Source organism: Streptomyces sp. NPDC002536, from assembly GCF_053594995.1.
Window position 1 is genome coordinate 1 of sequence record NZ_JBSFWU010000013.1, and the last position, 54,526, is coordinate 54,526.

General features: G+C 71.5%; 58 protein-coding genes, 1 tRNA gene and 2 pseudogenes. 37 read left to right on the forward strand and 24 right to left on the reverse strand.

Features of this window, described 5'->3' with window-relative positions:
- The first annotated feature begins 567 nt into the window (after window positions 1–567).
- Complete coding sequence (locus ACWD4B_RS07285; RefSeq protein WP_451419858.1) at window positions 568–912, forward strand: zinc ribbon domain-containing protein; 345 nt, start codon at window positions 568–570, stop codon at window positions 910–912.
- A gap of 75 nt (window positions 913–987) precedes the next feature.
- Here ACWD4B_RS07285 and ACWD4B_RS07290 read toward each other — a convergent pair whose 3' ends face one another.
- Together ACWD4B_RS07290 and ACWD4B_RS07295 are read right to left on the reverse strand one after the other, a co-directional pair.
- Window positions 988–1,605, reverse strand: coding sequence for a cation transporter (locus tag ACWD4B_RS07290; RefSeq protein ID WP_451419859.1), 618 nt, complete (start codon window positions 1,603–1,605; stop codon window positions 988–990).
- A gap of 68 nt (window positions 1,606–1,673) precedes the next feature.
- Window positions 1,674–2,036 (reverse strand): ArsR/SmtB family transcription factor, encoded by a 363-nt coding sequence (locus tag ACWD4B_RS07295; RefSeq protein ID WP_451419860.1) that lies wholly within the window; start codon window positions 2,034–2,036, stop codon window positions 1,674–1,676.
- 204 nt (window positions 2,037–2,240) lie between these two features.
- Here ACWD4B_RS07295 and crcB (ACWD4B_RS07300) point away from each other — a divergent pair, with 204 nt between their 5' ends.
- The 4 genes from crcB (ACWD4B_RS07300) (at window position 2,241) to ACWD4B_RS07315 (ending at window position 3,853) form a co-directional block, all read left to right on the forward strand.
- Entirely contained in the window at window positions 2,241–2,726 is a 486-nt protein-coding gene (crcB, locus tag ACWD4B_RS07300) for a fluoride efflux transporter CrcB (protein WP_451419861.1), read from the forward strand.
- Window positions 2,723–3,088 (forward strand): DUF190 domain-containing protein, encoded by a 366-nt coding sequence (locus ACWD4B_RS07305; protein ID WP_451419862.1) that lies wholly within the window; start codon window positions 2,723–2,725, stop codon window positions 3,086–3,088. Before crcB (ACWD4B_RS07300) ends, ACWD4B_RS07305 begins: the two co-directional genes overlap by 4 nt.
- Window positions 3,085–3,459 (forward strand): fluoride efflux transporter CrcB, encoded by a 375-nt coding sequence (crcB, locus tag ACWD4B_RS07310; RefSeq protein ID WP_451419863.1) that lies wholly within the window; start codon window positions 3,085–3,087, stop codon window positions 3,457–3,459. Before ACWD4B_RS07305 ends, crcB (ACWD4B_RS07310) begins: the two co-directional genes overlap by 4 nt.
- An 82-nt stretch (window positions 3,460–3,541) precedes the next feature.
- Window positions 3,542–3,853: a DUF3759 domain-containing protein gene (locus ACWD4B_RS07315; RefSeq protein WP_451419864.1), complete on the forward strand. Its 312-nt coding sequence runs from the start codon at window positions 3,542–3,544 to the stop codon at window positions 3,851–3,853.
- On the opposite strand, the gene ACWD4B_RS07320 is transcribed toward ACWD4B_RS07315, so the two are convergent.
- From ACWD4B_RS07320 to tdh, 3 genes are all read right to left on the reverse strand, one after another.
- Complete coding sequence (locus ACWD4B_RS07320; protein WP_451419865.1) at window positions 3,832–4,248, reverse strand: PPOX class F420-dependent oxidoreductase; 417 nt, start codon at window positions 4,246–4,248, stop codon at window positions 3,832–3,834. The two genes, ACWD4B_RS07315 and ACWD4B_RS07320, sit on opposite strands and share 22 nt — an antisense overlap.
- Before the next feature lie 97 nt (window positions 4,249–4,345).
- Entirely contained in the window at window positions 4,346–5,533 is a 1,188-nt protein-coding gene (locus ACWD4B_RS07325; RefSeq protein ID WP_451419866.1) for a glycine C-acetyltransferase, read from the reverse strand.
- A gap of 41 nt (window positions 5,534–5,574) precedes the next feature.
- Window positions 5,575–6,615: an L-threonine 3-dehydrogenase gene (gene tdh / locus ACWD4B_RS07330; RefSeq protein WP_451419867.1), complete on the reverse strand. Its 1,041-nt coding sequence runs from the start codon at window positions 6,613–6,615 to the stop codon at window positions 5,575–5,577.
- Window positions 6,616–6,723: 108 nt separating this feature from the next.
- Here tdh and ACWD4B_RS07335 point away from each other — a divergent pair, with 108 nt between their 5' ends.
- Window positions 6,724–7,638: a LysR family transcriptional regulator gene (locus tag ACWD4B_RS07335; RefSeq protein ID WP_336415280.1), complete on the forward strand. Its 915-nt coding sequence runs from the start codon at window positions 6,724–6,726 to the stop codon at window positions 7,636–7,638.
- Window positions 7,639–7,653: 15 nt separating this feature from the next.
- Here ACWD4B_RS07335 and ACWD4B_RS07340 read toward each other — a convergent pair whose 3' ends face one another.
- On the reverse strand, window positions 7,654–8,673 hold the full coding sequence (locus ACWD4B_RS07340; protein WP_451419868.1) for a terpene synthase family protein: 1,020 nt from the start codon (window positions 8,671–8,673) through the stop codon (window positions 7,654–7,656).
- Window positions 8,674–8,816: 143 nt separating this feature from the next.
- Between ACWD4B_RS07340 and ACWD4B_RS07345 the strand changes: the two genes are divergently transcribed.
- Window positions 8,817–9,725: a helix-turn-helix domain-containing protein gene (locus tag ACWD4B_RS07345; RefSeq protein WP_451419869.1), complete on the forward strand. Its 909-nt coding sequence runs from the start codon at window positions 8,817–8,819 to the stop codon at window positions 9,723–9,725.
- Between the two features lie 70 nt (window positions 9,726–9,795).
- Window positions 9,796–10,028, forward strand: a pseudogene (locus tag ACWD4B_RS07350) (transposase); the annotation flags it as partial.
- A gap of 157 nt (window positions 10,029–10,185) precedes the next feature.
- Here the strand turns inward: ACWD4B_RS07350 and ACWD4B_RS07355 are convergent.
- Window positions 10,186–10,560 (reverse strand): hypothetical protein, encoded by a 375-nt coding sequence (locus ACWD4B_RS07355; RefSeq protein ID WP_451419870.1) that lies wholly within the window; start codon window positions 10,558–10,560, stop codon window positions 10,186–10,188.
- Between the two features lie 478 nt (window positions 10,561–11,038).
- Here ACWD4B_RS07355 and ACWD4B_RS07360 point away from each other — a divergent pair, with 478 nt between their 5' ends.
- The 3 genes from ACWD4B_RS07360 (at window position 11,039) to ACWD4B_RS07370 (ending at window position 13,330) form a co-directional block, all read left to right on the forward strand.
- Window positions 11,039–11,341, forward strand: a complete 303-nt coding sequence (locus ACWD4B_RS07360; protein WP_451419871.1) for a DUF7677 family protein — start codon at window positions 11,039–11,041, stop codon at window positions 11,339–11,341.
- Between the two features lie 279 nt (window positions 11,342–11,620).
- Window positions 11,621–11,938 carry a hypothetical protein gene (locus tag ACWD4B_RS07365; RefSeq protein WP_451419872.1) on the forward strand — a complete coding sequence of 106 codons (318 nt, stop codon included), beginning with the start codon at window positions 11,621–11,623 and terminating at the stop codon, window positions 11,936–11,938.
- A gap of 66 nt (window positions 11,939–12,004) precedes the next feature.
- Window positions 12,005–13,330 carry a tetratricopeptide repeat protein gene (locus ACWD4B_RS07370; RefSeq protein ID WP_451419873.1) on the forward strand — a complete coding sequence of 442 codons (1,326 nt, stop codon included), beginning with the start codon at window positions 12,005–12,007 and terminating at the stop codon, window positions 13,328–13,330.
- Window positions 13,331–13,366: 36 nt separating this feature from the next.
- Here the strand turns inward: ACWD4B_RS07370 and ACWD4B_RS07375 are convergent, their stop codons facing one another.
- The 5 genes from ACWD4B_RS07375 to ACWD4B_RS07395 are packed head-to-tail and all read right to left on the reverse strand — an operon-like array spanning window position 13,367 to window position 17,476.
- Window positions 13,367–13,822 (reverse strand): Fur family transcriptional regulator, encoded by a 456-nt coding sequence (locus tag ACWD4B_RS07375; protein WP_451419874.1) that lies wholly within the window; start codon window positions 13,820–13,822, stop codon window positions 13,367–13,369.
- A gap of 16 nt (window positions 13,823–13,838) precedes the next feature.
- Complete coding sequence (locus ACWD4B_RS07380) at window positions 13,839–14,720, reverse strand: metal ABC transporter permease (RefSeq protein WP_451419875.1); 882 nt, start codon at window positions 14,718–14,720, stop codon at window positions 13,839–13,841.
- Window positions 14,717–15,631 (reverse strand): metal ABC transporter permease, encoded by a 915-nt coding sequence (locus ACWD4B_RS07385; protein WP_451419876.1) that lies wholly within the window; start codon window positions 15,629–15,631, stop codon window positions 14,717–14,719. The genes ACWD4B_RS07380 and ACWD4B_RS07385 overlap by 4 nt, the downstream gene beginning before the upstream one ends.
- Window positions 15,621–16,469: a metal ABC transporter ATP-binding protein gene (locus ACWD4B_RS07390; RefSeq protein ID WP_451419877.1), complete on the reverse strand. Its 849-nt coding sequence runs from the start codon at window positions 16,467–16,469 to the stop codon at window positions 15,621–15,623. The genes ACWD4B_RS07385 and ACWD4B_RS07390 overlap by 11 nt, the downstream gene beginning before the upstream one ends.
- A 26-nt stretch (window positions 16,470–16,495) precedes the next feature.
- Complete coding sequence (locus tag ACWD4B_RS07395; protein WP_451419878.1) at window positions 16,496–17,476, reverse strand: metal ABC transporter solute-binding protein, Zn/Mn family; 981 nt, start codon at window positions 17,474–17,476, stop codon at window positions 16,496–16,498.
- A gap of 191 nt (window positions 17,477–17,667) precedes the next feature.
- Here ACWD4B_RS07395 and ACWD4B_RS07400 point away from each other — a divergent pair, with 191 nt between their 5' ends.
- The 4 genes from ACWD4B_RS07400 (at window position 17,668) to ACWD4B_RS07415 (ending at window position 21,278) form a co-directional block, all read left to right on the forward strand.
- A complete protein-coding gene (locus ACWD4B_RS07400) occupies window positions 17,668–18,546 on the forward strand; it encodes an alpha/beta fold hydrolase (protein WP_451419879.1) in 879 nt (292 codons plus the stop codon).
- Between the two features lie 127 nt (window positions 18,547–18,673).
- Entirely contained in the window at window positions 18,674–19,066 is a 393-nt protein-coding gene (locus ACWD4B_RS07405; RefSeq protein ID WP_451419880.1) for a tautomerase family protein, read from the forward strand.
- 254 nt (window positions 19,067–19,320) lie between these two features.
- Complete coding sequence (locus tag ACWD4B_RS07410) at window positions 19,321–20,766, forward strand: D-alanyl-D-alanine carboxypeptidase family protein (RefSeq protein ID WP_451419881.1); 1,446 nt, start codon at window positions 19,321–19,323, stop codon at window positions 20,764–20,766.
- A 179-nt stretch (window positions 20,767–20,945) separates the two neighbouring features.
- Window positions 20,946–21,278 (forward strand): histone-like nucleoid-structuring protein Lsr2, encoded by a 333-nt coding sequence (locus ACWD4B_RS07415; protein ID WP_451419882.1) that lies wholly within the window; start codon window positions 20,946–20,948, stop codon window positions 21,276–21,278.
- 51 nt (window positions 21,279–21,329) lie between these two features.
- Here ACWD4B_RS07415 and ACWD4B_RS07420 read toward each other — a convergent pair whose 3' ends face one another.
- On the reverse strand, window positions 21,330–22,232 hold the full coding sequence (locus ACWD4B_RS07420) for a helix-turn-helix transcriptional regulator (protein WP_451419883.1): 903 nt from the start codon (window positions 22,230–22,232) through the stop codon (window positions 21,330–21,332).
- 113 nt (window positions 22,233–22,345) lie between these two features.
- On the opposite strand from ACWD4B_RS07420, the gene ACWD4B_RS07425 reads away from it, so the two are divergent.
- The 7 genes from ACWD4B_RS07425 (at window position 22,346) to ACWD4B_RS07455 (ending at window position 28,400) form a co-directional block, all read left to right on the forward strand.
- Complete coding sequence (locus ACWD4B_RS07425; RefSeq protein ID WP_451419884.1) at window positions 22,346–23,167, forward strand: NAD(P)H-dependent oxidoreductase; 822 nt, start codon at window positions 22,346–22,348, stop codon at window positions 23,165–23,167.
- 9 nt (window positions 23,168–23,176) lie between these two features.
- Complete coding sequence (locus tag ACWD4B_RS07430; protein ID WP_451419885.1) at window positions 23,177–24,064, forward strand: class I SAM-dependent methyltransferase; 888 nt, start codon at window positions 23,177–23,179, stop codon at window positions 24,062–24,064.
- A gap of 176 nt (window positions 24,065–24,240) precedes the next feature.
- Window positions 24,241–25,461 (forward strand): RNA-guided endonuclease InsQ/TnpB family protein, encoded by a 1,221-nt coding sequence (locus tag ACWD4B_RS07435; RefSeq protein WP_451419886.1) that lies wholly within the window; start codon window positions 24,241–24,243, stop codon window positions 25,459–25,461.
- A 648-nt stretch (window positions 25,462–26,109) separates the two neighbouring features.
- Window positions 26,110–26,400: a hypothetical protein gene (locus tag ACWD4B_RS07440; protein ID WP_451419887.1), complete on the forward strand. Its 291-nt coding sequence runs from the start codon at window positions 26,110–26,112 to the stop codon at window positions 26,398–26,400.
- Between the two features lie 50 nt (window positions 26,401–26,450).
- A complete protein-coding gene (locus ACWD4B_RS07445) occupies window positions 26,451–26,660 on the forward strand; it encodes a hypothetical protein (RefSeq protein ID WP_336415260.1) in 210 nt (69 codons plus the stop codon).
- A gap of 40 nt (window positions 26,661–26,700) precedes the next feature.
- A complete protein-coding gene (locus tag ACWD4B_RS07450) occupies window positions 26,701–27,096 on the forward strand; it encodes a glyoxalase (protein WP_451419888.1) in 396 nt (131 codons plus the stop codon).
- Window positions 27,097–27,263: 167 nt separating this feature from the next.
- Complete coding sequence (locus ACWD4B_RS07455; protein WP_451419889.1) at window positions 27,264–28,400, forward strand: ABC transporter substrate-binding protein; 1,137 nt, start codon at window positions 27,264–27,266, stop codon at window positions 28,398–28,400.
- Between the two features lie 209 nt (window positions 28,401–28,609).
- Here ACWD4B_RS07455 and ACWD4B_RS07460 read toward each other — a convergent pair whose 3' ends face one another.
- On the reverse strand, window positions 28,610–29,509 hold the full coding sequence (locus ACWD4B_RS07460; RefSeq protein WP_451419890.1) for a CPBP family intramembrane glutamic endopeptidase: 900 nt from the start codon (window positions 29,507–29,509) through the stop codon (window positions 28,610–28,612).
- 214 nt (window positions 29,510–29,723) lie between these two features.
- Here ACWD4B_RS07460 and ACWD4B_RS07465 point away from each other — a divergent pair, with 214 nt between their 5' ends.
- The 5 genes and pseudogenes from ACWD4B_RS07465 to ACWD4B_RS07485 all read left to right on the forward strand — a co-directional run bounded on the left by ACWD4B_RS07465 (window position 29,724) and on the right by ACWD4B_RS07485 (window position 33,927).
- A complete protein-coding gene (locus tag ACWD4B_RS07465) occupies window positions 29,724–30,977 on the forward strand; it encodes a sensor histidine kinase (protein ID WP_451419891.1) in 1,254 nt (417 codons plus the stop codon).
- Entirely contained in the window at window positions 30,974–31,696 is a 723-nt protein-coding gene (locus ACWD4B_RS07470; protein WP_451419892.1) for a response regulator, read from the forward strand. The genes ACWD4B_RS07465 and ACWD4B_RS07470 overlap by 4 nt, the downstream gene beginning before the upstream one ends.
- A gap of 463 nt (window positions 31,697–32,159) precedes the next feature.
- Window positions 32,160–32,912 (forward strand): helix-turn-helix domain-containing protein, encoded by a 753-nt coding sequence (locus ACWD4B_RS07475; RefSeq protein ID WP_451419893.1) that lies wholly within the window; start codon window positions 32,160–32,162, stop codon window positions 32,910–32,912.
- Window positions 32,909–33,706 (forward strand): annotated as a pseudogene (locus ACWD4B_RS07480) (helix-turn-helix domain-containing protein); the annotation flags it as partial. The gene ACWD4B_RS07475 and the pseudogene ACWD4B_RS07480, both read left to right, overlap by 4 nt.
- Before the next feature lie 148 nt (window positions 33,707–33,854).
- Window positions 33,855–33,927: transfer RNA gene (locus tag ACWD4B_RS07485), tRNA-Ala, on the forward strand.
- A gap of 62 nt (window positions 33,928–33,989) precedes the next feature.
- On the opposite strand, the gene ACWD4B_RS07490 is transcribed toward ACWD4B_RS07485, so the two are convergent.
- Window positions 33,990–34,340, reverse strand: coding sequence for a DoxX family protein (locus tag ACWD4B_RS07490; RefSeq protein WP_451419894.1), 351 nt, complete (start codon window positions 34,338–34,340; stop codon window positions 33,990–33,992).
- Between the two features lie 61 nt (window positions 34,341–34,401).
- Here ACWD4B_RS07490 and ACWD4B_RS07495 point away from each other — a divergent pair, with 61 nt between their 5' ends.
- The 3 genes from ACWD4B_RS07495 (at window position 34,402) to ACWD4B_RS07505 (ending at window position 37,880) form a co-directional block, all read left to right on the forward strand.
- Window positions 34,402–35,316: a LysR family transcriptional regulator gene (locus ACWD4B_RS07495; protein ID WP_451419895.1), complete on the forward strand. Its 915-nt coding sequence runs from the start codon at window positions 34,402–34,404 to the stop codon at window positions 35,314–35,316.
- A gap of 84 nt (window positions 35,317–35,400) precedes the next feature.
- Window positions 35,401–36,537, forward strand: a complete 1,137-nt coding sequence (locus tag ACWD4B_RS07500; protein ID WP_451419896.1) for a VIT1/CCC1 transporter family protein — start codon at window positions 35,401–35,403, stop codon at window positions 36,535–36,537.
- Window positions 36,534–37,880: a hypothetical protein gene (locus ACWD4B_RS07505; RefSeq protein WP_451419897.1), complete on the forward strand. Its 1,347-nt coding sequence runs from the start codon at window positions 36,534–36,536 to the stop codon at window positions 37,878–37,880. Before ACWD4B_RS07500 ends, ACWD4B_RS07505 begins: the two co-directional genes overlap by 4 nt.
- Here ACWD4B_RS07505 and ACWD4B_RS07510 read toward each other — a convergent pair.
- Window positions 37,826–39,424, reverse strand: a complete 1,599-nt coding sequence (locus ACWD4B_RS07510) for an AMP-binding protein (RefSeq protein ID WP_451419898.1) — start codon at window positions 39,422–39,424, stop codon at window positions 37,826–37,828. The genes ACWD4B_RS07505 and ACWD4B_RS07510 overlap by 55 nt on opposite strands.
- Window positions 39,425–39,705: 281 nt before the next feature.
- On the opposite strand from ACWD4B_RS07510, the gene ACWD4B_RS07515 reads away from it, so the two are divergent.
- Both ACWD4B_RS07515 and ACWD4B_RS07520 read left to right on the forward strand, forming a co-directional pair.
- Complete coding sequence (locus ACWD4B_RS07515) at window positions 39,706–40,536, forward strand: peptidoglycan recognition protein family protein (protein WP_451419899.1); 831 nt, start codon at window positions 39,706–39,708, stop codon at window positions 40,534–40,536.
- Between the two features lie 85 nt (window positions 40,537–40,621).
- Window positions 40,622–40,957: a hypothetical protein gene (locus ACWD4B_RS07520; RefSeq protein WP_451419900.1), complete on the forward strand. Its 336-nt coding sequence runs from the start codon at window positions 40,622–40,624 to the stop codon at window positions 40,955–40,957.
- A 33-nt stretch (window positions 40,958–40,990) separates the two neighbouring features.
- On the opposite strand, the gene ACWD4B_RS07525 is transcribed toward ACWD4B_RS07520, so the two are convergent.
- Genes ACWD4B_RS07525 through ACWD4B_RS07550 form a run of 6 tightly spaced genes read right to left on the reverse strand, consistent with a single transcriptional unit; the run spans window position 40,991 to window position 47,141 of the window.
- Complete coding sequence (locus ACWD4B_RS07525; RefSeq protein ID WP_451419901.1) at window positions 40,991–41,314, reverse strand: DMT family transporter; 324 nt, start codon at window positions 41,312–41,314, stop codon at window positions 40,991–40,993.
- The gene (locus ACWD4B_RS07530) at window positions 41,314–43,131 is read right to left on the reverse strand and encodes an HAD-IA family hydrolase (protein ID WP_451419902.1); all 1,818 of its coding nucleotides are present in this window, start codon (window positions 43,129–43,131) and stop codon (window positions 41,314–41,316) included. The genes ACWD4B_RS07525 and ACWD4B_RS07530 overlap by 1 nt, the downstream gene beginning before the upstream one ends.
- A 41-nt stretch (window positions 43,132–43,172) precedes the next feature.
- The gene (locus ACWD4B_RS07535; protein WP_451419903.1) at window positions 43,173–44,264 is read right to left on the reverse strand and encodes an ABC transporter ATP-binding protein; all 1,092 of its coding nucleotides are present in this window, start codon (window positions 44,262–44,264) and stop codon (window positions 43,173–43,175) included.
- Window positions 44,264–45,121, reverse strand: a complete 858-nt coding sequence (locus ACWD4B_RS07540; protein ID WP_451419904.1) for an ABC transporter permease — start codon at window positions 45,119–45,121, stop codon at window positions 44,264–44,266. Before ACWD4B_RS07540 ends, ACWD4B_RS07535 begins: the two co-directional genes overlap by 1 nt.
- On the reverse strand, window positions 45,109–46,020 hold the full coding sequence (locus ACWD4B_RS07545; RefSeq protein ID WP_451419905.1) for an ABC transporter permease: 912 nt from the start codon (window positions 46,018–46,020) through the stop codon (window positions 45,109–45,111). The genes ACWD4B_RS07540 and ACWD4B_RS07545 overlap by 13 nt, the downstream gene beginning before the upstream one ends.
- A gap of 8 nt (window positions 46,021–46,028) precedes the next feature.
- Entirely contained in the window at window positions 46,029–47,141 is a 1,113-nt protein-coding gene (locus ACWD4B_RS07550) for an ABC transporter substrate-binding protein (RefSeq protein WP_451419936.1), read from the reverse strand.
- Between the two features lie 317 nt (window positions 47,142–47,458).
- Here ACWD4B_RS07550 and ACWD4B_RS07555 point away from each other — a divergent pair, with 317 nt between their 5' ends.
- Entirely contained in the window at window positions 47,459–48,217 is a 759-nt protein-coding gene (locus ACWD4B_RS07555; RefSeq protein ID WP_451419906.1) for a GntR family transcriptional regulator, read from the forward strand.
- A gap of 103 nt (window positions 48,218–48,320) precedes the next feature.
- On the forward strand, window positions 48,321–49,187 hold the full coding sequence (locus ACWD4B_RS07560) for an alkaline phosphatase family protein (protein WP_451419907.1): 867 nt from the start codon (window positions 48,321–48,323) through the stop codon (window positions 49,185–49,187).
- Between the two features lie 4 nt (window positions 49,188–49,191).
- On the opposite strand, the gene ACWD4B_RS07565 is transcribed toward ACWD4B_RS07560, so the two are convergent.
- Window positions 49,192–50,232 carry a cation diffusion facilitator family transporter gene (locus ACWD4B_RS07565; protein WP_451419908.1) on the reverse strand — a complete coding sequence of 347 codons (1,041 nt, stop codon included), beginning with the start codon at window positions 50,230–50,232 and terminating at the stop codon, window positions 49,192–49,194.
- A 205-nt stretch (window positions 50,233–50,437) separates the two neighbouring features.
- Between ACWD4B_RS07565 and ACWD4B_RS07570 the strand changes: the two genes are divergently transcribed.
- The 3 genes from ACWD4B_RS07570 (at window position 50,438) to ACWD4B_RS07580 (ending at window position 53,548) form a co-directional block, all read left to right on the forward strand.
- Window positions 50,438–51,196 (forward strand): uracil-DNA glycosylase, encoded by a 759-nt coding sequence (locus tag ACWD4B_RS07570; RefSeq protein WP_451419909.1) that lies wholly within the window; start codon window positions 50,438–50,440, stop codon window positions 51,194–51,196.
- Window positions 51,197–51,237: 41 nt separating this feature from the next.
- Entirely contained in the window at window positions 51,238–51,807 is a 570-nt protein-coding gene (locus ACWD4B_RS07575; protein ID WP_451419937.1) for a GNAT family N-acetyltransferase, read from the forward strand.
- 136 nt (window positions 51,808–51,943) lie between these two features.
- Window positions 51,944–53,548 carry an ABC-F family ATP-binding cassette domain-containing protein gene (locus tag ACWD4B_RS07580; RefSeq protein ID WP_451419910.1) on the forward strand — a complete coding sequence of 535 codons (1,605 nt, stop codon included), beginning with the start codon at window positions 51,944–51,946 and terminating at the stop codon, window positions 53,546–53,548.
- On the opposite strand, the gene ACWD4B_RS07585 is transcribed toward ACWD4B_RS07580, so the two are convergent.
- Window positions 53,521–54,408: an alpha/beta fold hydrolase gene (locus tag ACWD4B_RS07585; RefSeq protein WP_451419911.1), complete on the reverse strand. Its 888-nt coding sequence runs from the start codon at window positions 54,406–54,408 to the stop codon at window positions 53,521–53,523. The genes ACWD4B_RS07580 and ACWD4B_RS07585 overlap by 28 nt on opposite strands.
- Window positions 54,409–54,526 lie beyond the last annotated feature (118 nt).

A 54,526-nucleotide genomic window follows, 5' to 3' on the forward strand; every position in this document is an offset into this window, starting at 1 on the left:
GCGCGCCCCGTCCGGGGCGCGGGGAACTGCGCGACAAGCCACCGACGGCCTGCAGCCGACGCATTGCCCCTGGGGTCCGGGGCGAAGCCCCGAGAACCTCGACTGCGGGCGCGTCGTGGCTGATCGCGCAGTTCCCCGCGCCCCTGACGGGGCGCTGCGGTGCCGCGCGACGAAGATCCGCCGGACAGGCCCTAGCGAGGAACCCCGGGTGTGCACGCCCGGGAGGAATCGTTTCTCAATGTTGCTCTGGCTTGCGCGTGTTCACGGTTCTCGCCCTGTTGTCAGTGCCTCTCGATAGACTGCTCGGGTGAGGGTCGTTGTGCAGGTGAAGCTGTTGCCGGAGGCCGGGCAGGCCGCCGCGCTGTCGGCGACTCTGCACACGGTCAACGAGGCAGCGAACTGGGTGTCTTCGGTGGCGTTCGAGCGGGCAACATCAAAGCCGGGAACCTCGGCAAGCCCGGGTCGGAGCGGCGCCGGAAGGCGGAGGCGAAGCCGGTCGTTTTCCGTTCCGAGGCCGCGCAGCCGTACGACGACCGGTGTCTGAGCTGGCAGTACGATGCGCAAACGGTGAGCATCTGGACCACCGTCGGACGCATCAAGAACATCCGCTTCGTCTGCTCCGCTGACGCACTCAAAACACTCCGGGCGTACCGTAAGGGCGAGTCCGACCTGATCGCACGCGACGGCGCGTTCTACCTGATCGCGGTCTGCGATGTTCCCGCCCACACCTCGCAGCAGTGCTCCGGGTGCGGCCACACCGACAAGAAGAACCGGGCGAGCCAGGGCCTCTTCATCTGCCGGAACTGCGGGGTCGTTGCCCACGCGGACCGGAACGCTTCCCGCAACCTCGCCCGCAAGGGCGCGGCCGCGTGGAACGCGGGGCGTGAGTCACGCGTCCCTGCCACCCCATAAAGGGGTGACTGGACGGAGGAGCCCACCCGGCAGCCAGTTGGGCACTACCTCCACACCCGGCCGATCACGACCGGGTCAAGTTGACCAGCCGCATTCCTCGCCGCGCCAGGCTTCGACGCCCTCGCGTACGGCGAGGCCGGCGACGAGCAGCCCGACGGCGGGGTCGAACCACCACAGTCCGAAGAGGGTGTTGGCGAGGAGTCCGAGGAGGACGGCGGCGGCGAGGTACGCGCACAGCAGGTTCTGCGTGCCCTCACCGGTGGTGGCGCCGGAGCCGAGAATCGCACCGAGTCGGCGCTTGGCCCGGCCCAGCCACGGCATGACGATCAGTGAGGCGACCGACAGGGCGATGCCCAGCGGGCTGGTGGCCGGCTTCTCGGCGGTGGCCAGGGCGGAGACGGCGTCGTAGGCGATGTACGGGCCGAGGAGGAAGAAGGTGGCCGCGACCGCCTTCTGCGCGCGGGCCTCGGCGGTCTCCGACAGGGTCCGGGAGCCGCTGAAGCGCCACACGATGACCACCGATGCGAGGCCCTCGACGACCGAGTCCAGGCCGAAGCCGAGCAGCGCGACGGAGTGGGCCAGCAGTGCGGCGATGACGGCGACCAGGCCCTCGGCGGCCATGCAGCCCAGGGAGATCCACGACAGCAACTTCGCCTTGCGCGCTGCCGCTTGCCAGGCCGCGTCCCGTGCCACCGCCGGACGGCAGCACGTATCCGTGCACCCGGGTGCGCAAGTACACCTGTCGTCTTGCCGGTTGCCACTCACGTGTCGGCCTCCCGCCCGTAGTCGGGGCACAGCGCGACCGCGTTGCCGGTGGCTTCCAGCACGGTCTCGGCCGCGCCGAGCACGTCGAGGAGCGCGGGCTGGGTGAGGGCGAACACCGAGGCCCGGCCCACGGGCCGGGAGCCGACCAGCCCGCACTCGCGCAGGCAGGCCAGGTGCTTGGAGACGGTCGACTGTGCCAGACCGAGCTGGTCGACCAAGTCGACGACGCGAGCCTCGCCGCGTGCGAGCCGCTGCACGATCGCGAGGCGGGCCGGGTCGCCGAGCGAGCGGAACAACGCGGCAGCCGGCGCCAGCTTGCCCCGCTCCTCGACAATCACTGAGGGAGTTGTCATCGCCATATGGCGATGATAGCGCGATGCCGGACGCCCTGCCGGTCGCTGCGGTGCGCGGTATTCTGGCTGCTGGTGGCGCCCCTTGCAGGAGGCGTCGAACGGCGGTGGGGCCCGCCGTACCCGAACCGCAGCACCATCCGCCGCCAACGGTCCCTACTTGCGATCCGAGTGCACCCGTATCCGGGTGCCGGCGAGTAGGAGCAGTGCATCGTGACAGAGTCCCGCGACGTCCGGGCCGTACAGGAGCCCGCCGATCCCGGCATCGAGCAGGCGGGACGGTTCCCCCGGCGGCGGCCCTCGGGCCAGGGGCCGGTCGTGGCCGTGGTCGCACTGGGCGGCGCCATCGGCTCCGCCGCCCGCTACGGCGCCTCCCTCGTCTGGCCGACCGCCCCCGGTGCCTTCCCGCGGACGACCCTGCTCGTGAACGCGACGGGGTGCGCGGTCATCGGCGTGTTCATGGTCGTCATCACCGACGTGTGGGCGGCACACCGCCTGGTGCGGCCGTTCTTCGGCACCGGCGTCCTGGGCGGCTTCACGACCTTCTCCACCTACGCGGTGGACATCGAACAGCTGGTCGGACACGGACGCCCCGGGTCGGCCCTGGCCTACCTCGCGGCCACGCTGCTCTCCGCACTGGCGGGGGTATGGACCGCCGCCGCCGCGACCCGCGGCCTGATCTCCCGGAGGATGCGATGACGCGGCTGAACGGCAGCTCCCTGCGGCTGACCATCTTCATCGGCGAGGACGACACCTGGCACCACCGGCCGCTGTTCACCGAGATCGTCCACCGCGCCCACGCCGCCGGCTTTGCCGGGGCGAGCGTGTTCAAGGGCATCGAGGGCTTCGGCGCCTCCTCCCTCGTCCACACCACGCGCCTGCTCTCGCTCAGCGAGGACCTGCCGGTCGCCATCGTGATCGTGGACACCGAGGAGCGCATCCGCGGCTTCCTGCCGCAGCTGGACGAGCTGGTCGTCGAGGGCCTGGTCGTCCTCGACGAGGTCGAGGTCCACCGCCACATCGGCCGCAGGAAGAACAGGAAGAAGGAGCACGGATCGTGAGCTGGCTGTTGGTGATCATGGGAGCCGTCGTCGGCGCGCCCGCGCGGTATCTGACGGACCGGGCAGTGCAGAGGCGGCACGACACCGTCTTTCCCTGGGGCACCTTCACCGTCAACGTCATCGGCTGCCTGATCCTCGGCCTGGTCACCGGCGCGGTGGCGGCCGGGGCCGCGTCGTCGCACGTGCAACTGCTGCTCGGCACCGGCCTGTGCGGGGCGCTGACGACCTACTCGACGTTCTCCTACGAAACGCTGCGGCTGGCCGAGGACGGGGCGCGGTTCTTCGCCGTCGCCAACGTGCTCGGCAGCGTCGCCGCCGGCCTCGGCGCAGTCTTCACCGGCACCGCTCTCGCCCACGCCCTGTGGAGCTGACCGGCCGGACCCCGGCACCGCGCCGTAACCCGTTTGCGTCACCCGGTGTGATGCCGCGACCGTGCCGGGCAACCCTGGACCCGTGGACTGGTATCCCGAGGATTCCGAAGGCGCCTACGACACGGTCGTCAACGCCCCGCACCGGGCCAGGCTCAGCCACGAGCTGATGGCGGCGGCGGCCGCGTACGCGGCGATGAAGGCCTACGACCTGCACGTGGCGCGCAACGGCAAACCGGCCGACCGCGCCGCCGCCAGGGAGTTCCTCGCCGGGCTGGCAGGGGCGTTCGTCGACCGGATGGTGCAGACGAAGGGCCTGGACCACATCGACAGGACGCGGGTGAAGCTCCAGGCGCAGGAACGGGCGGAGACGGCCTACTTGGAGGAGTTCGAGTAGTCGCCGAACCGCAACTCGTAGTGCAGCGTCCGGTCCCGCTTGAGGCGATGGGTCAGCGGCACCAGCACCCCGTGGAGGAAGGGGTGTTTGCGGGCGAGGCACTTCGCGGCGTGCCGGTTCTCCTCGCTGCCCTGCTCGACGAGGCGTGCGCGCGCCGGCACGGGCGGCCCGGTCGGCGCGCCGCGCATCGTGGAGGGGCGGATCTCCACCTCGGGGTTGTTGCGCATGCGTTTGGCCTTCCACGCCGCGCCGAAGGTCCGGATGTAGGCGTGGTCGCCGTCGACGGCGATGTTGACCGGTGTGCCGACGGGCGTGCCGTCGCGCTTGTAGGTCGTCAGCAGGACGACGCGCTGCTTGATGAACGGAACCAGGTCAGGACTGGTCGGATTGGCCATACGGCCCATCCTGCCCGGGCGGAGGCGGCCGTCCAACCCCCGGGAACGCGCCCGCCCGCCCCGGACGGATCCGGGGCGGGCGGGCAGGCGGCGCGGATCAGGCCGTGGCGCCGATGGCGTCGCGGACCTCGCGGAAGGCCGCGACCGTGCGCAGCACGTCCTCGCGGGAGTGCGCGGCGGACAGCTGGACGCGGATGCGGGCCTTGCCCTTGGGCACCACGGGGTAGGAGAAGGCGATCACGTAGATGCCCTTCTCCAGCAGCTCCGCGGCCATCCGGGCGGCCAGCGCGGCGTCACCGACCATCACGGGGGTGATCGGGTGCTCGCCGGGCAGCACCTCGAAGCCGGCCTCCGTCATCTCCTTGCGGAACAGCGCGGTGTTCTCCCGCAGCCGGATGCGCCGGTCGCCGGACTCGGCCAGCAGGTCGAGCACGCGCAGCGAGGCGCCGACGATCGACGGGGCGAGGGAGTTGGAGAACAGGTACGGGCGCGAGCGCTGCCGCAGCAGCTCCACGATCTCGGCGCGCGCGGCGACGTAGCCGCCGCTGGCACCGCCGAGGGCCTTGCCGAGGGTGCCGGTGATGATGTCGACCCGCTCGGTCACCCCGAACAGCTCCGGGGTGCCGCGGCCCTCCTCGCCGACGAAGCCGACGGCGTGCGAGTCGTCGACCATGACCAGGGCGCCGTAGCGCTCGGCCAGGTCGCAGATCTCGTCCAGGGGGGCGATGTAGCCGTCCATGGAGAACACGCCGTCGGTGACGATCAGCTTGTGGCGGGCGCCGGAGGCCTCCTTCAGGCAGCGCTCCAGGTCGGCCATGTCGCGGTTGCGGTAGCGGAATCGGGCCGCCTTCGACAGGCGGATGCCGTCGATGATGCTCGCGTGGTTGAGCTCGTCGGAGATCACCGCGTCCTCGGCGCCCAGCAGCGTCTCGAAGACGCCGCCGTTGGCGTCGAAGCAGGAGCTGTAGAGGATCGTGTCCTCCATGCCGAGGAACCGGGAGATCTTCTCCTCGAGCTCCTTGTGCGGCGCCTGGGTGCCGCAGATGAACCGGACGGAGGCCATGCCGAAGCCCCAGTCGTCCAGCGCCTGCTTCGCGGCCGCGATGACCTCGGGGTGGTCGGCGAGGTCGAGGTAGTTGTTGGCGCAGAAGTTCAGGACCTTGCCGTCGCCGACGCTGATGGCCGAGGACTGCGGGCTGGTGATCACGCGCTCGGACTTGTACAGGCCCGCGTCGCGGATGTCCTGCAGCTCCTGGCGCAGGTGCTCGCGCATGCCGTCGAACATGGGGGACTCCTCGTGTGGTCGTGCGTCAGGGGTGGGCGGCGTCAGGGGGCGGTCGGCCGGGTCCAGTCGATGACGACCTTCCCGCACTGGCCGGAGCGGGCCGTCGCGAACGCCTCGGCGTGCTGCTCGAAACCGAAGCGGTGCGTTATCACCGGCGAGATGTCGAGGCCGCTGCGCAGCAGGACGGACATCGCGTACCAGGTCTCGAACATCTCGCGCCCGTAGATGCCCCGCAGGGTCAGCATGCGGGTGACGACCGTGGCCATGTCGATGCTCACGTCGCCCGTGGGCAGGCCGAGGGCGGCGATGCGGCCGCCGGGCGACATGGTGGCGATCATGTCCTGCAGGGCGTCGGCGCGGCCGGACATCTCCATGCCGACGTCGAAGCCCTCGGTCATGCCGAGCTCCGGCATGACGTCCGCGATGCGCCGGCTGCTGACGTCGAGGGCGACGGTGGCGCCCATCTTCTGGGCCAGGGCGAGCCGGTAGGGGCTGACGTCGGTGATCACGGTGGAGCGGGCGCCCGCGTGGCCGGCGACGGCCGCGGCCATCATGCCGATGGGGCCGGCGCCGGTGATGAGGACGTCCTCGTTGAGGACGGGGAAGGACAGCGCGGTGTGCACGGCGTTGCCGAACGGATCGAAGATCGCGGCGACGTCGATGTCGATCTCGTGCCGGTGGACCCAGACGTTCGACTCGGGCAGGACCACGTACTCGGCGAACGCGCCGTCGGTGTGCACGCCGAGGCCGACCGTGCGGATGCACAGGTGACGGCGGCCGGCCATGCAGTTGCGGCAGGTGCCGCAGACCAGGTGGCCCTCGCCGCTGACGATGTCGCCGGTCTTGACCGCGTTCACGCCGGGGCCGGTCTCCACGACCTCGCCGGCGAACTCGTGGCCGACGACGAGGGGGGCGCGGACCACACGGGCCGCCCAGTCGTCCCAGCTGTCGATGTGCAGATCGGTACCGCAGATGCCGGTGCGCAGTACCTTGATCAGAACCTGCCCGGGACCCGCCTGCGGCGTCGGTACCTCGGTCAGTTCGAGACCCGGCCCAGCCGTGGTCTTCACCAATGCCCTCATGGAACATCACTTTGCGCCGTGCACCGCTGTGAAGTCCATCAACATTTTTCCACACCACTTGTGAAGCAGGGCTTCATGAATGCCGTGGGCGAATGCGATAGTGAACGGGTGATCGACCCCCGCCGCCTGCGCGTCCTGCGCGCCCTCGCCGACCACGGCACCGTCACCGCGGCCGCGCACGCCCTCTACCTCTCGCCCTCGGCCGTCTCCCAGCAGCTGGCCGCCCTGGAGGCGGAGACCGGGCACGCCCTGCTGGAGCGCCGGGGCCGCACCGTCCGCCTCACCGCCGCCGGCAGCGTCCTCGCCCGGCACGCCGACGAGATCTCCGCCCAGCTGGAGCGGGCCGAGGCCGACCTGGCCAAGTGCTCCACGGGCCTGGCGGGCGAAGTCACCATCGCCGCCTTCGCCACCTCCATCACCGAGGTCGTCGCCCCCGCCGTGGCCGCCCTGGGACGGCGGGCGCCCCACGTGCGGGTCCGCGTCAAGGACGCCGAGGGCCACGCCAGCGCCCGGCTGCTCGCCGACGGCGGGGCCGACATCGCCGTCGCCGTCGAGCACCGCGACTCCCTCGCCCCCGGCGGCCGCCAGCTGCTGTACGCGCCGCTGTACGAGGAGCCCTTCGACGCGGTGCTGCCGCCCGGCCACCGGCTGGCCGACAAGCCCGAGGTGGACCTCACGGACCTCCGCGACGACCCCTGGATCACCCCCTGGCCGGGCAATCCCGTCCACGAGGCCGTGCTGCGCGCCTGCGAGGAGGCCCGCTTCCAGCCCAGCGTCGAGTGCCTCTCCGACGACTTCTCCGCCGTCTGCGCCCTGGTCGCCGTCGGCGCCGGCGTCGCGCTCGTCCCGCGCTCGGCCCTGCACGGCATCCGCCCGGCCCTCACCCCCGCCGTCCGCCCCCTGCGCGGACCGGGACCGACGCGCCGCGTCTTCACGGCCGTCCGCCGTGGCAGCGAAGGGCACCCCCTGCTGCAGATCGCCCTGGCCGAACTGCGCGACCGGGCGGCCGCGCTCACGGCCTGACCGGCGCCCGGCCGGTCATTGTCCCGAAAAGGCATAGGCCGCGGACGTGCCCAGCCCACAGGGTTTCCCCAGGGTTCCGGCCGTTTCCCGGCCGAAGCGGCCGGTCAGCTCGTGCCACAAGTACGAGCCCGCCAGCGCCTCCTGCAGGGACTCGACGAACCGTACCGCCTCGGGCGGCACGGCCGCCGGGGCCTCGGCCAGAGTGTCGACCCTGGCGGTCAGCAGGGCATCGACGATGGCACCGGCGTCACGCAGATTCAGCCCGAGGGCCGTGCGGGCAACCTCCACACCGTTGTTGCCCACGGTGCCCTCATCGATCTCCCGGTCATAGGACACGATGTCGTTGTGGAGGCTGATGGCGTCCACGAACGCGTCCACGGCGGTGCGGAACTCCCTGCAGCGAAGCACGTCCGGAGGGAGTTCACCCATCGCGTGCTCCATGAGCACGGCGGTGAACTGCAGACCGCCGAAGTCGCGGCGGGCCCCCAGATACTCGATCAGGTCGGTCACCGCACGGTCGACGTGCTCGAGCTCCCACAGCACCCCGTCAAGGAAGCGCCGCACGCTGCTGATGAACCGGTCGCGCCAGAGCGGGCTCATGGTGGCGGCCGTGCCGGTCCACAGAGCGGCGAAGGCCCGTTCCACGGGATTGCCCGGGCTCAGCGGCCGCGGTAATCCGTCCAACGGCAGGAACAGCATCAGCCGTTCCACCTGGGCCGCAGCCGACGCCTGGTCGTGGTCGCGCCGGTAGAGCGGCAGGAACAGATCGTCGACGAACCACAGCGCGACATGCCAGGCCGTGACCAGGTCCAACTCGCAGGCATCGGCGTCCGGATGGGTCAAGGCGATGAACAACGGGAAGTCGGCCTGATCGAACTTCTCCTCACTCCACCTCTGCGGCCACTCCAGGTACTCCTCGTCGAACATGCCCATCTGCCGGGCCCACTCCTTGACATGTGCGCGGGCCTGGTCGACATGAGGGTTGAGACGGGACTGGAACGGCATGTGGAACTGCGGCTGCGGAAGGGATCCCATGGCCAGGTGCTTCCCTTCCGAGTCCCCGTGATGCCAGAGTTCACCACTGAGGGGGAACCGGGCCGCACATCTTGACCGTGAGCGGGGCCCACTAGACTGGGAACTCCCGCCGAGAGAGGCCCGACACCGTGTCCCCTGACGGAATGTGGAGCATCGGAGAGCTCGCCGAGCACGCAGGCGTCACCGTCAAGACCGTCCGCTTCTACTCCGACCGCGGCCTGCTGCCCGAAGCGGCCCGCAGCGCCGGCGGCCACCGCCGCTACGGACCCGAGGCGCTCGACCGGCTGCGCATGATCCGCTCCCTGCGCACGCTCGACCTGCCCGTCCCCGACGTGGGCCGCGTCCTCGACAGCGAGGACGCCCTGGAGGACGCCATCGCCGGGCAGTTGCGCGAGCTCGGCTCCCGACTGGCCGCCCTGCGCTGGCGGGAGGCCGCCCTGCAGCTCCTGCGGAACTGCACCCCCGAGGAGCGCGCCGAACGGCTGCTCCTGGTCGGCGCCATGACCACCCCGCCCGACACGGCGCCCATGGCGCGCTTCTGGCGGTACTGGCTGCCCGCACGGCTCCCGGCGCGGCTGGTCTCCGCCATCCTCGAACGCGCGGTTCCGGAGCCTCCTGCGGATCCGGCACCGGCCCACGTGCTGGCCTTCGCCCGCATGCACGCCCTCGTCACCGGCTCCTGCGCGGGCAACGACCGTCAACAGCCCGAAGTGCACCGGCCCGACGGCGACTACCGGCCGGCCGTGCTCTACGAAGGCCTCATCGAGGCGTTCGCCCTGGCATCGCCGGACCTGCAGACCGGCCGGCCGCCCCGCGAGGGCGAGGCACTCGACGCCTTCGTCGACGCCCACGCCCGCGCCTGCGGCACACGCGACACCCCCGCCTTCCGGCACCGTCTCGGCACCATGCTGGCCGCGGAACCCCGCATCGACCGGTACTGGCAGCTCAAGGCCGAACTCTCCGGCCCGTCGTCGGAACCGACCCCCGGCGCCGCCCACGACTGGCTCCACGCCGCCCTGGACACTCAGCTCGCCTGCCGCGTCGCCGCCTGAACCTGCTCCTTGATCTCCGTCTGCGTCGTGCAGCGCTGAGGCGTTCGCCGGACGCTGGGGCCGCCTTCAACTGACCGCGCGCGGGGACGAGCTGTTCGAGCTGGTGGACACGTCCCGGCTGCGGCAGGTGCTCGCCGGCCTGCCCATGCCTCAGGCCGCCGACGGGCACCTGGTCCTCGCGGCCGACATCAGCCGCCGGCTCCGCCCCGACGGCCCCCACGAGCGCGGACCGTTTGTTCTGCCACGTCTACGGCCGCAACGGCCGCTCCTCGGATCAGTGCCATACCCGGCTGGCCATACGCCGACTGCTCGCCGTACTGCTCGATGTGGTCGTGGACGATCTGGTGATCGGCAGCGCCGCGCACCATCCGTGGGTCGCGCGGCACGTCCTCGACCTGGCTGAGGCAGAGCGGGCGCAATCGGGAGCGGGAGCGCACAGGGTGGTACCGCGCTGTGTCTGTCAGGTCGTGATGGCCACCCAGTCGCCGGTCCGCTCCTTCGGGACCACGATGCTGCCGGAATTGATCGAAGCGCCGTCGCACTTGGCGTTGTAATACGTGGTGTAGGAGACCTTTCCGACCCACCAGTAGCCGTCGAGGTTCGTCCACTCGCCTCCCTCGGTGTAGAAGCAGCGCGAGGTGACCTGTATGCCGTTCTGGTTGGTCCCGCTGACCCGGATCGAGTAGGGGTTGGGGAAGCCGGGCCTGTTGATGTTGTGGTAGACGATCTGCTGGCCGTTGGATCCCGCTGCCGCCGTGCCGGCTCCACCGACAACGGAGGAGACGGCCAGGCCGGCGCCTGCGACGCCCATGAGCGTCTTCTTGAGTGCGTTCATCACAGGATCCCTCAATGCATCAGAAACGGTTGCGTGGTGCGGTTCTTCCCTGCGGGGACCGCGGTGTACAACCTATGGCGGTGCGGGGACAGCATCCGGTGTTCCGTTGCACAGTGAGGCGACTCTTCCGGTGTCGGAATGCACAGTGAGCGAGACGCGTTCGCGCTCAGCTCGGTGAGCAGTCGGCGGTCGTCGATGGGCCGGCCGACCGCGAACGACGGTACATACATCGGGTGCGGCCGCCGGAACCGTAGACGGTGAGGGCTTGTGCTCACCGTGAGTGGTCACGGGGGGCAGTGTCGCCAGATCTCTGCGCTCTCGGCAGCGAGTTGGGCGGTGGGACGGGGCCTGGATCACGAGGCGGCGGATCGCCGACGTGCGTCCTTGCTGGATGGGGAAGCTCAGGTGGCGGAGGCGGATGATTGTGGTGGGCGAGGGGGGTGATGTCGGTGGTCCGACCACCTTGCATGATGTGCCCATGGAGCACCTTCCCGTCGATGTACGTTCCGCTGTCAGGTTCTTCGCGTTCTACATCGCCAACGGCACGATCGATCTCGACCTGCTCGACGGGATCGACTACAAATCGGAGCTCATGGCGTCCGGATCCGCGTTGGAGATGGCCTTCGCGGTTTTCACCAACGTTCTCCAGGTCGACGAGGCGGGCAGTGTTGTCAACGAGGGCGATGCCCAGCACCGGGCGGCGCAATGGATCCGCGGCTACTGTGATCCTGGCTACCGGGTCGATCCGCCCTTTGAGGCATGGGAAACCGAGCTCCACTGAGGCATGGGAAACCGGGCTTCATGGGCCCTGACAAGCCCGGCCCCGTCCCTACGCCGCAGCCCTCACGACCGACACCTGGCCCGCCGGACCGCAACGAACACCGGTTGAGCACTCGAGGTCCCGTTCGTCGGCTGCCCCTCGGGGGATGTCTACCTGAACGCCAGCCCGCCCGTCCGCAGCTCGGCAGTACCCTGACCTGCGACAGCCCTCTTCGGGGAGGACAGCCGTGCGGTGCACGGCTACGTGAGGAAGTCGCAGGAGTGAACCCGTGAGGCCGGCATGACCAATCCCGACAGCGTGTGGCGGCTGATGAGCGGCGGCACCCTCGTCGGCACCATCACCATCGATGACGCCGACATGCCCTGGCTGCGCGGCCGTTTCCTCCCCGAGCCGGCCTTCGGCCGGTTCAAGCTCTGGTTCGACGAGGTCAACGCCCTCGTCGAGGCCGAGGAGTTCGAACGATTCGACGATGCCTACGACCGCATCGAAAATGCCCTGACCCTCATGTCACCGTCAGGCCCCGTTGCCGAATTCCTCCTCCACATCGACCAAGACCGCGCTTGGTTCCGCTGGGACGGAGAACCAACGACAGGTTAAAACTCAAGCTGAACGGGCAGTCAATCCATTTGCATCTGCACCGATTCGTGGCAGAACATGGTCCGCATGTTCGCACGCAAGAAGAAGAACTCGCCGCAGACCCCGGAGATAGCCGAGGCCCTGGAGCTGGTCGCCGCCGGCGACGTCCCCGGTGCGCTACGGCTGGTTCGCGGCCGCGAAGAGGAGCTGCCGATCGGTGAGCTGGCCGCACTGCTGACCCGGGCCGCGGCCGCAACGGGGTTCGAGGACCTGGAGCAGGCGGCCCGCCGGGCCGCCGCCGAGCCCGAACAGCCGCAGGCCCTCTACGAGTACGGGTACGCCTGCATCGAACGCGGCCTGCCGGACGCCGCCGTGCCCGCCCTGCGGCGCGCGCTGGAGCTCGTCCCCGAATCGGGCGCGGTCCTGCGCGAGTTGGTCGCCGCCTACGAGGAGACCGGCCGTCACGACAGGGCCGCCGCGGTCCTCGAAACCCGCGAGGAGACGCTCGGCGACTGGCCCGACCGTTACCTGCTCGCCTGGAACGCGGCCATGGCCGGCCGCCTCGATCTGGCCCGGCACCAGACAGGCCTGCTGTCCGCACCCGACGACGAGCGCTGGCACCCCGCACACGGGCGCCTGCAGCGCATCGTCCGGCGCGCCGAGGCCCTGCGCGCTGCCTCCGCGCCGGTGCCCACACCCCTGCTCGGTGAACAGGACCTGCGCGGCTGGCAGTTCGTCATCGCCGGAACGGTACTGGGCACCCTGTCCCCGTACGGCTTCGGCGCGGGGATGAACGGGCGCTGGGCCTGGCTCCAGGACTCGCCCGAACTGTGCCGCCAGGGACTGCTGCGGCTGCGCACCGCGCTGTCCGCCGCGGACCTGCACCCCACCACGGTCTCGCTCCTGCCCGACCGTTCCAGCCACATCCTCGGCCTGGCGGCGGCCGAGCTGCTGGGCCTGCCCGCGGTCCCGTTCGAGCCCGCCCGCACCGACACGGTCGTGGTCGCCTACGACCTGTCCGAGGCGGACCCCGAGCTGTTGACCGCCCTGCACGAGCGCACCGCCGGTCAGGTGCTGCACGAGCACGCCTCCTGCTGGACGGACACCCCGCCGGTGACGCCGGACAGTGCGGCGCTGCTCGTCCAGAGCGTGGTCCCGCCGTGGGGTTCCCATCTGGAGATGGGGGAGAACGGTGAGGTGGAGCATGCGGCGGAGGACTCCCGGCCGGCCGAGGAGATCGCGGCCGGGATCGTCCGGGCCGATGCCGCCGAGGACGACGCCGAGGACGAGGCTCCCGAGGACCACGACGAGGCCTTCGCCGCCTTCGTCCGCGCTTCGGCCGCCCACTGGCTCCAGGGCGACCGCACACGGGTGCCGGCGAGCGGCCCGGTCCCCGGCTCCCGGTTCGCATGACCCGACGGGCGGGTGTGCTCCCGCGGGCACATCCGCTCACGAGCCCGGGGGCCGCACGCCGTCCCGGCCGCAGTCCGGGCAGACACCGGCCAGTTCGACGATGTGCCGGACGTCGGCGAACCCCGAGGACCGCGCGATCCTCTCCGCCCACTTCTCCACCGGCTCGGAGGGGACGGGCAGGCTGAGCCCGCACTCGGTGCAGATCAGGTAGTGGTGGTGGACGGGGCCGGCACGGTGGCGGAACAGCCGCTCGCCGTTGACGTCCCGGACGACGTCCGCACGGCCGGCCCCGGCCAGCGCGCTCAGCGTGCGGTAGACGGTGGACAGGCCGACGGGCGAACCGTCCGCCACCAGCCGTTTGTGCAGGGCCTGGGCGCTGACGAAACCTTCCGCCACGAGGAGGGCGCCGAGCACGACGGCACGCTGTTGCGTCGACCGTCCGATCAGTGCCACGTCCGGCAGGGGAGAGCGGTGCGGTCTGTTGCCGTCCATCGCAAAGTGCCTTCGCTCAGGCCCCCATAGGGGCTGCGGTGCGGTCGGGGGAACGTGCGCCGGAACGGCGCCCCGGCCGCCGTATCAGGAAGGTGGCGGCGTACACGGCCGTGGCGGCGGCCATGACGGCGAAGCTCGGCGGCATTCTCGGCACGGCGTACGAGGTGAAGAGCCCCGCCCACATCTCGGCCACCGCGAGACCCGCGGAGAGGGCAAGTGCCCGGTACGGGCGGTCGGTCAGGCGGATCGCGGCCCCGGCGGGGGCGGCCAGCAGACCGAGCAGCAACAGGGAGCCGACCGCCTGGGCGGCCTCGGCGGCCGCTGCCCCGGCCACGGCGAGGAAGCCGAGGCCGAGCAGCCGCACCGGAACGCCGAGCGCCGCGGCCACGGCCTCGTCGACGGTGGCGAACAGCAGCGGACGCGCCATCGCCAGCATCGCCGCGCACACGCCTACGGCCAGCACCGCGGCCGTGACCGCCCGTCCGGCGGAGATGCCGAAGACCGACCCGAACAGGACGCTGACTCCCGCCGTGCCGTTGGCCGTGCTGCGGGAGGCGGTGTACAGGGTGACGAAGAAGGCGCCGAGCCCCAGGACCCAGGAGAAGACGCTCCCTATGACGACGTCGTCGGGGCGGGACCGCCGGCCCAGCGTGCTGAAGAGCAGGGCCACGGCGATCGTTGTGGCGAACAGTCCGAGGCGCAGGTCGCAGCCGAAGGCGAGGGCGGCCATGGCGCCGGTGAACGCGACGTGGCTGAGCGCGTCGGCGGTGAACACCTGGGCCCGCAGGACGAGGAAGTAGCCGACCAGTCCGCACCCGGCCGCGATCAACGTCCCGGCGAGCAGGGCGTGTTGGAAGAACGGCTGCGACAGCGGGCCGGCCGCTGACAGAACGGTCATCCGGCAACCTCCTCGACCGGCAGGGCCGCACCCGTGCACCGGGCCCGCCTGCCCGGCCTGTCGCGCAGTGCGCGCAGACCCAGAGCGAGAACGTACCCGGCGAAGGCGAACGACGTCACGAAGAAGCCCAGCGGATAGGGCGAGTAGTAGGCGGCGGTCAGCCCCAGCCAGGTGGCCGCAAGGGAGAACAGCACGGCCAGAAGGAGACTTGCGGCCGGACGGGCGGTGACGGCCTGGGCGGTGGCGGCGGGGACCACCATCAGCGCGAAGACCAGCAGGGTTCCGGTGATCTGGCCGGCCTCCGCGGTCGCCGCACCGAGCAGGACGAGGAAGCCGACGGACAACGCCCGCACCGGAACGCCCCGGGCGGCGGCGACCTGCGGATCGACGGAGGCGAACAGCAGCGGCCTGCCGATCAGTGCCAGCGCAGCGAGAACGGCCAGGCCCACGCCGAACAGGATGGTCACCTGGGTCGTGGTGATGCCCAGGAAGGTGCCGAACAGGATCGTCTGCGGTCCTTCCAGCAGCCCCTTGTAGAGCGCGATGAAGAGGAACCCGCAGGCGAGCAGGAAGGCTTGCACGGTTCCGGTCAGCGCGGACTCCTCGCGGCCACCGCCGCCCCGGAGGGCGGCGATGACCAGGGCGGCGGCGATGCAGAGGGTGAAGTAGCCGTAGACCGCCCCGAATCCGAGGAGGACGGCCCCGGCGGCACCGGGGAAGGCCACGGCGGAGACGGTGTGCGCGGCAAAGGTCTGCCGCCGCAGGACCACGAACCATCCGACGACCGCGGAGACCACGGACACGATCGCCCCCGCACGGAAGGCGTCGACCATGAACGGGTAGGACCACATCAGCCGGAAGTCGTCGACGAGGTTCCACGACCAGGGAGGGGAGGCCAGGTCAGCCGCCATCGTGGCCCCCTCCTGCCGCCTCCGGCCGGCCGACCACGACCAGCCGCCCGCCGGAGGCGCGCAGCACCTCGACCGGCGTCCCGTAGAGCTCCGTCAGAGTGCGGGAGGTGATCACGTCGCCAGGGCTGCCGACGGCGGACCGGCCCGCAGCCAGGTACACCACCTTGTCGAGGTGGGGCAGTATCGGGTTCACGTCGTGGGCCACCATGACCACGGCCACGCCCTCCCGGTGGCAGATGCGTCCGATCAACGCGGCGATCCCGCCCTGATGGGACAGGTCAAGGCTGTCCAACGGCTCGTCCAGCAGCAGGAGTCGGGGCCGTCGCACGAGCGCCTGCGCGATCAGCAGCCGCTGCTGCTCGCCGCCGGAGCACTGCCCGATCGGCCGGTGCGCGTAGGCTCCCGCCCCCACCAGTTCGACGACCTCGGCGACGCGCTCACGGGCGGCCCGGCGACGGGCACCGGGAAGGGGCAGCGGTACGCCCCAGCGGTCGCCGTCCAGACCCATGCGGATCACGTCGACCCCGCGGATGCGCATCGAGGCGTCGAAGGTGCGGCGCTGCGGCAGGTAGCCGATGCGGTCGTTGGCCTCGCCGGGACGCGCCCCGAGGACTCGTACGTCGCCGGCTGCGGCCGGCTGTGCACCGAGCAGTACCTTGACGAGGGTGGACTTGCCGACCCCGTTGGGGCCGAGGACCGCGGTGAACTCGCCCGCCGCGACACGGATGTTCACACCGGACCACAGGGTGCGTCCGCTCACGCGCACGGCGACGTCGTGCAGTGCGAGCACGGGCTCGCCACCCGTGCGAGGGGCGGGTGCGGGCGTCTCGTCCGTCATCTTCGCCACCTGCGCCACGGCCCGGCTCACCTCCCGGTGCCCTTGGCCAGGGCCTGCTCGATGTCCTGGAGCTGGGCGGTCTGCCACTGCTGGAACGTGGCCCCGGCGGGGGAGAGGGTCTCGGTGACGGTGGCGACGGGGATGCCCGCGTCCTTGGCCTCCTTGACCTGGGCCTGCACGTCCGGTGTGGAGTTCTGGCTGTTGTAGACGTAGATCTTGATCTGCTTGTTCTTGATCTGGTCGTCGATGAGGGCCTTGTCCTTGGCCGTGGGGTCCGTGCCTTCGCTCATGGCGTCGAGGAACGTCTCGGGGGTGAGCATCTTCAGGCCCAGCCCCTCGGCGAGCGGGGTGACGATGGACTCCGAGGCACCGATGGGCGTGTCGTGGTACTTGCGCTTGATGCCGGATATGAGCTTGTTGTACGAGCCCAGATCCTTGGTCTCGAAGGCGGCCTTGCGCTCGTCGAAGTAGGCGGCGTCGGCGGGGTCGGCCTTCTTGTAGTCGTCCGTGATCCTCTCGATGACCTTGTGGACGTCGTCGGGGGAGTACCAGCGGTGCGGGTTGCCGCCGGGCTTGACGCCGACCAGGTCGCCGACCTTCAACTCGGTGCGCCCGCCTGCCGGGTTGGCGGCGAGCAGCTTGTCGGCCCAGGCGTCGTAGCCGATGCCGTTCACGATCGCATACCGGGCGCCGGCCACGGTGCGCGCGTCGGCGGAGGTCGGCTCGTAGTCGTGCGGGTCGGTGTCGGGCTTGGTGATGAGACTGGCGACGTGGACGTGGCTGCCGCCGAGCTGGGCGGCGATGCTGCCCCAGAAGTTCTCCGCGGCCACCACCTGGAGGGTCCTGCCCTTGCCGGAGCCGTCGTCGGTGGAGGCGTTGTTGCTGGTCTTCGAGGAGGAGACGGTCGAGCAGGCGGTGGCGGACGCCGCCGTCAGGACCGCCAGGGCGGTGACGAGTGCGGTCCGGGTGACGGGCCGTGGGCGGTGGGGGGTGCGCGGGGCGGACATGGGGCTCCTTCGGTCGGAGTCGGGTGCGCGGGGGGTGCACGGTGGGGGGCGCGCTCTCCTTCACCGTAGATGGAAACGATTTTCATATCAATTACAGTTGGAAATCATTGCCATCTTTTGGGGGAGTGCAGCCGTCCGCGTGGCAGGCGTAGGTTGAGCCCGGCGCGGGCGACACGACTCAGGAGGCGCCGATGCTCCGCAGCGCACCGGTGGACGGATTCCGCCTCGGCTACGACCGGTCGGGGCCGGGGTCCGGCGGCGCCGTCGTGCTGCTGCACGGCTGGCCGGGTGACCGGACCGACTACCGGGGTGTCGTCCCGCTGCTGGCCGGGACGTGCGACGTCGTCGTCCCGGACCTCCGGGGATTCGGCGACTCCGACAAGCACGCCACCCACCGCCCGGACCTGTACGACGCCGCGGCCCAGGCCCGCAGCGTGGTCGGGCTCATCGACGAACTGGGCCTGGCGCGGCCCGTCCTGGCCGGCTACGACATCGGCAGCCGGATCGCACAGGCGGTGGCGCGCACGCACCCGGAGCGTGTGCGCGCCCTGGTGGTCTCACCGCCGCTGCCCGGAATCGGGGACCGCATCCTCGACCCGCAGGCACAGCGGGAGTTCTGGTACCAGCCGTTCCATCAGCTCGCCCTGGCCGAGCAGCTCCTCGACGGCCGGCCGGCGGCGCTGCGCGACTACCTGCGCCACTTCTGGTCGCACTGGTCCGGCCTGTCGTTCACCCCCGACGAGGGTGCCCTGGACCACCTCGTCGCCGCCTATGGATCTCCCGGCGCCTTCACGGCCTCCGTCGCGTGGTACCGGGCGGGCGCCGGGGCGGTGGCCCTGTCCCTGGGCGAGACACCGCCTGCCCGCGCGGACCGTATCGCCGCCCCGACGACCGTCCTGTGGCCGGAACACGACCCGCTGTTCCGGCGGGCGTGGTCGGACCGGCTCGGGGACTTCTTCCACGACGTCACACTCGAACACGTCGACGGTGTAGGCCATTTCGTACCGGTGGAGGCCCCGGACCGCTTCGCGGCGGCGATCAGCCGGGCCGTTGTGGCGACCGGCGCGTGACTCCACGATGCCGTACACGCAAATCCCGGACCCTCCCGCTGTACCTACTAGTATGTACGATCATGGTCGTGAGTACGGGGGAGCGGCTCGGCCCTCTCCTCCGCGTACGTGAAAGAGGAGTACAGGCATGCCATTTGTCCGCATTGACGCACTGGGAGCCGACCGCGACCGCCTGGAGGCGCTCGGCCGTGCCGTGCACGACGCCATGGTGGAGGCGATCGGCATCCCCGTCGACGACCGGTTCCAGGTGCTGGTCGGGCACGATGGTGTCAACAGCACGCTGCGCTACGAGGATTACCTCGGCATCCACCGCGACGAAGGCGTCGTGTTCGTCGCGATCACCATGCGCTCGGGCCGGACGCCCGAGCAGAAGCAGGCGCTGTACCGGCGCATCGCCGAGCTCGCCCACGCCTACGCGGGCACCGAGCCGCGGAACGTGCTCGTCACCCTGACCGAGAACGAGACGGTCGACTGGTCGTTCGGCAACGGGGTGGCCCAGTACGCCGTTTCCCCCGCGTAGACCCGCCTGCCGGGCGGGAGGCGCACACCGGCCGGCGCGCGGCGCACGGGGCCCTGTCCCCGTGTCGCCCCGCGCCGGCCTTCGAGTGCGACCAGGTGCACGACAAAACAAAGGAATATCCGCCCCTGCCGCTCATTAGCCTGACCGGTCAAAATGACGAGTCATTGCCGGTGATGTGAGCGTTCCGTGACAAGATCGAAGGCGGTCGGCATCGGCTCCGGCGTGTATTCCTTCGGCGGGGAATTGCCCCACAATTGCTGGAACCGCCGGGCCTGCCATGGCGTTCTGTCCTTCCGAATGTTGGTGATCTCAGGGAGGAACGGCGTCTTGCACACCTTTGGAGCGCGTACGGAGGCAGAGCGGTGACCACCCCCGAATCGACTGGGCGTCAGGGACGCGCGTCCGAGGCCGTAGCGCCGTCTCAAGAACCGCTCACCCTTCCGGCCGAACCGACGAATACGCCGCCTCCACCGGCCGTATTCCGGCCGGCCGGGCGCCGGCCGAAGATCTGGGCGGTGCCGGCACTTCTGCTCCTGCTCGTGGCATCGGCGGTACAGACCTTGCGTCCTCTGCCCACCCCGACGCTGTCGCTTTCCGCGGATGCGACGTACACCTTCGAGGGCAGCAGCCCCTCGCTGCCCTGGCCCGCGGAAGGGCAGGGCTGGATGGACGTCGCCGGCCTGGGCACCATGGACCGGTTCGGCGAGCAGAACCCCGTGCCGATCGGCTCCGTGGCCAAGGCCATGACCGCATACGTCATCCTCCGGGAACACCCGCTGCAACCCGGCGCGGACGGCCCGTCCGTCACCGTCGACGCCAAGGCCCAGAAAGAGGGCGGCTATGACGCCGCCGGAGAATCGACGCTGAACACGGTGAAGGAGAACGACAGGCTCTCACTGAAGGACGCCCTGTCCGCTCTCATGATTCCTTCGGCGAACAACATCGCCCGTCTGCTGGCGCGCTGGGACTCGGAATCCGAGGAGGCATTCGCCGACAAGATGAACGCCGCGGCCGAGAAGCTCGGAATGAACCACACCACCTACACCGACCCTTCCGGGCTGAAGGAGACCACGGTCAGCACCGCCGAGGACCAGGTGAAGCTGGGCAACGAGCTGGTGAAAATCAAGGCGTTGACGGACATCACGAGGCTGCCGCAGTGGAAGGACCCCTCGGGAAAGACCTGGCGGAATTTCAACGGCCTCGTGCCCTTCGACAATGCGATCGGCATCAAGACCGGGTCGACCACCAAAGCCGGCGGCAATCTGCTGTTCGCTGCGACCAGGAAGACCGGAGAACGGACGGTGACCGTCGTGGGCGCCGTCCTGGGCCAGCACAAGCCGCCGGTCATCGACACCGTCAACGCGGTCAGCAAGACGGCAATGGTCGCGGCTCAGAACGCCTTGCAGGAGCGGGCCTTGATGGGCAGGGGAACCGTCGTGGGCCACGTCGACGACGGCCTCGGCGGGCGGACGCCGGTCGTCACCTCCGAACCCGTGTCGGTCGTCGGCTGGACCGGCCTCACCGTCAAGCTGAAACTCGGTGACGGCGGCACGACGATTCCGCACACGGCCGCAGCCGGAACGAAGGTCGGAGTGCTGAGCATCGGCGACGGCACCGGCAGTGCGATCGACGTCCCCGTCGAGCTTCAACGGGACCTCAAGGAGCCGGGGACGGGGACCAGGCTCACGCGCCTGGGCTGAAACACCCGGGCCCGGCGCGGGAAGCCGGGCCCGTTCGCACCGGAAGGATGACCGCGGGCCGCCGGAAGGATGATGTGGTTCTTCCGTGGGTACCGTGCTGGCCGGAGGAGACACGGCTTCCGCTCCCAGCGGCAATGCCGGGTACCGTCAACCAGTCCCCAGTTTCCGGGAGTTCAGTCATGGCGCAAAAGGTGCAGGTTCTGCTGATCGACGACATCGACGGCGGCGAGGCGCACGAAACGGTGACGTTCGCGATGGACGGCAAGAGCTACGAGATCGACCTGAGCGAGGCGAACGCACAGAAACTACGGGAATCCCTCGCGGAGTTCATGAAGGCGGGCCGGAAGACCGGCGGCCGGCCGGGCGGACGGGGAAAGCTCCGCACCGCCACGGTCGGCAGCCCCGACACCGCGAAGATTCGTGCGTGGGCCAAGGAGAACGGCTACAGCCTGAACGACCGGGGACGGGTTCCCGCCGAGATTCGCGAGGCCTATGGCAGGGCCAACGTGTGAATCACCGGCCGTGGCCCCCGGTCCGGCGGGACTTCGTGCCCCGGACACGCCCTAAAGCCTCGGGCTCGTGCTCAGCCGGGTGAGAGCAGCGGCCTCCGGACTGCTCTCCTCGGCGCTGAACACGTGCACGACCAGGCCCGTCTCGCCGGGCGCGGCCGGCACGTGCAGGGTCTCGTAGTCCAGGGTCAGCAGCCCGGCCACCGGATGCTGCAGTCGCTTGTGCCCCGCCCCGCACGTCACGACTTCGCCGCTGGCCCAGATCCGCCGGAACTCGGCGCTGTGCGCGGAGAGTCCGGTCACGAGCCCGGTCAGCTCCGTATCGCCCGGATAACACCCTGCCGAGACCCGCAGCGTGCCCGCGGCCTCTGCGGCCCTCGCCTCCCAATCCGGGTGGACGGTCCGGGAGGCCGGGTCGAGGAAGAGGAACCTGGCCTGGTTGCGGTCGCGGCGGGCCGGATCTGCCAGGCCGCCGAGCAGCTCGGAGCCGAGGCCGTTCCAGGCGACCACGTCGAGGCGGTGGTTCGTCGCGAACGCCGGGAAACGGTCCATGCCGTCCAGCATCCGCTGCAGCAGGGGGCTGACCCGGGCCGTGGGCGCGGGGCAGCGCCTGTTCCCGGCGAGGGTGGCGAGGTGCCGCCGCTCCGCCGCATCGAGGCCGAGTGCCGAGGCGAGCGCGTCGAGCACCTCGGGGGAGGGCTGCGTGGCCCGGCCCTGTTCGAGGCGCACGTAGTAGTCCACGCTGATCCCCGCGAGCTGCGACAACTCCTCGCGGCGCAGCCCGCGCACCCGTCTGCGACGCCCGCCGTCGATTCCGACGTGCTCCGGCGCGACGCGCCCCCGCCGGGCGCGCAGGAAGCTGCCGAGCGCCCGCCGGTCGTCGCCGATCCCGTCGACGCGGTCGCTCCTGCCACTGTCGCTGCCACTGGTCGTGATGCGGTCGTCTGCGCCCTTCATGCGCTCAAGTATGAGTCGTCGGAGGTGGGTGGCCCTCGCAGTACCAGGATCACGGATCCGCTGGTCGAACAGAGTGCTGGCTGCCCGGCCGCGCCCGGGAGACCGTTGGCGGCATGAACGAAGCCGTACCGCAGCAGCAGAACAAGCAGCAGCAGAACAAGAAGATCCTCGTCGTCAGCGCCCACCCCGAACCCCAATCGCTCAACGCCGCCCTGACCGCCTTCGCAGTCGGGCACCTGCGTGCAGCGGGGCACGAGGTGCAGGTGTCCGACCTCTACGCCATGAAGTGGAAGGCCGCAGTGGACGCCGACGACTTCCCCGGCCACGCCCCGGACCGGCGCCTGGCGGTCATGGCCGCCTCCGAACACGCCACGCTGGCCGGGCGGCTGTCGCCGGACATCGCGGCCGAACAGGAGAAGGTGCGCTGGTCGGACGCGGTGATCCTGCAGTTCCCGCTGTGGTGGTTCTCGGTGCCCGCGATCCTGAAGGGCTGGATCGACCGGGTGTTCACCGCCGGATTCGGCTACGGCCCGGCGGTACCCCCGCCCTACAGCGAGGGCGCGCTGGCCGGCCGGCGAGCGCTGGTGTCGGTGACCGCCGGTGCCCGGGAGACGGCGTTCTCCGACCGGGGCATCCACGGGCGGCTGGCGGACGTCCTCCATCCCGTGCAGCACGGCCTGTTCTGGTTCACCGGCATGGCACCGCTCGAACCGTTCGCGGTGTTCGGCTCGAACCAGCTGCCGGACGAGCGCTTCGCGGCGGCGAAGCAGGAGTACGCCCGACGGCTCGACGGTCTCTTCACGGACGAGCCGGTCGCGTTCCGCTCGCTCGTCGACGACTACGACCACGACATGCGGCTGCTCCCGGGAACGGAGACACCGGGGACGAACGGACTGGACCTCCACGTGCACCCCGTCGGCCGAGGCACCTCGTAGCATCGGAACATGAAGGCCCGAGCGAGTCGCACAGCACAGCATGTGGCCCTGTTCCGGGCGCTGGAGTCGGTACGCCGCGGACCGAGACTGTTCACCGACCCTTATGCGGCAGCATCGTTGGGCACGGGACACCGGCTGGTGGCCGAGCTCGCCCGACTGCCCCGGGCAGGGGCCGCGGTCGAGCGCTGGATCGACGAGCGCTGGCCGGCCGGGCCCCGCGCGTCCGCGGTGGTGCGCACGAGGCTGATCGACGACCTGGTCACGGACGCCCTCGACGGGGGCGTGGGCCAGGTCGTCCTGCTGGGGGCCGGATACGACAGCCGTGCGTTCCGCCTTCCCGCCGCCCGCTCGGCCGCAGTCTTCGAAGTCGACCACCCGGCAACACAGAAGGCCAAACGCCGTCTCGTCGCTCGCCGCGTTCCGGCCGCCCGACGACGCCATGTCCGCTTCGTCCCGCTCGACTTGACGCACGGCGGCCTGGACGCGGCGCTGCAGCAGGCAGGCCTGAAGCCCGAGCGCACGGTGGTCGTGTGGGAAGGCGTGACGAACTACCTCGACGCCGCTTCCGTCCACGCCACGCTCACCGCACTCGCCTCCGTGACGGCGGCGGGCAGCCGGATCGTCTTCACGTACATGGACCGCAGGGCTCTGGACGGGAGCGGCACCTTCGCGGGCGTCACCGAGTGGGCGGGCGCGGTGCGGGCGGCCGGGGAACCGTTCACCTTCGGCTTCGTCCCCGACGAACTCCCCGGCTACCTTGCCGAACGGGGACTGGACCTGCTCCTGGACCGCTCCGCACAGGACGCGGCCGCGCAGTACCTGCACCCGCTGGGGCGGTACGAACCGGCCGCGCCCTTCTACCGCATCGTTCAGGCGGCGGTGCGGTCGCGGACGTAGGGCCGCGTCATGATCTCCAGCAGTTCTTTCGAGGGGGCCATCGGCTTTAGCCGGTGGAGGGAATCGAATCCTTGGACTGGAGGTGCGAAGCATCGGAGCTCACTGCGTTGTCAGTGCCTGGCGGTACAGTTACTCCACTGTATTGATCGGCACAAACGTATGGGAGGGGGACGGGCTTGATACGTGCGTACAAGTTCCTTCTCCGGCCCACGGCCGGTCAGGAAGCCAAGCTTCGGGCGATGCTGGCTGACCACTGCTGCCTGTACAACGCCGCGTTGCAGGAACGTCGGGACGCCTACCGGCACCCGTCGAAGACGGCCATCCGGTACGGCGATCAGTCTGCGCAGCTCAAGGAGATCCGGGCGTTCGACCCGGAGCGTCAGGGCCGCTGGTCGTTCAGCTCCCAGCAGGCCACGCTGCGTCGGCTGGACAAGGCGTTCACCGCGTTCTTCCGCCGCGTGAAGGCTGGAGAGAAGCCGGGACATCCGCGCTTCAAGGGCGCAGGTCACTTCGACACCGTGACTTTCCCCAGGGACGGGGACGGCTGCCGCTGGGACTCCACCCCGCACGACCGGCAGGTCCGTGTGCGCCTGCAGGGCGTCGGGCACGTACGCGTGCACCAGCACCGCCCGGTCAAGGGCCGCGTCAAGACGGCCTCGGTGAAGCGGGAAGGGCGCCGCTGGTACGTCATCCTGGCCTGTGACGAGGTGCCCACCGAACCCCTTCCAGCCACCGGCTCGATCGTCGGCATCGACATGGGCACCGTGCACTTCTTCACCGACTCGCACGGCAACCACGTAGCCAATCCGCGCTTCGTGGCATCGATGGCAGACGAGCTGGCCGCAGCCCAGCGACACCTCGCGGCGTTTCCCAGGCACACGAAATGCCGCACCAGGAAGCACAAGGCGGCTGCCCGCAAGGTGGCCAAGCTGCATGCCAGGATCCGGCGCCAACGCCTCGACCATCACCGCAAGACTGCCCTGGCACTCGTGCGTGAGCATGACGTGATCGGGCACGAGAAGCTGAACACGGCGGGCATGACCAAGAGCCCGCAGCCCAAGCCCGACCCCGGCAACGACGGCGCGTTTCTTGCGAACGGTGCCGCCGCCAAGGCCGGGCTCAACCGAAGCATCCTTGACGCGGGTTGGGGGCAGTTCCTGGGAATCCTGGCGAACAAGGCTGAAAGTGCCGGTCGCCGAGTGATCCCGGTGGACGCCCGCAACACCTCCCGTACCTGCCCGCCAGCCGCCGGAGGCTGCGGACACGCAGCGGCGGAGAACCGCGCCACCCAAGCAAAGTTCGAGTGCACCGTGTGTGGCTACATCGGCAACGCCGACCACGTGGGCGCCTTGAACGTCCTGCACAGGGCCGGGCTGGCCCTCTGCGCGGAGGCTTAGCCACTGACGCAGGAAACCCGCGGCATTAGTCATGGGTGGAGTCACATTGTGGCCGTCCGGATCGGCGAAGTGCGCCCCGCAGCCGTCGAAGAGGCGGTTGATCCGGCCGGGTTCGGACTGGCGTGGATCGGCATGCCGCCATCCTTCTCGACCGTCCACCCCGGCGCAATCGTCTGCGGCGCGGCGGGACCGAGTTGTTTCCGGGGCATCAAGGATGAGTCAAGCGACGGGGCTTGTGCGGTGTCGTGACGCTAGGCTCGAACGCATGAGGCATCTCGTTCGGTGAGGCCTCTTCGCGGCTACGCCGTGCATGCCCCGGCGCCTGTGTGCGCCCCGGCCGGGAGGAGGCGAGAGACGTGGATGCCAGCAGTTGCAGTAGTCCGGGCCACAGTCGGCCCCGTACCCGTGCGTCCTTGCTGACTTCCGGTACACGGTAACGACCTTCCCTGCGCGCCTTTTTGCGCTGTCGTCCGCATCCCGAGTTCCGAATTCCTTGTTCGGTATGCCGACTTCCCCGGGATGTGTCGTGCCCCGGTGCCGGCGGACGGCCCCATGACACCCCTGGGCGGCGGTTGCCACCTCATCCTCTCCCGCCGCCCGGGGGCCAGGCCCCCTCACCGAACTCACCGAGAAGGAGGGCTCACCCCCGTGCGCCTCCTCAACCGCCCCACCGCTCCGGCCGTTCCGGACGACCTCCGCACCGGCCCGTACGTGACCCTGACCCTGCACGACGGCGCCGAGCGCCTGTACCTGCTCGACGACCCGGACGACCGACAGGCGACAGCAGGGGCCCGGCACGCGGTCTACGACCCGTACGTGCACCTCGCCTACCTCCTCGCCCGCCAGGGCCACGACGCCCGCTGGCTCGCCCGGTTCACCGATCTGCCGCTGGCCGCAACGCGCCACATCGCCGACACGGCCGCACTGTCCCGCGCCTGACCGACTGCGCATGCCTGCACCGGGCATGCCGCCTCACGGAGGTGACCTTCATGTCCGCACTGACCGTCTTCCACATCCGCCACGCGCAGCCGCACATCGCCCCGGCCGTGCGCGCCATGCTCCGCAAGGCCGTCGGGCGCGTCGCAACCGGCGCCGTCCACAACCCGGTTCTGCAGGTTCTGGGCGCTCCCGTCCACGCCCGCACGGCGGTCGGCCACACGACGCCGAGGCGCCGCGCCCACCGGCGCTCGGAGCCGTGACGACGACCACTACGTGTACCCCTGACGAGACGAGAGCATCATGACCGTCGAGACCATCAGCGACTTCGCCCTCAGCGGCGTGCACCACATCCAACTGTCCATACCGCCGGGCGGCGAGGGCCTGAGCCGGGTGTTCTGGGGTGACCTGCTCGGAATGACCGAGCTGGAGAAGCCCATCGAACCGAGCAGCCTGGTCGGGTGCTGGTTCCGAGGCGGCCGGCTGGAGGTCCACCTGGTCGTGGAGACCGACTTCCGCCCGTTCCGCAGGGCGCACCCGGCGGTCCTGGTGCACGGTCTGGGCGACCTCGCCCGGCGACTGGAGAACAAGGGCCACCCGGTCACCTGGGACGAGGGCATCCCCGGCTTCGACCGCTTCCACACCTTCGACAAGGTCGGCAACCGGCTCGAGTTCCTGGAGCCTCGCAACTCCTTCTGAGCGGGGTGGCGCTCAGTCCCAGGACGCCCGGACGCACGGCATCCTGTATGCACTGACCTGCATATATGCACTTGCTTGAAAATTCAAGAAACGCGCCCTAGGGTGAACGCCGAGGAAGTTCTTTAACTTTCAAGATCTTCCATGCACCCCCTCACGAAGGAGTCGTCGTGAAGTCCACCCGAAAGGCATGGGCCGCAACCGTCGCCCTCGGCGTGCTCGCCGCCGGCGGAGCCACCGTCGCTGCCGCCGCCCCCTCCGCCCACCGCGCCTCCGCGAGCACGGGTGAGGACGAGCAGCTGCAGAAGCTGTACAAGGAGGCCGTGGCCGAGGGCGGCCGCCTGGTCGTCTACGCGGGCGGCGACAAGCCGGGCCAGGCCGACTACCTCAAGAACGCGTTCGTCAAGCAGTTCCCCAAGATGAAGGTCGACACCGTCGTCGACTTCAGCAAGAACCACGACGCGCGTCTCGACAACCAGATAGCCGAGCACAAGGTCGTGGCCGACGTCGTCCACCTCCAGACCCTCGACGACTTCCCGCGCTGGAAGAAGGAAGGCGCGCTGGAGAAGTACAAGCCGGTCGGCTGGGACAAGGTCTACGACAAGATCAAGGACAAGGACGGCTACTACACCGGCCTGTTCTTCATCGGCTTCGCGAACGTCACCGCCACCACGCTCGGCGACAACGCGCCCGTCGAGGCCAAGGACTTCCTCAAGCCCGAATACAAGGACAAGCTCGTCTTCACCTACCCCAACGACGACGACGCCGTCCTCTACTACTTCAAGCAACTCACCGACAAATACGGCTTCGACTACATGAAGAAGCTCAAGGCCCAGAACCCCAAGTTCGTCCGCGGCACCGCCGACGCCTCCGCCCAGGTCGGCAAGGACGGCTATGTGGCCAACTTCGGCAGCTCGGGCAGCTCCGGTGGCCTGTCGAAGACGAGCATCCCCGAGAAGTCGCCCTGGGTCGCGTGGCCGCAGACCGGCGCCATCCTCAAGGACGCCCCGCACAAGGCCGCCGCCAAGCTCTACATGAGCTGGGTCCTGTCGAAGCAGTACCAGCAGACGTCCTACGGCTGGAGTGCCCGCACCGACGTCGCCACCCCGGCCGGCCGCAAGGGCATCTTCGACTACCCGAACATGAACCCGCTCGGCCTCGGCCAGTTCATGAGCGACCGCGCCGCCCTCGACCGCTACAAGGCGCGCATCAGCCTCTACGTCGGTGACGTCAAGGGCGCGGACCCCGCCGACCCCGAGGGCCGGCTCGGCCTGTACCCCGTCGACCAGAAGGGCACGCAGGGTTAGGGCGTGTCCGACGGATCTTCGCGCGCCCCGTAGGGGCGCGGGGAACTGCGCGATCAGCCACCGCCGGCCCGCAGTCGACGTACTGCCCCGGGGGTCCGGGGCGAAGCCCCCTGGGGGACTCGACTGCGGGCGCGTCGTGGCCGGTCGCGCAGTTCCCCGCGCCCCTGACGGGGCACGAAGTTCCGCCGGACAGGCCGTGGGCGGCCGACTCAGGACAGCCTCCCGCGGCCTTTCGAGCCGCGCCGCGACGGCCGCATCGTGCACGCGCAGGCGACGGCCATGGGCGCGACCGTCATGAGCGCCACTCCGGTCACGTCGAGCCCGCCGCCGGTCCCCGTTCCGGCCTCGGAGCCCAGGAGGGTGCCCGTGAGCAGGGAGAGAACCATGTTGTTCCCGCCGTGGGCCAGGCTCACGGCCCAGATGCTGCGGCTTCGCGTGAACAGCCATGCGAGCAGTACTTCCTGGAGCAGGAAGCTCCCCGTCCACACCGTCATGCCGATCAGGGGACGGGGGAAGGAGATGTAGTCGGTGAGCGCCAACGGGTAGTGCCACGACGCCCAGATGAGACCGGTGACGGCGGTCGTCAGGGCCGGACGTCCCGGGAACAGCCGCTGTCTGAGGTAGCCGGTCCAGCCGAATTCCTCGCCCGCGTAGATCGGTGTCAGGAGCGGGACCACGAGCATGAGGGCCACGACGAAGGCCCAGGCGGGCATGCCGCCGGCCAGTTCGTCGAGCGCGGAGAGGTCGGGGTGCCACAGGCCCAGTGCCGCCGCCAGTCCGCACGAGGCCGCCGCGAGGACCAGTGGGCCCAGCCAGGCGGCCAGGTAGTACGGCCAGGCGCCCCTCAGGCGCAGGGCCAGGCCCGCGTCGGCGAAGCCTTCCCTCGTGATCCAGCGGCGTACCACGACCGCGGCCAGGGCCGGCATGACACCGAACGGCAGTTGCGCCAGCGGGTTGACCATCGACAGGCCGCACCCGAAGTGCGCGATGAGGATGTAGGCCCAGGTTCCTCCGAAGGCCAGGACCAGGAACCAGGCCGTCCCCTTCGTCTTCGGGGCACCGGCCGTCAGCGGTACCGCCTGCTGCTGTTTCGTCTTCGTCTCAAGCACGTCGCCAGCCTCACGCCGGTGACGTGCCCCGCACATCGCGGGCGCGGGGGAATCCGGATCTGGCTCGCACGGGGGAGGCGGCAGGACGATCTTGGTTGGGATACTTCCGGCCGTGCGTGTTCTGATACGTCCCTCCCCGTCCCCGTCCCCGTCCCCGTTCTCGAGAACTGCGAAATCCGCGAGAACCGCGAACACTTGGCGCGGCCCGCTGCACGTGCTGCTCGGCGCAGCCGTCGTGCTGCTGCCGTTGCCCGTGGCGGTACCGGCAGCCGCAGTGGTCCCGCAGGCCTGGCGGCCGGCCGCCTTCCTGGCCGCCCTCGCCGTGCTCACAGCGGCCCTCGGCCTGCCTCGCGTCGCGCGCCGGGCCTCCGTGACGCTGGCCAACGGCCTGCTCGGTACGGACCTTCCGGCCCCCGCCGCCGACGTGTCCGGCTCCGGCCTCCGGTGGCCGAACCGGTTCCGTACGTCCGTCTGGCTGCTGCTGCACGCCGTGACCGGTGGTGCCGCGACCGCCGTCGCGGTGCTCCTGCTGATGGCGGCCTTCGGCCTGCCCGCCGTATGGCTGCGCGGCGGCGACCGGATCACCGTTCTGACGGACATCGACGTGGCGGGCGGGGTGCGGGGCTCGTGGACCCTGCCGGCCGCGGCCGTCCTTCTCGTCCTGGCCTGCCTCGCGGGCAAGGCGGCGGCCGCACTCCTGCGCCGGCTCGCGCCGTTGCTGCTCGGGCACCGGCCCGCCGAACGGCTCGCCGCGCTCGAGGAGCAGATGCGGATGCTGGCCCAGCGCAACCGGCTCGCCCAGGAGTTGCACGACTCCATCGGCCACACGCTCACCGCGTCGACCATCCAGGCCGCCGTGGCGAGGGAGTTGATGACCAGCGACCCGGCGCGGGCACGCCGCGCGCTCGTCGGCCTGGAGGAGGTGTCGCGTGCGGCGCTGGACGACCTCGACCACGTCCTCGGCCTGCTCCGGGACGGCCGGGCGTCGACCGCCCCGCCGCTCTCCCTCGCCGACCTCCCCGCTCTGCTGGACCGGGTCCGCGATGCCGGCACGGAACTGCACGCCGACGTCACCGGGGACATGGCGCACGTACCGGCGAGCGTCTCCCGCGAGGCCTACCGCATCGTCCAGGAGGGGCTGACCAACGCGCTGCGGCACGCCTCCCGGGCACCGGTCCTGCTGCGGGTCGCGGTCGCGCCCGACCGGCTGGAACTGGAAGTCACCAATCCGCTCACCGGGCACAGCGCCCTGGCATCCCGTACGGCCCGTGCGGGAGTTACGGGCCGCAGGCGGGGATCGGGTCTGGTCGGCGCGGCCGAGCGGGTGGCGCTGCTGCGGGGCGAGTTCTCCGCGGGGCCCGTGCCGGGCGGAGGCACCGGCAACCCCGGTGACGCCGGCGGACTCGACAGCCCTTGCGGCACCTGCTGGCGGCTGTACGCCCGCATCCCGCTAGGGTCCGGCGCATGACCGTGACCGTGCTCGTCGCCGACGACGAAGAGATCACCCGCACCGGCCTGCAGATCCTGCTCGGGGCCCGGCCGGGTATCGAGGTGATCGGTGAGGCAGCCGACGGCGTGACAGCCGTGTCCCTGGCGGAACAGCTGCGTCCGGATGTCGTGTTGATGGACGTGCGGATGCCCGGGGCCGACGGGATCGAGGCCACCCGGCGTCTGCAGTCCGCACTGCCCGACCCGCCGAAGGTCGTGGTGATCACCACCTTCGAGAACGACGACTACGTCTACGACGCGCTGCGCGCGGGAGCGAGCGGCTTCGTCCTGAAACGGGCCGCGATCGAACAGATCGCCCATGCCGTGCAGTTGGTGGCCACGACCGACTCCGTACTGTTCCCGGACGCGGTCCGCCGGCTCGTCGCGGCCCGGCCCGCGCCGCCCCGGCCGCCACGAGGAGGACCCGCGCTCACCGGCCGCGAACTGGAGATCCTCCGGCTCATGGCGAAGGGCCTGTCCAATCCCGGCATCGCCGACCGGCTCGTGGTCAGTCTGGAGACGGTCAAGACGCACATCAGCAATCTCCTGGCCAAACTCGGTGCCCGCAACCGCACCCAGGCCGTCATCCTCGCCTACGAGTACGGCTTCGTGGTCCCCGGAGCAGAGCCGGTGGTGCATTGTGCGCCCCGTAAGGGGCGCGGGGAACTGCGCGACCAACCATCGACGGCCTGCAGTTGACGCGCCACCCCAGGGGTCCGGGGCGAAGCCCCGGGAGCCTCGGCTGCGGGTGCGTCGTGGCTGATCGCGCAGTTCCCCGCGCCCCTTACGGGGCGCTGTGGCGCCCGACGGCGGCCCGCCTTCCTCCCCCGTGGAAGGCGGGCCGCCGTGCATCCCCCCGTGCGGCACCGGGCGATGCGGGGTGGACCGCACCGCCCGGCTTCCGGGTATGACTGTGATGCGCCACATCCTCATGTGCCAGTCCATCCCGGGGGATTGGGTCATCGTGGGACGTCCCACGGTCCTGCCTGCGGAGATGTGCCGGCCGATGAGGTCGTGGTGGGACGGCGACGGCGGTGGCGAGGTGGCCGGAAGTCGCGGCTGCCACCGGGTGCTTACCGGAACCGGCGTGTGTGCATCGTCATCATGTGCGGCAGAGGAGGCCCATCGGCCTCGGGGGACCACGACGCGTATGGGGTGGAACATGCGGCGTTGGAAAGAACTGCCCGGATCGCTGGACGATCGCGTGCGCCAACTCGTCGTGCAGCTCCGCAGACTGAAGGACCGGAGTGGTCTGAGTCTCGCCGCACTGGCGGCCAAGACCTCGTACAGCCGCTCCTCCTGGGAGCGTTATCTCAACGGCAGGCAGTTTCCGCCGCGGGACGCGGTCGAGGAGCTGGCGCGCGTGTGCGCCGTCGATCCGGCCAGGCTGCTGGTGCTGCACGAACTCGCCGCGGAGGCCTGGGCGGACGGGACGCCCGACGGGATACCCGGCGGGGCGGCGGGGGTGGGGACGGCCGGCCGCCGTGCACCCGGGCGGCGTTGGGTGCTCGCCGGGGCGGTGGCGGTGCCGGCCGTGGCGCTGGCCGTCGCCCTGCTGCTCGCCCGTCCCTGGCAGGGCGACGACGCGCAGGCCGGCACGCCGCGGCCGAGCAGCAGCCCGTCGATGTTCGTCTACATGCCCCACCGCGCCCACCCCTGCACCGTCCGGCGCCAGGACGGCGAGTTGCGTGCCGGGTACAGCGCGACGCGCACCGCACTGATGGAGATCAACAGCACGGGCTGGGAGATCGTCGAGGCGCAGTGCCTGCTGAAGTACCACGGCTACGACCCCGGTACCGCCGACGGCGACTACGGCGAGCGCTCCAAGAGCGCCGCCGAGCACTTCCAGAAGGACCACGATCTCGTGGTGGACGGCATCGTGGGGCCGGACACCTGGAAGGAACTGCGCCGATGAGCGGTGATCGCCCGCTTCCGGAGGAGTGCGTGCGACTGGCCGAGGGCCTGCGGGAGTTGCGGAGCCGTACGGGGCTGAGCCTGGCCGCGCTCGCGGAGCTCACCCCGTACAGCAAGTCGTCCTGGGAGCGGTACCTCAACGGCAAGAAGCTGCCGCCGCGGCATGCGGTCGACGCCCTGTGCCGGCTGGCGGACGAGCCGGCCGGGCGGCTCCTGGCCCTGTGGGAGCTCGCGGAGCAGGGGTGGAGCGGCCGGGCCGCCGTGCCCGCGGGTGCGGCAGCCCGCGAAGTCGTCGCCGAGGAGCGCGCGGACGGGCCGGTTCCGGGCCGCAAGGGGAGGGCGCCGGGCCGCTCCCGCAGGACGGTCGTCCTGTCCGGTGCCGCTGCCGTGGTGGTGGCCGTCGCCGCCGTGCAACTGTTCCTCACCGCCAAGGGGAGCGAGCCCGGCAGCCGCGCAGCGGGCAGGACCGCGGCGGCCCCCTCGTACCCGCAGTCCTACGCACCCGGTTGCACGGGGGACGAGTGCGACGGCCGGGACCCCAACGAGATGGGGTGCGGCGCGCAGGGCCTGGTGGACACGCTCACGACCCGCCGCGCGGCCGGCGGCCAGCGGCTCGACATCCGGTACTCCGCCCGGTGCGGAGCCGTGTGGGTGCGGGCCGTGAAACTGCGCCTCGGCGACCGGGCGGAGCTGTCCCTGCCGGGCACCGAGACCAAACAGGTCACGGCGGCGAGCCGGCGCGACACGGAGGTCTATCTGTCGACCGCGATGACCGCAACGAAGGACCCCCACCAGGCACAGGCCTGCCTGAAGCCTGCCGAGGGAGGCGCGCCGGAATGCTTCACGGTGCCCGGCTCCCGGCCCGCGGCCGGATTGGCAGGCGGCACGAAAATCCGTGTAATGTGTGCGTGTCGCCAAGGGAACCCGGCGGACAACAGAACAAGGGGCTATAGCTCAGTTGGTAGAGCGCCTGCATGGCATGCAGGAGGTCAGGAGTTCAATTCTCCTTAGCTCCACACGGAGATCGAGAGGCCGCCAGGAATGGCGGCCTCTCGATCGTTTTCCATGCCAGGGGAATTCATCGCGCCATGCCGAGGACGAGAGTTGCCCCGGCCATCGCCAAATAGGCTCCGGGGAACGCCATGTTGTGGAACACCCGGGCGCGGACATGGGCCACCACGGCGCCGATGAAGAACAGGACCAGCCCGGCCGCGGCGGCAACTCCGACGGCCCGGGCCCCCAGAAGCCCCAGCGCGAGACCGGCCGCCCCGGCGGCCTTCGCCGTGGCCAGCAGCGGGAGCGAGGACGGCGGGAGCCGGACGGCGGCCGAATTGGCGAGAACGAACCCGGCCTTCGCGAAGTCGGCGACGGCCATCCCTGCGTTGGCCGCGATCGTGAGCACGGTGACAACCGTGTAGGCGATGAGCATGGGAACAGCCTCGTCGCACCCCCGGCCGGGCGTCCAATACCGGTATCCATAACCTGACGGCATGGACGTCGACACCCGGCTGTTGCGCTGCTTCCTCGCCGTCGCCGAGGAAGGGACCCTCACCCGCGCCGCGGAGCGCCTGTACGTGTCCCAGCCCGCGCTGACCAAACAGATCCGCCGCCTGGAGACCCTGCTCGGCGTCCGGCTCTTCACCCGCTCCCGGAACGGCATGGCGCTCACCGCACCGGGCCGGGCCCTGGCGGAGCAGGCGCCCGCCCTGCTGGACGGCTGGGACCGCGCGCTGCACGGGACCCGCAGCGCCGCCGCCCGGGCGGCCCGTGTGCTGCGGGTCGGATTCCTGGCCAGCGCCGCCAACGAGGCCACCCCGCACATCATCGCCGCATTCACCCGGCACCGGCCGGGCTGGCGCGTCGACATGCGGCAGTCCGCATGGTCGGACCCGACCGCAGGCCTCGCCGCCGCGGACGTCGACGCCGCCCTGCTGCGGCTCCCCTTTCCCGGCCAGGACGCCCTGCGCGTGGAAGTGCTGTTCGCCGAACCCCGCTGGGTCGCGCTCCCCGCAGCGCACCCGCTCGCCGCCCGCACGTGCATCCCCTTCCGGGACCTGTGGGACGAGCCGTTCGTGGCCGCCCCGCCCGAGACGGGCAGCTGGCGTGACCACTGGCTCGCCGCCGGCGAACGCGACGGCCGGCCGGTCCGCATCGGCGCCGTCACCGACCAGCCCGACGAATGGCTCAGCGCCATCGCCAACGGCTACGGCATCGCCCTCGCCCCCGCATCCGCCGCCCGCTTCTACGCCCGCCCCGGCATCGTCTACCGGCCCGTCAGCGGCATCGGCCCCAGCCGCGTCGGCGTCGCCTGGGCACCCGCCGGCGACACCGACCCCGTCGTCCGGGACTTCGTCCGGTGCTGCCTGGACAACAGGCAGGCGCACGGCGGCGGGATCACCCCCTGACCGACGGGGCACGCGACCAATGCGATCTTTGCGGGCCGCGTCCCGTTACCGTTCGGACACGGGAGCCGACGCCGAGGAGCGATGATGCCGGATCCGACCAGCGACCAGCCCGACGCCTCCCGGCTCCGGCGCTGGCGGGAACTGCTGCAGAGCGAGCGCGAAGCGGCCGCGCTCTACGAGCGCCTGGCACAGGCGGAGACCGGCGAACGGCGTGAGGTCCTGCGCGAACTCGCCGCGGTCGAGCGGCGGCACGCCGCGCACTGGGAAGGCCGGCTGCGGGCCGCGGGAGCGGAGGTGCCCCCGCCCGGGACGGTGCCGCTGCGCACCCGCCTGCTGGGCCGGATCGCGGACCACTGGTCCGTGGCGGCCGTCCTGCCGCTGGTGGAACGGTCGGAGAAGGCCGACGCCGGCACCTACGACGCCGAGCCGGACGCCGCGCCCGGCATGGCGGGGGAGGAACGGGGACACGCCCGCACCCTCTCCCGCCTCAACGAGAGCCGCCCCAGCGTCAGGGAGGGCATCGCCCGCCGGGAGACGTGGCACCGGGGCGACCGCTCGGGCGCGCTGCGGGCCGCCGTCTTCGGCGTCAGCGACGGCCTGGTCTCCAACACCGCCCTGGTCATGGGCTTCGCCGGATCAGGCTCCTCCCGCACCGCCATCGTGCTGGCCGGAGTGGCGGGCCTGCTGGCCGGTTCCTTCTCCATGGCGGCGGGCGAGTACGTCTCGATGTCGGGGCAACGGGAGATGTACGAGCGGGAGATCGGCCTGGAGAGCCAGGAACTGGAGGAGGACCCCGAGTCCGAGCGCGAGGAACTGGTGCTGCTCTACCGCGCGAAGGGGCTGAGCAAGCAGGAGGCGGGGAAGGTCGCCGACACCATCATGGCCGACCGGGAGGTCGCCCTGGACACCCTGGCCAGGGAGGAACTGGGCCTCGACCCCGACGCCCTGGGGTCGCCCTGGTCGGCCGCCGTGTCGAGCATGCTCACCTTCGCCCTGGGCGCGCTGGTCGTCATCCTCCCGTACCTCGTCACCGGCGGGGCGACGGCCCTCGTCGCCGCGGTGTGCCTGTTCCTCGTCGCGCTCGCCGCCGTGGGGGCGGGGATCGGGCTGCTCAACGGCCGCTCGGCCTGGCGCTCGGCGGCCCGGCAGGTCCTCGTCGGCGCACTCGCGGCGGCCGTCACCTTCGTCGTCGGCCGCCTGATCGGCACGTCCGTATCGTGAACGAGGCGACCGCCCGCTATCTGGAGCTGTGCCGCACGGACCGGAGCGGCCTGAAAAACGCCGTGGCCGGGGCAGAGTTGCCGATGTCCCTGCGCGATGCACGGCTGCTGGCCCGGCCGTTGTTCGTCGACGAACCCGCCCTGCAGGCGGCGGCGGACGACCTGCTGTCCCTCTTCGACATTCTGGCCTCGCTGCCCGACCGCCTCTTCGACGGCGAACTCAACGCCTATTGGCCGGCACTGGGCGGCGATCCGGCCCTCGTGCCGCTGCTGCGCCGCTGGGCGCCACAGCAGCCGCGGGCCCGGTTCGGGCGGGCCGACCTCCACCGCGGCGAACACGGCTTCTCCCTGCTGGAGTTCAACATCGCCGGGGGAGTCGGCGGCATCGAGCTCGGCGAACTGCCGCGCACACTGCTGGGGATGGACGACTTCGCCCGCTTCGCCGCGGAGCACGCGCTGCGCCACGTGCGCACCGGGGAACACGTCGCCGCGACGCTGCGGGCCGTGGCACCGCGCCCGTCCCCGGTGGTGGCGCTGGTGTGCGCCCCCGGCGCCCTCGCCCGCTACCGGCGGCCGCTGGCCCCCACCGTCGAGGTGCTGCGGAAGCACGGACTGGAGGTGCTTCTCGGCGAGTTGAGCGAGGTGCGGGACAGCGGCGGGAAGCTGTTCGTCGGCCGGGTACGGGTCGACGTGGTGCTGCGGTACTTCGCGCTCGACGAGACGTCCGGCTGCGAGGACCGCGTCGATGCGATCGTCCACGCCGAGCGGGCGGGCAACGCGATCCTGTGGACCGGAGTGGACAGCACCCTCTTCTCCAACAAGGGCGCCCTCGCACTGCTGTCGGACCCGCGCTGCGACGCCGTCCTGTCCGCGCAGGAACGCCGGCTGACGGACCGGATCCTGCCCTGGACCAGACTGCTGACCCCCTCACTGGTCGACCGGTGCGTGGCGGAGCGCGAACACCTCGTGCTCAAACCGTGCCGGGGACGCGCCGGTGCGGGAGTCGTCGCCGGGTGGGCCTGCCCGGAACGGGAATGGGCCGACGCCCTGCGCCGGTGCGCCGGCCGGGGGCACGTCGTGCAGCGGAGGGTCGTCCCCTGCGCGGAGCCCGTGGTCGACCCCGGAACGGGAGCGACCGAGGACTGGACTCCGGTGTGGGGCCTGTTCGTCACCCCGCACGGGTACGGGGGCAACGCCATCCGCGCGCAACCCGCCACGGGCGACGGCATCATCGGCTACAGCGCGGATACCGCCACCCGGGCCACCGTCGCCTTCGGCTGCCCCGCCGGTCAGCCGGCCTCGCCGGACTCCGGCGACGTGGCCCCGTGCAGCAGACTGGGGTGACCTTCCCAGTACGGCGCACGCAGGGCGGTCTTGTCGACCTTGCCGATGGGGGTCAGCGGCAGTGCGTCGACGAACTCGAAGCTTGCGGGCAGATAGACGGGACGCTCCAGTTCGTCCAGGATGCACCTGCGCAGCTCCTCGGCGGGGACACGGGCCCCGGGGTCGGTGACGACGACGGCGTGCACGGCCTGGCCGTAGAGCGGGTGGGGGACCGGGATCACCGCGGCGGCCCGCACCGCCGGGTGGGTGGCGAGGGCGTTCTCCACCAGCGGCGAGTAGATGGCGGAGCCCGACTCCCCGGTGATGATCACGTCGTTGCGGCGGTCCAGGAGGAAGAAGTAGCCCTCCTCGTCCCGGTATCCCAGGTCGCCGGTGCGCAGCCAGCCGTCCGGGTGGAACGCGGCGGCGGTGGCCTCCGGCTGGCCGACGTAGCACTCCATGACCCGCGGCCCCCGCGTGCAGACCTCCCCGACCTGCCCCGGCGGCACGGGCAGGCCCTGCTCGTCACGGATGCTCGCCTCCATGTCGGGGAACGGGAGCCCGGCCGAGCGCAGCAGCCTGCCGTCGTCCACGGTGTGGTCGGGCGAGTCCAGCGCGGTGATGCCGAACGCCTCGGTCATGCCGTAGAGCTGCCACAGCACCGGCCCGAAACGGTCGAGGGCCTGCCGGGCCCGGTCCGGGGTGATCGGACTGGCCCCGTACATGATCCGGCGCAGGCCCGAGCAGTCCACGCCGGCCAGCGCGGGATGGTCGAGCAGCCGGTACAGCATCGGCGGCATCAGCATCATCGCCGTGATGCGCTCGCTCGCCAGCGCCGCGGTCACGGCCTCCGGCGTGAAGCGGTCCAGCAGCACGAGCGTGCTGCCCCCGGCCAGGCTCGTCAGCCCGTACAGTCCGCCGACGTGGGCGATCTGACTGGTCACCAGCAGCCGCACCGGCTCGGGCAGGAACGGATGCTCCAGGATCGTCCGGTACAGCCGGTGCCGGTGCAGTACACACTTGGTGAGTCCGGTGGTGCCTCCGGTGCACAGCACCGTCTCCACCTTTCCGGCCTCCGCCCACTCCGGGTCCGCGGGCGGGCGCGTCTGCCGGACGGCGGCCATCAGGTCCTTCGCGGGTCCCTCGGGCCCCAGCGACCACAGCTGAGCTCCGGTGAACGCGGCCGTCACCGCCTCCGCGCACGGCGCCGAGATCCGGTCGTCCACGATCAGCATGTCGGCGGGGACGTTCGCCGCGATGCTGGCGTACTCGGCCGGCCCCCGGTCCGCGGGCATCGGCAGGAACCGGGCCCCGGCCAGGTGCGCGGCGAACGGCACGCACACCGCCTCGGTCCGGTTGCCGCCGGCCAGCGCCACCGTGTTCCCCGGCCCCAGACCGAGGGACCGGAACACCGTGGCCATGCGCCGGACCGTCTCGCCCAACTCCGCGTAGGTCAGCCGCCGGCCGCCGTGCACCACGGCCTCCCGGTTCCCGTGCCGGGGGAATTCCTCGTCCACCAGCCAGGCGGCATAGCTGCGTTCTTTCACGTCGCCCATGGCGCCCATGAACCGTCCTTTTCACCGACTTCAGCGACCGACTTCAGTGGCCGACTTCACCGAACGAATGCACCGTTCCTGCACCGTTCCTGCAACGGACAACGTGTCTCATGCGCGGCCTGGTGAGACCGTCCGACTTTCGGATTCACCCGGAAGGGGCACTCCGGTGGGCGATGTTCCGGTGACGTCCCGGGGCTCCCGGAGGCCATGGCACCGGCGTTACAGTCGGCGGGGGTGGCCGTCGAATGCCCCTGGTGACCTTGGAAAAGGGACGGAAAGGACCTTGACCCGTGACCGGAGAATCCAGGAAACCCCGGATAGGACGCCGCGGCCTGCTGAGCGGGGCGCTGGCCGGCGGAGTGGCCGTGACGGCCGGGAACACCCTGTCCGCCCCGGAGGCCGAGGCGCGTACGAGACCGGCGGACGACTGCCCGGTGCACCGCCCCAGGCTCCACACCCGGGAGGAGTGGAGGGCCGTCCCGCCGGCCGACCCCGGCGGCGTCAGAGTGGAACCCTTCGCACCGGCGCTGATCGTGGTTCACCACATGGACTATCCGAACTCCACGGACTACTCGCTGGAGCACGCATTCCAGCTGTCCAGGGACTGCCAGTACGACCACATGCACAACAACGGGTGGAACGACATAGGCCAGCAACTGACCATCAGCCGCGGCGGATTCCTCATGGAGGGGAGATACCGGTCCGCCGGAGCAATTCGGCACGGCGAGCACGTCATCGGCGCGCAAGTGGCCAACTGGAACACCGCGAGCATCGGAATAGAGAACGAGGGCACCTACATCACCGAACTCCCGCCCGCAGCGCAATGGCGGACACTCGTCGCCACGTGCGCCTGGCTGTGCGACCGGTACGACCTCTCCCCGATGACCGCGATCGTCGGCCACCGGGACCTCAACCAGCCCGGCACCCCCCTCGCCACCGAGTGCCCGGGCAACGCCCTCTACAAGAAGCTGCCCGGACTGCGCGCGAACGTCGCCACGGCCATGGGACTCCCCGTCGGGGACGGCTCCGCCAACCATGTGACGGAGGACCTTCCTTCCGTGCGGGGAGCCCGGGAGAGGGATCACGGGCCTGCGACGGGGGCGTTCGACCCCACGCGGTGACGGCTCGCGGTGCGGGGGAACTGTGGCGGTACGGCCGGGAGTTGAGCGGTCGTGAAGCAGTGGTCCGTGGAGCAGAGGTGACGTCGTGCCCTACCTGATACTGATCGGCTGTCTCGCGGCGGTGATGGGCTTCTTCACCTGGCTCGCGGCCCTGGCCCGCCGCCGTGGCGTGGCCGGTTCGGCCGTGCGTGCAGCGCTCGCCTCCTACGAGGAGGGCATGCGGATCACCGCCTACGACGCCCATCACGAGGTGCGGGCGCAGGCCGACCGCCAGGCGCCGGTCGTCTCGCCGGACGGCCCGGCGTGGGGTGGTCGTCGTGATACCGGCCCGAGCCGGACGAACCGGCCGGGTCGGCGCCGCCCGACTGCCGGCCGCCTCCGTCGCCGGCTCGGGCGGACGGTGCGTCGCCTTCGGCGATGACGGCGTGCGATGCCGAGACACCACCCCGCCACCTCAGTCCCCCCGCCCCAGCTCCAGCGCCAGCACCCCCGCCACCACCAGGACGATGCCGCCGATCTGCGTCCACGTCAGCCGGTCGCCGAAGCACACCGCGCCGATGACCGACACCAGCGTCACGCCGATCGCCGACCAGATGCCGTACGCGACCCCCAGGGCCAGGCCCCGGTTCAGCACCCGGGACAGCAGGAAGAACGCGGTGACGTAGCCGACGACCACCACCGCGGACGGCAGGAGTCTGCTGAAGCCGTGCGAGGCGCGCAGCGCCACCGTGGCGGTGACCTCGGCTCCGATCGCGCCCGCGAGGAGCCACCACACCATCAGCGGACCGTGAAGGTCGTGATCACCGCGGCGTGGTCCGACGGCCACACGTTGTCCGCGATGTCCGGGTAGGGACGCGGGGTGCCGGTGACGAGGGTGACGGAGTCCTGTACGTCGAGGCCGCTCCCGGCGAACAGGACGTAGTCGATGCGGTCCTGGGGTTCGGGCCGTCCGCTGCCGTCCTCGTGCCGGGGGTGCAGCGGGGACCACGTGGTGCCCGGGTCGCGCACCGGGTCGGGGCGGGCGATGCGGTAGCTGTCGCGCAGCCCGGCCTCCTCGGCGGCCCGGGTGACCGGCCACGGGACGGGACCGTAATCGCCGTGCAGGGGAGCGGACTTCTGTGTCCAGTCCAGGTGCGAGGGCGTGTTGAAGTCGCCCATGAGCAGTACGGGGGTGGTGTCGCACCGGGCGAGGTCGCCGGACATGGCCCGCAGGACCTCTGCGATCTCGGCCACCCGCCCGGAGGCCTCCTCGCGTTCGAGCAGCGCCGGCACGGGCTGTCGGTCGAAGCACGCGTCGTAGGGGCCGTAGGGCGTGTAGTTGAGGTGTGCGCTCCACACGGTGACGTCCTGCACGGCACCGTCCCGGTCGCCCCGGTCGTCCCGGTCGTCCAGGCGGACGGTGACGCCTGCGGCGCCGTAGCCGGACGGGGCGGGGTCGCCGAAGCGGGCGGTGACCGGGTAGCGGCTGATGATGCCGAGGTTATGGCCGGCCTGGTGATGGTCCCAGCCGAGGGCCTCCGCCAGCTCCTTCGCGGAGGTTCCGGCGGTCTCCTGGAGGGCCACGATGTCCACGTCGGCGTCGAGGAGGACCGTGAGCTGCTTCGCGCGGTGGTCGGCGACGGGCGTGCCGCCGAGCCACAGGTTCCAGCTCATCGCCCTGAGCCGGCTCACCAGGCGGTCGCCCGTCCCGACCACGGGGATGCGGACGGTGACGCTCGCCCCGCCCGCGGCCGCGACGACGGCCTCGTACGTGCCCGCGTCCGTCGGCGTGCCGGTGAGGGTGCCGTCGGCACCGACCTGCACCCACTCCGGGCCCGCGGCCTTGGCGAACACCGCCCCGGCGCCGCGGAACAGCCCGGCGACGGTGGCACGGAACGGCTCGCCGGCACGGCCGTTGCGGGTGGTGAACGCCGGGACGAGGAACGACCCTCCGCCCACCATGGCCTCCAGCAGCGCGACATCGGCCCGCTCCAGGCTGTCGAGCACCGTGCGCCCCGGGGCCGCGGGTATGGGGGCGAGCGAGGGGACGGCGAGCACCGGGCAGCCGGCGGCCTCGGCCGAGGCCACGCCGGTCGGGGTGTCCTCCACGGCGACGCAGGACGAGGGCGCGACGCCCAGGGCACGGGCCGCCGCGAGGTACGGGTCGGGGGCGGGCTTGGTGTGCGGGGTGTCGTCGGCGGTGACGGAGACCGCGAACCGCTCGGGGCCCAGGCTGCGCAGCACGATGTCCACCACGGCGCGCGGAGAGGCGGTCACCAGGGCGGTGCGGATGCCCTGCCGGTGCAGTTCGTCGAGCAGTTCGAGCGCGCCGGGCCGCGGCACGATGCGGGACTCGACGCGGGACGCGAACTCCCGGTGCAGGTCGGCGCAGAGCGCCGCGGCGGAGGCGCCGGTGACGCGCTGCAGATGGGCCGCGGTGTGCTCCACGGGGCGGCCCAGCACGTCGGGCAGGTCGGCGTCCGTGAGCTCGTACTCCTGGGCGGACGCGACGTGTTGGACGGCCTGCCACCACAACTCCTCGGTGTCCACGAGGGTGCCGTCCATGTCGAACAGAACGGCCTTGAGGGGGCGGGCGTCGGCGGGGTGGTGGGACACGGGCTCTCTTCCGTAAGGGGATCCGTAGGGGGACGTCGGGGTCACGCGCGGGCGGCGGTGAGCACCGGCCGGTCGGGCAGGGTCACGGCGACCGCTGCGCCCGGGGTGAGCGCGGCGGCGTCGTGCGTGGGCACGTCGGCCTTGACCGTGGTGCCGTCGGGCAGGCACACGGTCAGGCGGGTGACGGCGCCGAGGAACGCGGTGGCGGTGATGCGGGCCCCGCTCCCGGCGTCCGCGCTCACCCGTACCGCCTCGGGGCGGACCAGCACGTCGACCTCGGGGCCCGCGGGCGCCTCGCCGTCCACGGGCAGGCGGCGGCCCAGCACCTCGACGGTGCCGGCGCCGGCGGTGCGGGCGGGGATGCGGCTTATCGTGCCCACGAACTCGGCGACGAAGGCGGTGGCCGGGCGCCCGTAGAGCTCGGCGGGGGTCGCGCACTGCTCCATGCGGCCGGCCCGCATCACCGCGACCCGGTCGGCCATGGACAGGGCCTCCTCCTGGTCGTGCGTGACGAACACGGTGGTGATGCCCGACTCCTGCTGGACGCGCCGGATCTCCTCGCGCAGCGTGTGCCGCACCTTGGCGTCCAGCGCGGACAGCGGCTCGTCCAGCAGCAGCACGCGGGGGCGCAGGGCGAGGGCGCGGGCCAGGGCGATGCGCTGCTGCTGGCCGCCGGAGAGCTGGTGCGGGAAGCGGGCGCCCTTGTCGGGCAGGCCCACCAGCTCCAGCAGCTCGGCGGCGCGGGAACGCCGCTGCGCGGCGGGCACCTTGCGCATCCGCATCCCGAACGCCACGTTGTCCAGGGCGTTCAGGTGGGGGAAGAGGCTGTAGGACTGGAAGACCATGCCGGCGTCACGGCGGTGGGCCGGTACGGGGGTGATGTCCTGCCCGTCCACCAGGATCTGCCCGGAGTCGGGGTGCTCGAAGCCGGCCAGCATGCGCAGTGCGGTGGTCTTGCCGCAGCCGGACGGGCCGAGCAGGGCGAGGAGTTCACCGGGGCGGGCGGTCAGGTCGAGCCCGTCGAGGGCGACGGTCGAGCCGAACGCGCGGCGCAGGCCGCGGAGTTCGACCGAGGCCGCATCCGCGGTGGCGTCGGCCGGGGCGGCGGGGGTCGCAAGGGTGGTGGAGGACATCAGGCGGAACGCTCCTGATCGGTCGTACGGGAGGAGGAACGGCGTCCGCCGAGGAACGCCAGCACGAGCAGCAGTACCCAGGTGATCAGCAGGCTGATGACGGAGACGGCCACGGACAGCCGGGCCTGTGTGCCGCTGACGTTGACGATCCAGACGGTGAACGGCTGGAAGCCGAGGATCCTGGCCACGGTGAACTCGCCCAGGACCAGGGCGAGGGTGAGGAACGCGGCGTTGAGCAGGGCCCCGCGCAGATTGGGCAGGACCACGCCCGCCACCGCCCGCGGCCACCCCGCGCCGCAGCTGCGGGCGGCCTCGACGAGGGTGCGCACGTCCACCGCCCGCAGGCCCGCGTCGAGCGCCCGGTACACGAAGGGCAGCGACATGACCGTGTAGACGATGACGAGCACGACGGGGAAGGAGGGGTTCTGCAGTGCCGCGAAGGTCTGGAAGAACGGGGTGTCGGCCAGGTGGTCCGGGCCCCAGCGCAGTACCGTCCCGACGCCGGCCACCAGCGCGATGGGCGGCACCACGAGCGGCAGCGAGCACACCACCTCCAGCACCGGCCGCAGCTTCGGCGCGCCCAGGCGCACGGCCAGCGCGGCGGGCACCGTCAGCAGCAGCACCAGGGCGACGGTCGCGGCGGCCAGGCCCAGCGAGAGCAGCAGGCTGGGCAGGAAGCCGTCGGCGCTCACGAGCTGCTGGTAGGCGTCCGTGGTCAGGCCCTCGCCGGGCACGTCGACGGTGAAGACCACCGAGGCGGCCAGCGGCAACAGGAAGTAGGCGCCCGCGAGGGCGAGGACCGCGGTGCCGCGGCGGGCGGGCGGCCCGGCGGCGGTGCGTGCCGTCAGTCGAACCATCGGGCGCTCCGTCGTTGCAGGGGAAGGTGGACGGCCATGACCAGGCCGGCGACCACGACCATGTCGAGGCTCAGGGCGAGGGCCACGTTCTCCTGGCCGACCAGGACGTTGCCGGAGATGGCGTCGGCGATCTGGAGGGTGATCAGCGGGATGGAGCTGCCGACCATGGCCGCTGCGGTGGCGTAGGCGGCGAAGGCGCTGCCGAAGAGCAGGACGAACCCGCCGAGCAGGGACGGTGCGAGCACCGGCAGGGCGACGTGCCGCCAGTACTGCCACCGGGTGGCGCCGTTGTTCTGGGCGGCCTCGCGCCACTGGACGCGCAGGCCCTCCAGGGCGGGGGTGATGGTGAGCACCATGAGAGGGATGAGGAAGTACAGGTAGGTGAGGGTCAGGCCCCAGAAGCTGTAGAGGCTCCAGCCCGCGTCGGCCAGTCCCAGGTGGCGAGTGAGCACACCCGAGTTGCCGAGGGTGGCGACGAAGGCGAACGCGAGCGGCACGCCGCCGAAGTTGGCGAGCACGCCCGACCCGGTGAGGACGGCGTCGCGCAGGGTCCGGGAGCCGAAGGCCACCACCGCCTGGGCGAGCAGCAGCCCGAGCACGGCGGCGAGCGCGGCCGAGACGGCGGACAGCTCGACGCTGCCGAGCAGCGCGTTCAGATAGGGCCCGTCGAGGGACGCGGCGAGGTTGGCGAAGGAGAACGAACTCGCGCCGGTGGCCGGGTCCTTGACGCTGAACGCGCCGAGGGCCATGGCGAGGACCGGGGCTCCGAAGCCCACGGCCGCGAAGGCGAGCAGCGGCACCGCGGCGAGCAGGGCCGCGGGGCGCCTCCGCCGCACGGGTGCGGCAGAGGCGGCGGGCGGAGCGGTGTCCGCCTCGGGGATGGTGACGGCAGTGGTCATGGACGGCATCACCCGGAGACGGCCTGGCCCCAGCCCTGGGCCAGCGTCTGCTTGGCCGTGGCCTGCTGGGCCTCGGTCGGGAAGGACGGGGTGCCGGAGACGGGCGGCAGCTTGGCCGCGGCGTCCTTGTCCACGGTGCCGGCCTTGGTCATGGCGTCCAGCAGCGCGGGACGGGCGTGGCCCTTGAGGTAGAGGTTCTGCCCCTCGGCGCTGTAGAGGTACTCCTGCCACAGCCGGGCCGCCGCGGGGTGCGGCGCGTCCTTGTTGACCGCCTGCGAGTAGTACTGGGAGAACTTGCCGTCCTCGGGGACGGAGACCTGCCAGTCCACGCCCTTGTCCTTGAACTGCTCGGCGTAACCGGCGTTGAGGTAGTCCCAGTCGACGGTGATCGGCGTCTCGCCCTTCTCGATGGTGGCCGAAGTCGCCTCCACCGGCGTGTAGTTGCCGTTCTGTCGCAGCTCGGCGAAGTAGTCCAGGCCCGGCTTGATATTGTCGAACGAGCCTCCGCCGGCCAGGGAAGCGGCGTAGACGGCCGCGAACGCGGCACCGGCCTTGGTCGGGTTGCCGTTGAGGGCGACCTGGCCGCGGTACTCGGGCTTGCGCAGGTCGGCGAAGGTCTTCGGGCAGTCCTTGACGCGCTTGGCGTCGCAGCCGATGGAGATGTAGCCGCCGTAGTCGTTGTACCAGCGGGCCTGGGGGTCCTTCTGGCCCTGCGGTATGCCGTCGAAGCCGGCCACCCGGTACGGGGCGAGCAGGCCCTGCTGCGCGGCGCTGAGGGCGAAGGACTGGCCGAGGTCCACCACGTCGGGGGCGCGGTCCTGGCCCTTGCGGGAGGTGATGGCGCTGATCTCGTCCTGGCTGGAGCCGGTGGGGTTGTCGACGTTCACCTTGATGCCGTACTTGGCGGTGAACCCGTCGATCAGGGCACCGTAGTTGGCCCAGTCGCGCGGCAGGGCGATCGCGTTGAGCGTGCCCTCCTTCTTGGCCGCGGCGACGAGGGCGTCCATGCCGCCCAGGTCCTGGGCGGAGGCGGCGGTCGCCGCGCTCCTGCCGCCCGCTGCACCGGCCTGGCCGGAGGGCGCTGCGCCGCATGCGCTCAGGACGAGCGCGGCGGTGGACAGGCCGCAGGTGAGGGCGACCGCCTTGGGGAAGGCCTTGGCGGCGGTTCTGTTCCGGATCGTGATCACTGTGTCTCCTCGAGACAACTTGTATGGACAAGTTGGCCACAGTAGGCACGGCGTGCATGACCGGAAAGTGAACGGGAGAGAAACCCTGCCACCCCGGAAGGCGGCCATCCGAATCGCGCTGACCAGGGATGTGTCACTGATCGGGACCGATCGGAAATCCGGACGACCGGTTTGCAGCAGCCTCGGTTAGGCTGGGCCCATCACGGAAAGCTGCGCACAGGCGCAGCATCGCCGAACGGAGGGGGAATCCGGTGCGGGCACGGTACGAGGAGATCGCCGACGGGCTCCGGCGCGCCATCGACGCCGAGGAGTACCCCGTCGGGGCGCGCCTGCCGTCGGAATCCGAGCTCGCGGCCCGCTACGGGGTCTCGCGCGGCACCGTCCGGCAGGCGGTCGCCACGCTCACCTCCGAGGGCATGATCGGCTCCCGGCAGGGGGCGCGCCGCGTCGTCCTGGCCGGCCGGCGCAGCCAGAGCTTCACCGAACTGCGCAGCTTCGCCCAGTGGGCACGGTCCATGGGCCACACCGCGACCGGCCTCGTGCTCGCCGGCGAACGCCGGCCCGCTACCGCGGAGGACGCCGGACGCCTGCACCTGGCCGAAGGCGCCGACGTCCTGCACGTCCTGCGCGTCCGTAGCCTCGACGGCGAACGCGTCCTCCTCGAACGCACCGTCTACGCCGACTGGATCGCCCCGGACGTCGAACGCCTCGACCCCGACTGCGAGTCCGTCACCCAGCGGCTCTACGAGACCACCGGCCTCGTCTTCAGCTACGGGGAGCACCTCATCGACGCCGTGGCCGCCGGCACCGCCGACGCCGAGCACCTCGGCGTCCGCCGCGGGAGCCCCCTGCTGCGCGTCCGGCGCGTCACCACCACCCGCACCGGCCGCCCCGTCGAATGGTCCGACGACCGCTACCGCTCGGACGCCGTCAACTTCAGCATTCACAACTCCATCGGCGCCAACCCCCTGGCCCGGCAGGCCGGACCGGGCATCGCCGAGCCCTCCTGAACCGACACGTGCCCGACACCTGCCGTTTCCTTCCGCGCCAACACCCGGTACCTGCCCGGCGCATGGTGGTGCCGATCAGCACCACCGAAGGGAACCACCGGCCATGCCCGACCACTCCAGCAGTCCCGCACCCCGCGCACCCCGCGTTCTCGTCATCGGGATCGACGGGGTCCGGTACGACCTGCTCCGGGAACTGCCCACCCCGCACCTGGACTCGGTCGCGGAGACCGGCTTCCTGACTCCCGTCGAGGTCGCCCCCGGCACGCCCACCATGTCCGGACCCTGCTGGGCCACCATCGCCACCGGCGTCGGCCCGGCCAAGCACGGCATCTGGGGCAACAACTTCACCGGCCACCGCCTGGAGGCCTTCCCCGACTTCGCCACCCGGCTCGCCCGCGGGGACGGGCGCCGCACCTTCGTGACGGGCGGCTGGGCGCCGCTGATGATCCAGCACGACGGCGGCGCGCTGTTCCGGGCCCCGGGCCGACTGTCCTTCATCGCGCCCGCCGACCACAGTCCCAAGGCCTGGGACGACTGCGACGAGCAGGTCACGGCCGAGGCCGAGCACGTCCTCGCGGCCTCCGACCCGGAAGCGTCCTTCGTCTACCTCGGCGCGGTCGACGAGACCGGCCACTCGCTGGGCTGCGGAAGCGAGTACCGCGAGGCGGTGGTGCGGGCCGACGAACGCCTCGGCCGCCTGCTCGCCGCGGTCCGCGGCCGGCCGTCGTACGCCGCGGAGGCGTGGACCGTCATCGTCGTCACCGACCACGGCCACGTGGACGCCGGCGGCCACGGCGGCGACACCCCCGAGGAGCGCACCGCGTGGCTCGCCTGCACCGGCCCGCAGTTCACCCCGGGCCGGCCCGTCGGCACCGTCCGCCACGCGGACGTCGCGGCCCAGGTCTACGCCTCGCTCGGCCGCCCCATCGACCCGCACTGGACTCTGGACGGCACGCCGTTTGGCAGCTGACCACTCAAACGCAGTGGTGCGCGAGCGCCGCATGCGGGTCGGCGCCGGTGGGGGTGTGATCCGTGTGCACGGTCGCGGCCGTCAGCCGGGGGAGCGCGTGGATCAGGGCGTGCTCCGCGGCGACGGCGAGGCCGTGGGCGCGCACCACCGTCAGGTCCGGGTCGACGACGATGTCGGCCTCGGCCCGCAGCGCGTGGCCGATCCAGCGCATCCGGACCTGCCCGACGCCGCGCACGCCGTCCACGGCCCGCAGCGCCGCCTCCGCGGTGTCGACGAGCGCGGGGTCCACGGAGTCCATCAGGCGCCGGCAGACCTCGCGGGCGGCGTCCCGCAGCACCATGAGGATGGCGACGGTGACGAACAGGCCGACGAGCGGGTCCGCCAGGCGCCATCCGAGGGCGGCGCCGCCCGCGCCGAGGAGGACGGCCAGGGACGTGAAGCCGTCGGTACGGGCGTGCAGACCGTCGGCGACCAGAGCGGCCGAGCCGATCCTCCGGCCGGTGCGGATCCTGTACCGGGCCACCCACTCGTTGCCCAGGAACCCGGCGAACGCGGCCACGGCCACCGCCCCCAGGTGCGTGACGTCGCGCGGGTGCAGCAGGCGGTCGACGGCCTCGTAGGCGGCGAGGGCGGAGGAGGCGGCGATGGTGAGCACGACGGCGATGCCCGCGAGATCCTCGGCACGCCCGTAGCCGTACGTGTAGCGCCGGTTGGCCGCCCGGCGCCCCAGCACGAAGGCGACGCCCAGCGGGACGGCGGTCAGGGCGTCCGCCGCGTTGTGCACGGTGTCGCCGAGGAGGGCGACGGAGCCGGACAGGGCGACGACGACCGCCTGGACGACGGTCGTCAGACCGAGGACGGCGAGGGAGAGCCAGAGCGTGCGCATGCCCTCGCGGGAGGCCTCCATGGCGGAGTCGACCTTGTCCATGGCCTCGTGACTGTGCGGGACGACCAGGTGCGCGAGCCGGTGGCGCGTGCGGGCCCAGCGGCCGGCACGGTGATGATCGTGATCGTGGCCGTGCGCGTGGGTGTGGTTGCCTGCCATGGGGCCACCGTGGCACAGGAATTCGATTGCGGCTACAACCGTCATACGGCGGCTGACCAGCTGCAACGCAGTTGCAGGAGCGGTTGTGTCGGGCCTGCGGCAGGTACTTCTTCGCTACGCGTAGGATCGCGGCTGCGATGACCTCCGTCACCCCGACCCGGCCGGCCCCCGCGAGCGCCACCGCCCACGAGGCGGTGGCGCCCTGGTGAGCGGCGAAACAGACCCGGAGGAACCGGACTTCCCCGCGGCCACCGCTGCGCAGCTCGACGGCCTCGACCGCCTCGACGCGGCCGTCACCACGTGCCGGGCCTGCCCGCGGCTCGTGGCCTGGCGCGAGGACGTCGCCCGGGTCAAGCGCAGGGCCTACCAGGACTGGGACTACTGGGCCAGACCGGTACCCGGCTTCGGCCCGCCGGACGCACCGCTCGCGATCGTCGGACTCGCTCCCGCCGCCCACGGCGGCAACCGCACCGGCCGGATGTTCACCGGCGACCCCTCCGGTGACGTCCTCTACGCCGCCCTGCACGCCGTCGGACTCGCGTCCCGGCCCACGGCCACGCACCGCGGAGACGGGCTGGAACTGTACGGCGTCCGCATCACGGCCCCGGTGCACTGCGCACCGCCCGCCAACCGCCCCACCCCGGCCGAACGCGACACCTGCCGCCCCTGGCTCGCCCGCGAACTGACCCTGCTGCAGCCCGCCTTGCAGGCGATCGTGGTACTCGGCGGCTTCGCCTGGCAGGCCCTGCTGCCCGTGCTCCACGACGCAGGCTGGGAACTGCCCCGCCCACGACCGGCGTTCGGACACGGCACCCGGGTGCCCCTGCGGCACACCGAATCCGGCCGCGGGCTCCACCTGCTGGGCTGCTACCACCCGAGTCAGCGGAACACCTTCACCGGCAGACTCACTCCCGCCATGCTGCGCGACATTCTGGCCCGGGGCGCCGGGCTGGCGGGGCTGTGAACGCTGCCGCGTACGATCAACTGGTGAATCACACCGTCATCTTGCGCGCAGGTCGCGCAGGCCATGCAGGCTCAGAGCCGTCCTCCTCTCCGGATCTTCTTCTTCGTCCGTGGTGCATGGAGGACGCTGCCGCGCTGGTCGAGGTGTACCGGGATCCGGTACTGCGCCACTGGACGAGCTCCGTCGTGGACGACGAGGCAGACGCGGCCCGGTGGGTGCAGGCCCAGGAACGCGGTAGTGAGGCAGGCGTTCGGTTCGGTTTCGCGGTCCTTGAAGCACAACCCGGTACGGACCGCGGACGGTTGGCCGGCGGTGTGGTCCTCAAGGGCGTGGTCCCCGGCAATCCCTCCGCCGAGGTGGGGTACTGGACCGCGGCGCACGCCCGCGGGCGAGGCGTGGCGCCCCGCGCCCTGGAAGCGCTCACCGGCTGGGCCTTTGCCACCCTGGGGGCCGACGGGCTGCAGCGGCTGGAACTGCTGCATCAAGTGGACAACCCGGCTTCGTGCCGCGTGGCGCAGAAGAGCCGGTACGACTTCGACAGGATCCTTCCCGCAGCGCCGCCGGCCTTCCCGCTCGACGGTCATGTGCACACACGGCACAGGGACGTCTGAGGCACCGCAGAAATACAGATGCACGGCACAAGAGGCCTCGGTTACCGTAGCCGCATGTCTACGCCCCGAATTTCCTAGCCGAGGACCCGCTTCCACGTCAGAAGTGTGTCCTTTTGCTTTTTCGGAGCGTTACTTCATGATTACCGTTCGCGACGTCGAACTGCGCGCGGGCGCGCGCCTGCTGCTGTCCGGCCTCTCCTTCACCGTCTCTCCCGGCGACCGCATCGGCCTGGTCGGCCGCAACGGGGCCGGAAAGACCACCCTCATGACGGCCCTCGCCGGCCACTCGAAGCCCGCCGCCGGGACCGTCACGCACACCGGCCCCGTGGGCCTCCTGGCCCAGGACTCCCGCGCTGCCGACCCGGCCGTGACCGTCACCGACCGGATCCTGTCCGCCCGCGGCCTGGACCGGGCCCTGCACCGGCTGCGCACCGCCGAGGCCGCCATGGCCGAGGCCACCGGACCCGCCGCCCTGGAGCGGGCGATGAACGCCTACGCCCGCGCCGAGGCCGCCTTCCAGGCCGGTGGCGGATACGCCGCCGAGGCCGGGGCCGCCCGGGTCGCGGCCGGGCTCGGGCTGCCCGACCGTGTGCTGACCGAGCCCGTCGGGGCCCTGTCCGGCGGCCAGCGCCGCCGCGTCGAGCTCGCGCGCATCCTGTTCGCCGGACACGACGGCACCCTGCTGCTGGACGAGCCCACCAACCACCTGGACGCCGACTCTGTCGCCTGGCTGCGCACCTTCCTGCAGGGCCACCAGGGCGGCCTCGTCGTCATCAGTCACGACACAGGCCTCCTCGCGGACGTGGTCAACCGGGTCTTCCACCTTGACGCCACCCGCGCGACGATCGACGTCCACAACACCGGCTGGCACACCTACCTCGTCCAGCGCGAGGCGGACGAGCGGCGCCGCGCCCGGGAGCGGGCCGGCGCCGAGCGCAAGGCCGCCTCCCTGCACGCGCAGGCGGACAAGATGAAGGCCCGCTCGTCCACCGCCGTCATGGCCAAGAGCATGGCGCGCCGCGCCGACCGCATGCTCGCAGATCTCGAACCGGCCCGGCGCACGGAGAAGGTCGCCAAGATCCGCCTGCCGGAACCGGCGCCCTGCGGCCGCATGCCGCTCGGCGCGGTCGGCCTCGCCAAGTCCTACGGCGGCCGCCAGGTCATCGAGGGAGTCGACCTCGCCGTGGACCGGGGCAGCCGTCTGGTGATCCTCGGCCTCAACGGCGCGGGGAAAACCACCCTGTTGCGCCTCCTGGCCGGCCAGGAGACCCCCGACAGCGGCCGGGTGGTGCACGGACACGGGCTGCGCCTGGGCTACTTCGCCCAGGAGCACGACACCCTCCGCACCGCACGGACCGTGCGGGAGAACCTCGCCGACGCCGCACCGCACCTCACCGACGGCGAAGTGCGGCGTGTGCTGGGCTCGTTCCTCTTCGCCGGGGACGACGCCGACAAACCCGCCGGCGTCCTGTCCGGCGGGGAGAAGACCCGCCTCGCCCTCGCCTCCCTCGTCCACTCCGGCGCGAACGTCCTGCTGCTGGACGAGCCCACCAACAACCTCGACCCCGCCTCCCGCAACGAAGTCCTCGCCGCCGTCGGCTCCTACCCCGGCGCGATCGTGATGGTCACCCACGACGAAGGGGCCATCGACGCCCTGCGCCCCGACCGCGTCCTGCTCCTGCCGGACGCGGACGAGGACCTGTGGAGCGAGGACTACCGGGACCTGGTCTCCCTCGCCTGACCGTCCGGCAGGCCCCGGACGAATCCGGCGATCAGCGCTGCGACCGCGTCCGGGGCCTCCAGGACCATGGGGTGGCCCGCGTCGATCCGGGCGACGGTGACCGTCGCCCGGCTGCGCGAGAGCTCGGCCAGTTCCGCTGCGAGCCCGCGGGCGAACCGGGCGGAGAGGTCGTCGAACCATGCCATCGACGGCCTCGGCGGTTCCGGCCGGCCCGCCTGCACCAGCAGGAGCGGGCACGTCACTTCGTCCAGCCACGCGGTGACACCGAGCGCGCCGAGCCTGCCGAGCTCGCCGTACATCTCCAGCGCCGCCGCCCGCTCCGGCAGCGTCTGCCACCCGCCGTCGGGCAGCGGCCGTACGGCCGCGCGGGCCGCCGCCTCGGCGCGGTCGGACGGGATCCCGTACCGGGCGGCGTGGGCGACCTGCGCCTCGACGTACCCGGGAGGCGCGACGGCCCCGGCCGACGAACGGAGCAGTTCCATCACCCGCTCGGCACCGGGATACTCGCCGGGCCGCCCCCACCAGAAGCCGTCCAGATTCACGGCGGCACGGACACGGCCCTCGTACGCCCGTGCGCACTCGACCGCGACCAGCCCACCGAGGGAGTGCCCCACCACCACGGCATCCGGCACATCGTGCGCGTCGAGCGCATCCGCGATGTGCCGTACCACGGCGGGAATCGCCCAGGGGGAAACACCGGGGGAGCGGCCGTGCCCGGGGAGGTCGACGGCGAGGACACGGTGCCCGGCGGTGAGCACGGCGGCCGAGGCGTCCCAGTCGGCGAGCGACCGCCCTGCACCGTGCAGCAGAACGAGCGGTGTGCCGTCGCCCCCGTGGTCACGAACGTGCAGCAGTGTCATGATCCCCATGGTAGAGGGAACGCGCATGCTTCAGCTGAATCTAGCGAGGAGCCCTGGGCGTTCACGCCCGGGAGGAATTGCTTCTCAACGTTGCTCTGACGTGCATGTGTTGACGGAT

Bases quoted from the DNA above. Each gene is read 5' to 3' on its own strand.
- ACWD4B_RS07540 (WP_451419904.1), bottom strand. From the start codon at position 45,121: ATGGTTCGACTGACGGCACGCACCGCCGCCGGGCCGCCCGCCCGCCGC.
- ACWD4B_RS07545 (WP_451419905.1), bottom strand. From the start codon at position 46,020: ATGACCACTGCCGTCACCATCCCCGAGGCGGACACCGCTCCGCCCGCC.
- ACWD4B_RS07395 (WP_451419878.1), bottom strand. From the start codon at position 17,476: ATGTCCGCCCCGCGCACCCCCCACCGCCCACGGCCCGTCACCCGGACC.
- ACWD4B_RS07320 (WP_451419865.1), bottom strand. From the start codon at position 4,248: ATGGCCAATCCGACCAGTCCTGACCTGGTTCCGTTCATCAAGCAGCGC.
- ACWD4B_RS07305 (WP_451419862.1), top strand. From the start codon at position 2,723: ATGACGCGGCTGAACGGCAGCTCCCTGCGGCTGACCATCTTCATCGGC.
- ACWD4B_RS07500 (WP_451419896.1), top strand. From the start codon at position 35,401: ATGCCGGATCCGACCAGCGACCAGCCCGACGCCTCCCGGCTCCGGCGC.
- ACWD4B_RS07400 (WP_451419879.1), top strand. From the start codon at position 17,668: ATGCTCCGCAGCGCACCGGTGGACGGATTCCGCCTCGGCTACGACCGG.
- ACWD4B_RS07495 (WP_451419895.1), top strand. From the start codon at position 34,402: ATGGACGTCGACACCCGGCTGTTGCGCTGCTTCCTCGCCGTCGCCGAG.
- ACWD4B_RS07490 (WP_451419894.1), bottom strand. From the start codon at position 34,340: ATGCTCATCGCCTACACGGTTGTCACCGTGCTCACGATCGCGGCCAAC.
- ACWD4B_RS07425 (WP_451419884.1), top strand. From the start codon at position 22,346: ATGAACGAAGCCGTACCGCAGCAGCAGAACAAGCAGCAGCAGAACAAG.
- ACWD4B_RS07365 (WP_451419872.1), top strand. From the start codon at position 11,621: ATGACCAATCCCGACAGCGTGTGGCGGCTGATGAGCGGCGGCACCCTC.
- ACWD4B_RS07390 (WP_451419877.1), bottom strand. From the start codon at position 16,469: ATGACGGACGAGACGCCCGCACCCGCCCCTCGCACGGGTGGCGAGCCC.
- ACWD4B_RS07355 (WP_451419870.1), bottom strand. From the start codon at position 10,560: ATGAACGCACTCAAGAAGACGCTCATGGGCGTCGCAGGCGCCGGCCTG.
- ACWD4B_RS07535 (WP_451419903.1), bottom strand. From the start codon at position 44,264: ATGTCCTCCACCACCCTTGCGACCCCCGCCGCCCCGGCCGACGCCACC.
- ACWD4B_RS07580 (WP_451419910.1), top strand. From the start codon at position 51,944: ATGATTACCGTTCGCGACGTCGAACTGCGCGCGGGCGCGCGCCTGCTG.
- ACWD4B_RS07375 (WP_451419874.1), bottom strand. From the start codon at position 13,822: ATGGACGGCAACAGACCGCACCGCTCTCCCCTGCCGGACGTGGCACTG.
- ACWD4B_RS07405 (WP_451419880.1), top strand. From the start codon at position 18,674: ATGCCATTTGTCCGCATTGACGCACTGGGAGCCGACCGCGACCGCCTG.
- ACWD4B_RS07525 (WP_451419901.1), bottom strand. From the start codon at position 41,314: ATGGTGTGGTGGCTCCTCGCGGGCGCGATCGGAGCCGAGGTCACCGCC.
- tdh (WP_451419867.1), bottom strand. From the start codon at position 6,615: ATGAGGGCATTGGTGAAGACCACGGCTGGGCCGGGTCTCGAACTGACC.
- ACWD4B_RS07415 (WP_451419882.1), top strand. From the start codon at position 20,946: ATGGCGCAAAAGGTGCAGGTTCTGCTGATCGACGACATCGACGGCGGC.
- ACWD4B_RS07370 (WP_451419873.1), top strand. From the start codon at position 12,005: ATGTTCGCACGCAAGAAGAAGAACTCGCCGCAGACCCCGGAGATAGCC.
- ACWD4B_RS07560 (WP_451419907.1), top strand. From the start codon at position 48,321: ATGCCCGACCACTCCAGCAGTCCCGCACCCCGCGCACCCCGCGTTCTC.
- ACWD4B_RS07340 (WP_451419868.1), bottom strand. From the start codon at position 8,673: ATGGGATCCCTTCCGCAGCCGCAGTTCCACATGCCGTTCCAGTCCCGT.
- ACWD4B_RS07345 (WP_451419869.1), top strand. From the start codon at position 8,817: ATGTGGAGCATCGGAGAGCTCGCCGAGCACGCAGGCGTCACCGTCAAG.
- ACWD4B_RS07430 (WP_451419885.1), top strand. From the start codon at position 23,177: ATGAAGGCCCGAGCGAGTCGCACAGCACAGCATGTGGCCCTGTTCCGG.
- ACWD4B_RS07325 (WP_451419866.1), bottom strand. From the start codon at position 5,533: ATGTTCGACGGCATGCGCGAGCACCTGCGCCAGGAGCTGCAGGACATC.
- ACWD4B_RS07450 (WP_451419888.1), top strand. From the start codon at position 26,701: ATGACCGTCGAGACCATCAGCGACTTCGCCCTCAGCGGCGTGCACCAC.
- ACWD4B_RS07385 (WP_451419876.1), bottom strand. From the start codon at position 15,631: ATGGCGGCTGACCTGGCCTCCCCTCCCTGGTCGTGGAACCTCGTCGAC.
- ACWD4B_RS07475 (WP_451419893.1), top strand. From the start codon at position 32,160: ATGCGGCGTTGGAAAGAACTGCCCGGATCGCTGGACGATCGCGTGCGC.
- ACWD4B_RS07565 (WP_451419908.1), bottom strand. From the start codon at position 50,232: ATGGCAGGCAACCACACCCACGCGCACGGCCACGATCACGATCATCAC.
- ACWD4B_RS07360 (WP_451419871.1), top strand. From the start codon at position 11,039: ATGGAGCACCTTCCCGTCGATGTACGTTCCGCTGTCAGGTTCTTCGCG.
- ACWD4B_RS07585 (WP_451419911.1), bottom strand. From the start codon at position 54,408: ATGACACTGCTGCACGTTCGTGACCACGGGGGCGACGGCACACCGCTC.
- ACWD4B_RS07420 (WP_451419883.1), bottom strand. From the start codon at position 22,232: ATGAAGGGCGCAGACGACCGCATCACGACCAGTGGCAGCGACAGTGGC.
- ACWD4B_RS07380 (WP_451419875.1), bottom strand. From the start codon at position 14,720: ATGACCGTTCTGTCAGCGGCCGGCCCGCTGTCGCAGCCGTTCTTCCAA.
- ACWD4B_RS07295 (WP_451419860.1), bottom strand. From the start codon at position 2,036: ATGGCGATGACAACTCCCTCAGTGATTGTCGAGGAGCGGGGCAAGCTG.
- ACWD4B_RS07445 (WP_336415260.1), top strand. From the start codon at position 26,451: ATGTCCGCACTGACCGTCTTCCACATCCGCCACGCGCAGCCGCACATC.
- ACWD4B_RS07470 (WP_451419892.1), top strand. From the start codon at position 30,974: ATGACCGTGACCGTGCTCGTCGCCGACGACGAAGAGATCACCCGCACC.
- ACWD4B_RS07510 (WP_451419898.1), bottom strand. From the start codon at position 39,424: ATGGGCGCCATGGGCGACGTGAAAGAACGCAGCTATGCCGCCTGGCTG.